The organism is Pristimantibacillus sp. Z349TD_6 (assembly GCF_056173205.1).
Window position 1 is genome coordinate 7,262,501 of record NZ_CM149662.1, and the last position, 57,671, is coordinate 7,320,171.

Annotated in this window: 37 protein-coding genes (1 of these 37 cut by a window edge); 3 read left to right on the forward strand and 34 right to left on the reverse strand. The window is 45.9% G+C overall.

Translation table 11 applies throughout. From position 1 onward, the window contains the following. Positions 1-116 precede the first annotated feature (116 nt). The 9 genes from ligA to AC0VYE_RS31595 form a co-directional block, all read right to left on the reverse strand. Complete coding sequence (gene ligA / locus AC0VYE_RS31555; RefSeq protein WP_441874854.1) at positions 117-2,117, reverse strand: NAD-dependent DNA ligase LigA; 2,001 nt, start codon at positions 2,115-2,117, stop codon at positions 117-119. Between the two features lie 63 nt (positions 2,118-2,180). Further along, a complete protein-coding gene (gene pcrA / locus AC0VYE_RS31560) occupies positions 2,181-4,580 on the reverse strand; it encodes a DNA helicase PcrA (RefSeq protein WP_475444705.1) in 2,400 nt (799 codons plus the stop codon). A gap of 234 nt (positions 4,581-4,814) precedes the next feature. Continuing rightward, complete coding sequence (gene pcrB, locus AC0VYE_RS31565; RefSeq protein WP_475444707.1) at positions 4,815-5,510, reverse strand: heptaprenylglyceryl phosphate synthase; 696 nt, start codon at positions 5,508-5,510, stop codon at positions 4,815-4,817. Between the two features lie 89 nt (positions 5,511-5,599). Further along, positions 5,600-7,072, reverse strand: a complete 1,473-nt coding sequence (locus tag AC0VYE_RS31570; RefSeq protein ID WP_475444709.1) for a hypothetical protein — start codon at positions 7,070-7,072, stop codon at positions 5,600-5,602. Further along, positions 7,069-7,410, reverse strand: a complete 342-nt coding sequence (locus AC0VYE_RS31575; RefSeq protein ID WP_475444711.1) for a hypothetical protein — start codon at positions 7,408-7,410, stop codon at positions 7,069-7,071. Before AC0VYE_RS31575 ends, AC0VYE_RS31570 begins: the two co-directional genes overlap by 4 nt. Continuing rightward, positions 7,400-7,969, reverse strand: a complete 570-nt coding sequence (locus AC0VYE_RS31580) for an RNA polymerase sigma factor (RefSeq protein WP_475444713.1) — start codon at positions 7,967-7,969, stop codon at positions 7,400-7,402. Before AC0VYE_RS31580 ends, AC0VYE_RS31575 begins: the two co-directional genes overlap by 11 nt. 141 nt (positions 7,970-8,110) lie before the next feature. Next, positions 8,111-10,642 (reverse strand): U32 family peptidase, encoded by a 2,532-nt coding sequence (locus AC0VYE_RS31585; RefSeq protein ID WP_475444715.1) that lies wholly within the window; start codon positions 10,640-10,642, stop codon positions 8,111-8,113. Between the two features lie 164 nt (positions 10,643-10,806). Next, the gene (locus AC0VYE_RS31590; protein ID WP_475444717.1) at positions 10,807-12,735 is read right to left on the reverse strand and encodes a stalk domain-containing protein; all 1,929 of its coding nucleotides are present in this window, start codon (positions 12,733-12,735) and stop codon (positions 10,807-10,809) included. 53 nt (positions 12,736-12,788) lie between these two features. Beyond that, a complete protein-coding gene (locus AC0VYE_RS31595; RefSeq protein WP_076266149.1) occupies positions 12,789-13,904 on the reverse strand; it encodes a S1C family serine protease in 1,116 nt (371 codons plus the stop codon). 309 nt (positions 13,905-14,213) lie between these two features. Here AC0VYE_RS31595 and AC0VYE_RS31600 point away from each other — a divergent pair, with 309 nt between their 5' ends. Next, positions 14,214-15,182, forward strand: a complete 969-nt coding sequence (locus tag AC0VYE_RS31600; protein WP_076266150.1) for a sugar phosphate isomerase/epimerase family protein — start codon at positions 14,214-14,216, stop codon at positions 15,180-15,182. Positions 15,183-15,246: 64 nt separating this feature from the next. On the opposite strand, the gene AC0VYE_RS31605 is transcribed toward AC0VYE_RS31600, so the two are convergent. The 13 genes from AC0VYE_RS31605 to AC0VYE_RS31665 form a co-directional block, all read right to left on the reverse strand. Beyond that, positions 15,247-15,462, reverse strand: coding sequence for a hypothetical protein (locus AC0VYE_RS31605; RefSeq protein ID WP_076266151.1), 216 nt, complete (start codon positions 15,460-15,462; stop codon positions 15,247-15,249). Between the two features lie 297 nt (positions 15,463-15,759). Next, positions 15,760-19,545, reverse strand: a complete 3,786-nt coding sequence (locus AC0VYE_RS31610) for an S-layer homology domain-containing protein (RefSeq protein WP_475444721.1) — start codon at positions 19,543-19,545, stop codon at positions 15,760-15,762. Positions 19,546-19,576: 31 nt separating this feature from the next. Further along, a complete protein-coding gene (locus AC0VYE_RS31615; protein ID WP_475444723.1) occupies positions 19,577-20,530 on the reverse strand; it encodes a hypothetical protein in 954 nt (317 codons plus the stop codon). A gap of 290 nt (positions 20,531-20,820) precedes the next feature. Next, positions 20,821-21,936: a glycoside hydrolase family 88 protein gene (locus AC0VYE_RS31620; protein WP_179089751.1), complete on the reverse strand. Its 1,116-nt coding sequence runs from the start codon at positions 21,934-21,936 to the stop codon at positions 20,821-20,823. Positions 21,937-21,945: 9 nt separating this feature from the next. Then, positions 21,946-23,796 carry a DUF2264 domain-containing protein gene (locus tag AC0VYE_RS31625; RefSeq protein ID WP_475444726.1) on the reverse strand — a complete coding sequence of 617 codons (1,851 nt, stop codon included), beginning with the start codon at positions 23,794-23,796 and terminating at the stop codon, positions 21,946-21,948. A 16-nt stretch (positions 23,797-23,812) separates the two neighbouring features. Continuing rightward, complete coding sequence (locus tag AC0VYE_RS31630) at positions 23,813-25,417, reverse strand: response regulator transcription factor (RefSeq protein ID WP_475444728.1); 1,605 nt, start codon at positions 25,415-25,417, stop codon at positions 23,813-23,815. Next, positions 25,392-27,197: a cache domain-containing sensor histidine kinase gene (locus AC0VYE_RS31635; protein WP_475444730.1), complete on the reverse strand. Its 1,806-nt coding sequence runs from the start codon at positions 27,195-27,197 to the stop codon at positions 25,392-25,394. The genes AC0VYE_RS31630 and AC0VYE_RS31635 overlap by 26 nt, the downstream gene beginning before the upstream one ends. Before the next feature lie 110 nt (positions 27,198-27,307). Further along, positions 27,308-28,666, reverse strand: coding sequence for an ABC transporter substrate-binding protein (locus AC0VYE_RS31640; protein ID WP_475444732.1), 1,359 nt, complete (start codon positions 28,664-28,666; stop codon positions 27,308-27,310). 121 nt (positions 28,667-28,787) lie between these two features. Continuing rightward, positions 28,788-29,612, reverse strand: coding sequence for a carbohydrate ABC transporter permease (locus AC0VYE_RS31645; protein WP_339205323.1), 825 nt, complete (start codon positions 29,610-29,612; stop codon positions 28,788-28,790). A gap of 21 nt (positions 29,613-29,633) precedes the next feature. Next, positions 29,634-30,542 carry a carbohydrate ABC transporter permease gene (locus AC0VYE_RS31650; RefSeq protein ID WP_475444735.1) on the reverse strand — a complete coding sequence of 303 codons (909 nt, stop codon included), beginning with the start codon at positions 30,540-30,542 and terminating at the stop codon, positions 29,634-29,636. A 240-nt stretch (positions 30,543-30,782) separates the two neighbouring features. Further along, complete coding sequence (gene uvrA / locus AC0VYE_RS31655) at positions 30,783-33,665, reverse strand: excinuclease ABC subunit UvrA (RefSeq protein WP_339205325.1); 2,883 nt, start codon at positions 33,663-33,665, stop codon at positions 30,783-30,785. A 19-nt stretch (positions 33,666-33,684) separates the two neighbouring features. Further along, a complete protein-coding gene (gene uvrB, locus AC0VYE_RS31660; RefSeq protein WP_076266604.1) occupies positions 33,685-35,685 on the reverse strand; it encodes an excinuclease ABC subunit UvrB in 2,001 nt (666 codons plus the stop codon). 224 nt (positions 35,686-35,909) lie between these two features. Next, the gene (locus AC0VYE_RS31665; protein ID WP_475444738.1) at positions 35,910-37,070 is read right to left on the reverse strand and encodes a response regulator; all 1,161 of its coding nucleotides are present in this window, start codon (positions 37,068-37,070) and stop codon (positions 35,910-35,912) included. 444 nt (positions 37,071-37,514) lie between these two features. Here AC0VYE_RS31665 and AC0VYE_RS31670 point away from each other — a divergent pair, with 444 nt between their 5' ends. Beyond that, on the forward strand, positions 37,515-42,689 hold the full coding sequence (locus tag AC0VYE_RS31670; RefSeq protein WP_475444740.1) for a SpaA isopeptide-forming pilin-related protein: 5,175 nt from the start codon (positions 37,515-37,517) through the stop codon (positions 42,687-42,689). A gap of 86 nt (positions 42,690-42,775) precedes the next feature. Here AC0VYE_RS31670 and AC0VYE_RS31675 read toward each other — a convergent pair whose 3' ends face one another. The 5 genes from AC0VYE_RS31675 to ftsE all read right to left on the reverse strand — a co-directional run bounded on the left by AC0VYE_RS31675 (position 42,776) and on the right by ftsE (position 48,682). Continuing rightward, complete coding sequence (locus AC0VYE_RS31675; protein WP_475444742.1) at positions 42,776-44,071, reverse strand: PDZ domain-containing protein; 1,296 nt, start codon at positions 44,069-44,071, stop codon at positions 42,776-42,778. A 105-nt stretch (positions 44,072-44,176) separates the two neighbouring features. After that, on the reverse strand, positions 44,177-45,634 hold the full coding sequence (locus AC0VYE_RS31680) for a S41 family peptidase (RefSeq protein WP_256710787.1): 1,458 nt from the start codon (positions 45,632-45,634) through the stop codon (positions 44,177-44,179). A 182-nt stretch (positions 45,635-45,816) separates the two neighbouring features. Continuing rightward, positions 45,817-47,076, reverse strand: coding sequence for a murein hydrolase activator EnvC family protein (locus tag AC0VYE_RS31685; RefSeq protein ID WP_475444745.1), 1,260 nt, complete (start codon positions 47,074-47,076; stop codon positions 45,817-45,819). Between the two features lie 12 nt (positions 47,077-47,088). Further along, positions 47,089-48,006, reverse strand: a complete 918-nt coding sequence (ftsX, locus tag AC0VYE_RS31690; RefSeq protein WP_076266166.1) for a permease-like cell division protein FtsX — start codon at positions 48,004-48,006, stop codon at positions 47,089-47,091. Then, on the reverse strand, positions 47,996-48,682 hold the full coding sequence (gene ftsE / locus AC0VYE_RS31695) for a cell division ATP-binding protein FtsE (protein WP_076266167.1): 687 nt from the start codon (positions 48,680-48,682) through the stop codon (positions 47,996-47,998). The genes ftsX and ftsE overlap by 11 nt, the downstream gene beginning before the upstream one ends. Before the next feature lie 299 nt (positions 48,683-48,981). Here ftsE and AC0VYE_RS31700 point away from each other — a divergent pair, with 299 nt between their 5' ends. Beyond that, positions 48,982-50,436 (forward strand): VanW family protein, encoded by a 1,455-nt coding sequence (locus AC0VYE_RS31700; protein ID WP_475444748.1) that lies wholly within the window; start codon positions 48,982-48,984, stop codon positions 50,434-50,436. Positions 50,437-50,567: 131 nt separating this feature from the next. On the opposite strand, the gene argH is transcribed toward AC0VYE_RS31700, so the two are convergent. From argH to argC, 7 genes are all read right to left on the reverse strand, one after another. Then, entirely contained in the window at positions 50,568-51,983 is a 1,416-nt protein-coding gene (gene argH, locus AC0VYE_RS31705) for an argininosuccinate lyase (protein WP_339205331.1), read from the reverse strand. Between the two features lie 26 nt (positions 51,984-52,009). Continuing rightward, positions 52,010-53,239, reverse strand: a complete 1,230-nt coding sequence (locus AC0VYE_RS31710; protein WP_076266169.1) for an argininosuccinate synthase — start codon at positions 53,237-53,239, stop codon at positions 52,010-52,012. 51 nt (positions 53,240-53,290) lie between these two features. Further along, positions 53,291-54,250, reverse strand: a complete 960-nt coding sequence (argF, locus tag AC0VYE_RS31715; RefSeq protein ID WP_339205333.1) for an ornithine carbamoyltransferase — start codon at positions 54,248-54,250, stop codon at positions 53,291-53,293. Positions 54,251-54,289: 39 nt separating this feature from the next. Then, positions 54,290-55,498, reverse strand: coding sequence for an acetylornithine transaminase (locus AC0VYE_RS31720; protein ID WP_475444751.1), 1,209 nt, complete (start codon positions 55,496-55,498; stop codon positions 54,290-54,292). A gap of 5 nt (positions 55,499-55,503) precedes the next feature. After that, positions 55,504-56,289, reverse strand: a complete 786-nt coding sequence (gene argB, locus AC0VYE_RS31725; RefSeq protein WP_256710813.1) for an acetylglutamate kinase — start codon at positions 56,287-56,289, stop codon at positions 55,504-55,506. Between the two features lie 51 nt (positions 56,290-56,340). Beyond that, positions 56,341-57,579 carry a bifunctional ornithine acetyltransferase/N-acetylglutamate synthase gene (gene argJ, locus AC0VYE_RS31730; protein ID WP_475444753.1) on the reverse strand — a complete coding sequence of 413 codons (1,239 nt, stop codon included), beginning with the start codon at positions 57,577-57,579 and terminating at the stop codon, positions 56,341-56,343. Positions 57,580-57,648: 69 nt separating this feature from the next. Then, positions 57,649-57,671: the 3' end of an N-acetyl-gamma-glutamyl-phosphate reductase gene (gene argC, locus AC0VYE_RS31735; RefSeq protein ID WP_475444755.1), read on the reverse strand. 1,027 nt of this gene lie beyond the right edge of the window; only the last 23 of its 1,050 coding nucleotides appear in the window; its start codon lies beyond the right edge, outside the window — the gene reads right to left on this strand; it ends in the stop codon at positions 57,649-57,651.

The following is a 57,671-nucleotide window of genomic DNA, read 5'->3' on the forward strand; positions in this document are numbered from 1 at the left end:
CTAACTTAAATAGAACTTGAAAAACAAAAGGAGCTATTCCTCAAGGTCTATAACCTTAAGGGACAGCTCCTTCTTATTAAAGCATTCAAAACAATGCTTTGAACAACGTCTTATTACTATATTACGGTTTCACCCAAAAGGCGCAATAACTCTGCTTCCTCTTCTATAACAGTAATACCAAGCTCACGAGCCTTCGTCAGCTTGCTTCCTGCGCTTTCGCCTGCTACAACAAAATCTGTTTTCTTAGATACGCTGCCTGAAATTTTGGCTCCGCAAGCTTCGAGCAGCTTCGCAGCTTCATCCCTAGACATCGTCGGCAGCGTTCCTGTAAGTACGACTGTCTTCCCGCTGAATACACTATCATTTCTCGCAACCAGCTGCTGTTCTGCCTCGGCTTTCACACCTAGCTCGCGCATTCTGGCAATACTCGCAATGATAATGGGATCTTGAAAAAATCCAACGATGCTCTCAGCAACAATACCGCCAACATCCGGAAGTGTAATAAGTTCTGCAGCTTCCGCTTGCATAATAGCATCTAGATTTCCATAATGATCAGCCAGCATTTTCGTTGTTGCTTTGCCCGTGTTCGGAATGCCTAGAGCAAATAAGAATGATGCTAGCTCTCTATCCTTGGACTTTTCAAATGCGGCAAGCAGCTTCAGTGCCTTCTTCTCACCGAATCGTTCGAGTCCAATCAGATCATCGTAAGTAAGTGCGTACAGATCAGCAGGATCACGTACTCCGCAATCTTTGTAAAGCTGTTCTGCTGTCATGACGCTGAACGTATCGATATCCATTGCATCCCGAGACGCGAAATGAGTGATCCGGCCGATAATTTGCGGCTGGCAGCCCAGCTTATTATTGCAGAATAGGTGAGCTCCCCGCTGCTCGAGCTCCGTTCCGCATGATGGACATACGGTTGGAAACACAATTTCTTCACCAGGCACATCATCGGCCTTGCCCAATATTTCTGGAATAACATCATTTGAGCGGCGAATCGTAACGAGTGTCCCTAGTGCGAACTTGAGGTTTTTGCGTTCAATATCGCCGATATTATTGAGCGTACAGTTTTGTACAGTGACACCAGCGAGTTCAACAGCCTCGACGCGTGCAACTGGCGTTATTTTGCCGGTACGGCCAACCTCCCAAGACACGGCTTCGAGTACTGTTGCTGCTTCCTCCGCTTCGAACTTAAAGGCAACCGCCCAGCGAGGGAATTTATCCGTATAACCGAGTGCTTCCCGCGTCCGCATATCTACAACCTTGATTACAGCACCATCAATGAGGAAATCCAGCTGCTCCCGTTTTTCTGTTACACGCAGCAGCTCTTCTTGAACCTCTTCGATCGTATTTTGATACGTTACATATGGATTCACCTTAAAGCGGTTGTCGTTCAGAAACTTCTGCATTTCATGATGATCTGCAAAAGAAACTCCGTCAGCGTAGCCGACATTATAGAAAAATGCGTTCAGCTTCCGCTCGGCTGTAACCCGCGGATTAAGATTGCGCAGTGCGCCTGCTGCGGCATTCCGTGCATTTTTGAGCGGTTCAGCTGCCGTTTCATTATATTTGGCGAGCACGGAAAGCTGCATAATGCCTTCTCCCTGCACTTCAACTATACCGTCAGCCCATGGAATGGTGAGCGGAACAGAACGTATCGTTCGAACCTGCTGCAATATCCCTTCGCCAATCGCACCGTTTCCGCGCGTAGCTGCTTGAACCAGCTGTCCATCCTCGTAGGTCAGATTCAGGGTCAAGCCGTCAAACTTCAGCTCAACGACATAAGTAGGCTGCGGCAAAGGCTCTTCTTCCGGATGTTTTGCATTATAATCGGCGACTGCTTTAAGCAATCTTGTATTCCACGAAAGCAGGTCTTCCGTATTTTGAGCTTTGTCCAAACTCCATAAACGAGCACGGTGTTTATACGGCTCAAAACCTTTGAGCAAATCGCCGCCTACTCGCTGTGTCGGCGACTCAGGCAAAAGCACGCCCGTCTCCTTCTCCAAAGCGACAAGCTCATCATAGAGCTTGTCATAATCCGTATCATTTATTGTAGGCTGATCAAGCGTGTAGTAGCGATAATTATGCTCTGCAATGATCGCAACAAGCTGCTGCATTCTCTCTAATTGAGCGTTCACGGAAGGCTCCTCCTTCTAATCGTCAAAAATGGCTGATCAACCTTATACTTTTGTTATCGGGGCAAAGCCGGCAAGCAATCGCTTGATGCCGACCGGAGCCGGGAATGCAATGTTAAGCTCCATATCCTTGCCCGTCCCTTTGACGGAGACGATCACGCCAATTCCCCATTTGCCATGCGACACGCGATCGCCTGACGCAAATGTTCCAGGCGCGGCATCGCCCGCCGCGCTGCTGCCCTGAGCCGCCCGAGCGGCTTCCTGCAGCGGCGTGCTGACACGCACGCCGCCTCCTCTGCCGCCCATCGCGGCCGGGCCCGTTCCCCCTATACCTGGGGAACGGCCGCCTGCACCGGGCGCACCGCCAGCTGGCGCGCGACCGGCAAACCCGCGGCTCGCGCCTTGCACAGCCGCACCAGTACCGCCCGTGACGCTAACGCCGCTGCGACTGCCCACGCTTCCACGTGAATAACCGCCGCTGCCGCTAGAAGCGCCTTCTCTTACGCTCTCTGGTATTTCCTGCAGGAAACGCGAAGGCATGTTGCTGCTCGTACGGCCAAACAAAGTCCGCATCCGCGCACATGTCAGATAAAGCCGTTTCTCCGCGCGGGTAATCCCTACATATGCAAGGCGCCGCTCCTCTTCAAGCTCTTCATTGTCAGCAAGAGCACGGCTATGCGGGAATACGCTCTCCTCCATGCCGATAATGAAAACGACAGGGAACTCAAGTCCCTTAGCACTATGCATGGTCATCAGTGTGATTGCATCTTTATTCTTCTCTGCTTCTTCTTCATCCTTGTTCAAGGAATCGATGTCGGCTATGAGTGCCAAATCAGTTAGGAACGCCACGAGCGTCCGATCCTCATTGCGCTTCTCAAAATCCATCGTCACCGACAGAAACTCATCGATATTCTCAAGACGCGCCTTCGACTCCAGCGTGTTCTCTTGATGCAGCTCCATCCGGTACTGCGACAGCTCCAGCACCTTCTCTGTAAGCTCCGTTACCGATAAATATTCAACCATTCGTGTAAGATTGTCGATAATCTCATAAAACTCGCGCAATAGCGTCCGTGTCCGAGCATTCACCTCAACCTCGCCGAGGTTGTTCAATACACGATAAATGGAAGTGCCTCTTCTCGCCGCTTCATCCGCAAGCTTGCCAACCGTTGTATCCCCGATTCCCCGCTTCGGCACATTAATGATACGCACCAAGCTTATATCGTCATCCGGGTTGGAAACGAGCTTCAAATATCCGAGCAAATCTTTAATCTCTTTGCGATCATAGAACTTAATGCCGCCAACGATTTGATAAGGAATATCCGATTTAATCAAAATTTCCTCTATAACCCGCGACTGAGCATTGGTACGGTATAATATCGCATGATTGGCAAATTTATAGCCGTTATTCACGTTTTTGCGAATTTCTCCAGTTACAAAATATCCTTCATCATGTTCAGTATCTGCCTGATAGAGTGCAATGAGATCGCCCGCGCCTTGATCCGTCCACAGCTTCTTCGGCTTGCGCCCTGTATTTAACTTGATAACTGCATTTGCGGCATCGAGAATATTTGCTGTTGAACGATAGTTTTGCTCCAGCATGATCGTCCGCGCCTCTGGATAATCGCCCTCAAAATTCAAGATGTTCGTAATGTCCGCTCCACGCCAGCGGTAGATAGACTGATCGCTGTCGCCTACTACGCATATATTATGATGTTTATCCGCAAGCATGCGGGTCAGCATATATTGTGCTCTGTTCGTATCCTGATACTCATCGACATGAATGTATCTGAACTTGTTCTGATAAAATTCAAGCACCTCTGGTACATCTTTAAACAGCTGAATCGTCATCATGATAAGATCATCAAAATCAAGTGAGTTATTACTTCTCAGTTTTTTCTGGTATTTTGTAAACACTTGGGCAACGATGCCCTCAAAATAGTCGCCGACCTTTTGCTCGAATTGCTCCGGCGTGATCAGCTCATTTTTCGCTCCGCTTATTGCAGCTTGAACCGCCTTCGGCTCAACCTTCTTCGTATCGATGTTCATGTCCTTCATACAGCCGCGGATAACCGACAACTGGTCTGAAGAGTCCAAAATAGAGAAGCTGGATGTAAAACCGATCCGATCGATATCTCTTCTGAGGATACGCACGCACATCGAGTGGAAGGTAGATACCCAAATGTCTCGCCCAGATGGTCCAACAAGCGCACTGACCCGGTCCTGCATCTCTCGTGATGCTTTATTCGTAAAGGTGATGGCCAAAATGCTCCATGGCGCCACACGCTTCTTTTCTATTAAGTAAGCAATTCGATGTGTCAGAACGCGAGTCTTGCCGCTGCCCGCTCCCGCCATAATCAAAAGCGGCCCGTCAGTCGCTTGAACAGCATCACGCTGCGGCGGGTTCAGCTTCTGTACCGCCTGCTCGATACTCATATAATTCAACATGCTCAGACTCCTTTGTTCGCATATGTTCGCCTCTCACCAGTGTAGACAACGGCTACCGCTGTGTCAATTTGAGAATATAGGAATTAGCTTGAATTATGACAGAAAGTATGTCAAAGCTATAACCAAATAAAAGCATCTGCCGTTCTGTCCCATTGTCAATTAAGTGCAACAGGATCAGATACAGCGAATGCTTTTTTCCATTGAGACCATGGCTATAGGCAAAACAGGAGCAAATCAGACATTCTTAACAGCTGCCACTGTCGATAATGCTGCTTCAAGATCGCTGTAAATAATGTTTCCTACAACGACGGTATGAGCAGCTTCAGCCGCTTGACGAGCTTTGTCTGCATTGTCAATTCCGCCGCCATAAAATACCCGTGCTTGCGTAGCTGTCATTCTTGCCCGCTTCACCAGCTGCATATCGCCGAATCGTCCGCTGTATTCCAAATAAACAACCGGCAGGCGCATCAGCCGATCAGCCATTCGCACATGTGCGGTGAGTTCTGCTTCTGTCAGCTCCGTTTGGGCACCGGTAACTTTTGCAGCAGTAGCCCCCTCATTCAAAATAATATAGCCTTGCGCCGCCGTTTCCTCCCAAGGAACGAAGGCGCCATACTCTATTAGTCCTTCGGTTTGCCGTCCGGTAATCCACTCTGCTCTGCTCGTATTAAGGACAAGCGGTACAAAATAGCCGTCGAAGCCGGGAACCGCTCCCTCTAAAGTAGAAACCTCTAATGCACAGTCCACCGCATACCTGCGAATTCGTGCCATCAGATCCACTGTATTCTCAAAAGTAACGCCGCTGGAGCCTCCAACAATAATCGCATCAGTACCCGAGGTACAAATCGCGTCAAGCTGCTCATCGGAAATTTCTCGATCAGGGTCGAGCTTAAACACATGCCTCCAGCTTGAAAACCAAACCTCATTCATGAATGATCACGCCTCGCTTTGTCATAAATCAATTGTCGCATAATTGCTTTCCTTCTATGCTATGTCAGCGAGAAATCCGTGTCAAACAGTTACTCTCTTTCAAGCTTCTCTTTCATTTGCTTCATCAGGTCCTTGTCGCTAGCATTGGGAACTCTTACCCGCTCTAAATAAGTCAAAGCTTCCGCTGGATCGCCGTCTGCCTTCGTAATGCCGTAATAAATCAGTCTAGCTAGCGGACGCAGTGCGTCATCGTTATCCCCTTCTGACTTGTAAGACGCGATGGCTTCCTCATATTCCCCTTGAATGACCAGCCTGTCTCCAGCAAGCATCCCTTCCTCTGGCATCGTGAAAAACGGGGTTTTCTGGACTAGAGACGTGTAATAGCCGCTAGAGCTCGATATTTTGCGCCCGCCCGCATCATAAGCATCAACTGACCATATGAAATCTCCACCAGGATAAACCGCGCCAAGCACTCCGATATTAGACAAAGCAACATTTCCTCCCGAGTCCGTGCTTTTGCCAAATCCCAGCGTATTTCCTCTCAATTCCTTCAAGCTGTACTCCGCTGTTGTTCCTCTAAAGCGCTCATCCGAGAGCTGTACCGTATTAGCGCCAACAGTATTCCCATCTTTAATGCGGAAAATGGACGTGATCGAAAGTGTATAGTAATCCGCACCCGGATAGGCATTCCATTCGAATAACAATTTATCCCCGGTTAGCTGCTCTTTATTAACTGGTGATATAACACTTACTAGCGGTACAAATTGAAAATCGTATGTTTCTGTTTTGCCTTCTAGAGCGCCCACATACTCTCGGTCAGACTGCGTTAAGTAATAGCCATTTACCTCAGCAGGGGTGACACCGACTCCAACCTCATACACATTAGCATCCACGTCATAAAAACGATAAACACCATGCTCATCTGTAATGGCTACCGGGTAATGAAGATAAGGCGGCGTGCTCCATCCGCGTGCATCCTTGCGGTGCAATATAACAAACACATTCGCAGCCGGTTTTTCGCCAATCTTAACTTTCCCTGTTATAGCAGCCTGCTTATCAGGTATCGCCGTTCTTGTACTCAAAATCGCTTGATAGGTTCGCAGCTCCTCATCCGCATGGAATGTACCGGTATTCACATTTGCTTCAAGCTCTGCAAAAAGCCGTTCTGCTTTATCCCACTCCTTGTTCCACATATAAAGCTTGCCCAAATTAAATTTAACCCCATATATATATGACGACGTTGAATATTGCTCCACCAAATGTTCGAGTCGGTTTATCTCGCGCATACGTTCCTCTCCCGTTCGTTCTCCTCCGCTGGAGGAGCTGCTGCTCGGGAAAATAAATATACGATCGTCGCCGCTCGAATCCGTAACCAGCTCAGACGCCTCAGACGCTAATAAAAGTGCAGATTCCGCGCTCTCGGTTCTAGGAAACCACTTCCACAAAACATCGTATTTCTCCGTATGAAAAAGGAAAAAAGGAATTAGAAAATAGCAAGCTCCCGCTACAATCATAAGAAAAGCGAGCAGCATGGCCATCGTTTTCACTTTCATTCGTATCATTTTTCCTTCGCCCACCCTTCAAGCAGCTCTGATTCATAATAAACGCCGCCTGCAATCATAATTAACCGATCGCTGCTTTCAGACTGGGGCTTGGCATCCATCGTTTGCGGAGAATATACGGATGACGATAAACGCTGCCAGCCGATTACGGGTACAGCGATACACAGGCATAGGACTAAAACGACAGCAATCCCAGGTATACGCAGCTCCCGATTCCAAAATGAAGGAGGGCATACTCGGTCTAAAACAGTCTTTTGAAGCTGTTCAGTGAACTGAATACCCGCCAGCTCTATTTCCAAATCTTTACGAATGCTTTTTGAATCATGCTCATGTTTCATCCTGCCAGTCTCCTTCCTCTAATTGCTGCCTGAGCTGTCGCCGTCCTCGCAGCAGCTTACTCTTAATGGTACTTTCCGGCTCACCGAGCACCTGCGCGATTTCTTTAATGGTCAGCTCTTGATAATAATAAAGAACGATGACCTCACGATATTTGAAAGGCATAACCTCTATGGATTCACGAAGCGATGAGGCCAGCAGCCATTGTTCAACTCCCGTATCGCTCGGCGCTTTAAACATCATATTATGTATGCTCATTTCTTCTCCTGTTTCCGCTCGAAACAGCAGCCTTTTCCATGAAGCGAGCCGCATCTTGCTGCGGCAGCGATTAATCGTCATTTGCAGCAGCCAGCCGCGCAGGCTTCCATCGCCGCGGTATTGTTTTATTTTTTGAAAAGCGGTTATAAATACCTCCTGGCTCACATCCTCTGCCAAGTGATGATCCTTCAGCAGCAAGGCGGCTGTCCGCAAAATATCGTTGCCGTACTGCTCCATCAGCCACTTCAGGGCGGAGCCGTCACCGCCTTTCAGTCGTTCAATCGCTTGTTGCTCCGCACTCATCCATTCACCTGCTCTCTCTATAAGTAAAGATGCGGTTTGAAGCGCAAAAGGTTGCAAATGCACCTTTTTAAAATTTCACAGCAAAAAAAATACCGCCCTCCCATTCGCAGAGAAGACGGTATTGCTTGAAATTTGTTAGATTTATTTTACCAGTTGACCACGCGTCACGCCAAGCTGGTTAATGGCTTTCAGGCTGCGCCATACTTGCGTACCGCTAATACGGCCATCAAGCGCATCACGGTAAAGAGACAACACTTCAAGCACTTTCTCCGGCGTTTCTTCTAGAAACTCGACACGGAAATTGGATACGCCCATTCCTACAAAATTGCGAATGTACTCAGCGCCCGATTGCTCGATTGCATTGTACACGGTATTGCGGCAGCCTTCGTCTACGCGTACAGGATGCGCCATGCCAATACGATCCTGCAGGGAAGCACGCTTCTCCTCACAAGGACGTCCGCAGTTTGTGAAGTCAGTTCCTTCACTCATAAAGGTGCAATATACGCAATGCTCCGTGTGGAACATCGGCAAATGCTGATGGATAACCATTTCCAGCATCGACGTATCTGAGTTTTCCAGCAAATCAACCATCTGCTGAATGTTCAAATCATACGACGGTGTAATCAGATCAAGACCAACCTCGGTAAACAGCTTCACTGCCTTATGATTGGCTACGTTCAGTGAGAAATCGCCAATCAGCTTCGGAAATGGCTTGTCCGGATTAGCTGCACGGGCGCGCAAGTAGTAATAAAGCGCTCCAGTGTTCCGAACAAGTACGGCATCGGGCTGCAGCTTCAATATATTCGCATGGTAGCCATTTTCGCCAGGCATGTGAATGCGCGGCGTAGCCAGAGCAATCGGCTTGCCTGCTTCACGGGCAGCGGCTACCGCTGCAGGGAATTGTTTAATAAATTCAAAATCAGCGTATACATAAGCGACGTCGGTTTTGACTGCTGCCTGCACCTGCTCCAAGGTGCGGCATAGTGCGATCAAGTTTGCATCTTTTCCGCTCTGAGGAGCCAAAATATCTTTTTTCGCTACATCAGCCAAAACAGCGTCCTCGCTTGCGTATATCGCATTCTTCACATAGACAGGCGGCTTCGGACGCTCGCCTGCAAGCAGCTCGACCGCTTCACGGCGCAGTCTGTTTAGTTCACGGATCGGTACGATCAAATCGCCTTGCAGCTCTACCTCGAGCTTCTCAAGCTGATAAACCGTGCCGCCCAGACGGCCCAGTTGGTCCTCAAGCAGCGCTGCATCCATCGGACGCTTCTGTGCCTGCTCCAAATCGATCTCTGAAGCGACTTCAACCGTCGTCCCCTTCTGCACATCTGTCCACCATGTACGCATCGGCTGGCCAAGCGCACCCGTCACTCGAACATGAAGCGGGAATACACGATATGGCTTTTCCGTTTCAAAAGAAGCTCTCAGGCGTCTATCCAGCGCCGGATCATTCGTTTTCCACACACGGTCGCCTACATGAACCTTGCGCAAATCAACATCATTACGTCCAGCTACCAGCTCGATCAATATGCCTTCCTGCGCTTCACCCTCGATTTTCACGCCTTGACGGCGAATATCGTAAACGCGGCCGCCTTCTTCCTTCTTCGTCGGGTCGCCTGCGTCAAACACAATGCCATCTCCGCGCTTAAGCGGCGCTTCAATTTTCAGTGTAACCGCATCGCGCATAATGCGCTCTACTCTGCCGAGGTAGACACCGCGGCTTTTCGGGAACGTACCCTCAACAAGCATCTTGTTGTTCGTTCCCGACAGGAAACCATGCGTGAAGCCGCGCGAGAAGCTTTGCTGCAGCTCACGCACATCCTCCACCGACGGCTTCGACATGTCGCCGTCAAAATATTTATCGATCGCGCGCCGATACTTGCTCACGACATTCGCGACATATTCCGGACTTTTGAGACGTCCTTCAATTTTAAACGAGGTTACGCCCGCTTGGATGAGCTCCGGCACAATATCAATCGCCGCCAAATCCTTCGGCGACAGCAAATACGCAATGTCTCCCATCGGCTGTACCTCGCCATCCACCATCAAATCATACGGCAGCCGGCAAGCCTGCGCGCATTCACCGCGATTGGCCGAGCGTCCTCCCCACATCTCGGACGTGAGACACTGACCCGAATACGATACGCATAGCGCACCGTGCACGAATACTTCCATTGGCAGCTTTGCTTGCTCGCCAATGGTACGAATTTGCTTCAAATTATTTTCACGGCCTAGCACGACCCGCTCAAGACCAAACGGCTTCGTAAACTCGACAGCCTCTGGCGATGTGATCGTCATCTGAGTAGAGCCGTGAATTGGAAAGTCTGGCGACAGCTCGCGAATCAGCTTCACAAGTCCCAAATCCTGTACGATTACCGCATCCACGCCTGCATCGATACACATTTCGATTAACTTCTGCGCGTCTCTCAGCTCATCCTCAAATACGAGAATATTAAATGTGAGGAAACCTTTTACCCCGTACGTATGCAAAAATGCCATAATTTCCGGCAGTTCCTCACTGCGGAAATTGTTTGCGCGTGCGCGGGCATTAAATTTCTCCACACCAAAAAATATTGCATCCGCGCCATTTGCAACAGCCGCTCTCATGCAATCCCAATCGCCAGCCGGAGCCAGCAGCTCTATGTCCGATCTCATTATTGTATCTGTCATATTAACTATCAATCCCTCTCATTCTTGAAACCTGCTTCCACTATCTTAACAAACCACGGACATCTATACCACTACACAATACTGGCATCGCGCAAGCATCCACGGTTGACGCCTCATTTAAATGAAAAAAAGACCGATTCCCCAATAAGGGAACCGGCCTTCTACTAATTAAAACGAATCGATTGCGCTGCGTCGTTGATGATTTTGAGGTTGCTGTCCGTAGCACGCACATCGTAATAGTTGAAGTTAAATACTATATTTCCTTGTGCAGAGTCAAAAATATAAAATTCTTCTGTATATGGAATATCATCTTGTGGCTTGGATGTATGGATGACGACATGCTGTGCCGTTTTTCCATTAATCGTAACCGTTTTGGATTGCTTCGTCGTGCTTCCTTGCGCGCTGCCTTCAGCTGAATTCACATATTGCAAAAGCGAGTTTACAACGGTAGCCGCTGCTGTATCCGACTCGAAGATATTTAAGCTGCCTGCACTAAACGTATACAAAACATCATCTTCGTTAAAGTTTTTCTGAATTCCATACCAGTAGGTTGGGAGTTCAATAGAATAACCATACGTAGAGCTGCGTTTTGTTGTTTTTGTGCTGCGATCAGCCAAATCATAACTTTCCTCAACATTGCCAAAGTTTTTCTCAATTAAAGCAGTATCAATATCGACCGAAGCCAAAACTTGGTTGTACGTAAGCTTGCTCTTCGCGCTATTAGCGGTAGGATACATATATACTAATGAATAACGGTAATTTCCTGAAAATAAAGCAATCTCATTATAGGTAAACCATGCGTCCTCACCTAACGAAAGCTCATAGCTCAGCGCTACCGCCTTGCCATCAATCAAAGTTACTGGTGTAGTAACGAAGTTGCGAACACTTGAGTTAACAAAATCCTCACGAATTCTCGCTTCCCTCTTTTGTGCCCAATTGTCCATCGTAACGCCTGCTGTTAATGAAGTGAGAGAAAAGAAGAAAAGTTCCTTACCGTTTTGGAACGATGGTGTCGTGCTCTCATAATCTTTGTTCCAATCCGTTGGAAGCTTAACCGTTAGCCCGTAATCCTCGTCTTTGAAGGTGATTACGCCATCTTTTACCTTCGTAACATCCTTAAGCGATTTATCTGCTGTATTAAAGGAAGGAGTAAAGCTATTTAAGAATGCATCATAGCTATTCAAAACAGACTTATTCGCACCCTTAGCGCCCACAATAACAATGTAATACTTATCGCCTTTTTGAATACCGCGATACTCGTAGTTCATTTTTGTTTGTTTAGCGTAGCTTATCACCTTCTCGAAGGTTAAACCGCCTACTGTGATCGTGCGTTTGTCTACTGTAATCTCATCTTGATCATAATAGGAAATCATAAGCTCTCTCTGCTCTTCGACAGACAGCTTGTCATCGCCTACACGTTCCGTAATCACATTCACTTGCGCAGCAACCTTGGAATCATCGGCAGTATCTGCCCAAGTAATAAATTCGCCGTTATCGCTTTGATCCACTTGAATCAAACCTGCTGGATAATTTAATGACCAGCCATGGTAGCTGTCACCAATTTTTGTTTTACCAAATTCGGAATCAATAGATGTGCCGCCAGTACCAGACGATTGTGCACGAACACCAATAATAATGGTTTCTTTAGTCGCATTATCAGCTGTAATTTTTGCGCCAAAAGCTTCTACAATAACGCGCAGCGGCACCATTGTTGAGCCTTTAACTGCAACTGGAGCAACTGCTACTGCTTTGGCTGCACCGTTCACTTTTACCGTCTTGCTGCCAAAAGTTAAAACAATCTTGCGGTCATTGTAAGTAAGTGTGATCACATTGCCGTTTTCCAATTTAAGTCCTGCGCCAAAAGCATTTGTAATGACTTTTAGCGGAACCATCGTTGTTCCGTTGCTTACAAAAGGAGCCTCTACCGTAGTAGCTTTCCCATTAATTTTGACCGTTTTGCTGCCCGCCTTCAAGCGTACTTCAACCTTATTGTCTGCCTCTGCTGCGAATGCAGCTACTGGCAGCATCGCTATAACAAGCAAAACCGGCAAAAGCATGGTTAACATTCTTTTAAACATATTTAATCTCATCATCTATATCCCCTTATAATTAAATGATAACTTTGATCTTAATTTAACTTTGCTGTCTAACCTTCTACTAATGTCAGCTTGCGGGTAACAAGGTCACCGTCGATCTGCAGCATTACCTCCACTTGTTGACCCGGCAAATAACTTTTTAGCAGCTCATTAAGCTCTACCTTTGCGGATACTTGCTTGCCTGCAACTTTATAAAGCAAATCGCCAGCTTGGATACCTGCTTTTTTGGCGGCTGCCGAAGTCACCGATTTGACTGTTAACGGGTCGGAGGTCGGGATTCCGATAAGCGCAGACCAGCTTTCCTCAAGTCCAAGGCCAAGCGAGGCGCGTTTCACATGTCCGTATTTGAAAAAATGACTCGTTACGTACTGCACGGTATCCGCAGGAATAGAGAATCCGAGATTATCGACTCCTACCTCTACAAATTTTAAAGAATTAATGCCGATGACCTCGCCTTTCATGTTAACAAGCGGCCCACCGCTGTTGCCTGGATTTATCGATGCATCCGTTTGGAGCAGGTTGTATGCCGAAGAAACACTCCGATTCATACCGCTCAGGATACCGCTTGTTGCCGTATTGCGAAGGGAGAACGATACAGGTGTGCCGATCGCTACAACCGTCTCGCCTACTTGAACCTTGAGCGGTGATGGGGCAAGCTTCGCGATCGGGAGCTTCGATGCCTTAATCTTAACTAATGCAAGATCACTCGCCTCATCGTGATGCGTGCGTTCTGCATCGTATTTCTTGCCGTCTGCTGTAACGACAACCAGATTGGTCATATCCTCAACAACATGCGCATTCGTCACGATCCAGCCATCTGTGCGAATAATAACGCCGGTTCCATGCGCCAATGCATACCTTGGATCTGCCGAGCCGATATCCTTCGGCTTACCGATAATCGCGACGACGGAAGGCGATACCTTCTTTACAACCGATGGAATGTCGACTGGCGTATACGCATACGTGTTTGTTTTGGAATCAAACGTACCCGTTCCGCCTAGCACGCTTGTTAATGAGCTCGCTTTGACATAAACCTCGCCATTAATTTTCGCAGCATTCAGCGTATGTGTAGCTGTGTTGCCTGCACCAGCACCCCATACCGTTCCTGCTGCAACAATCGCTCCTAATACAATGAAGCTGCAGACACGTAACAAGCTGCTTTTCATGAAGCCACTCTCCTAATTTTTGTTCATGCATACCAATCTCTTAATGAAGAAACTATGATGCATGAAATAGTAGTAATCCGTTGTAATATAGCATAATTTCCCATATACAACAATGAAAATCGATAGAATTGTTCTCCCAAAAAAATACTAATTATTACTCTCGCTTCCTCGTACTGCGCTTGTTTTGTTTAGTTATTATGCGATTTTGTCAAATATGATTTCGGTTATGTGTTCTGAGAATAGAAGTGTTATACTAGACGGGACTACTAAATCAATCCATATCGATGGATTCGGGAGGTAAATGAACAAATGAAATTAGGAGTATTTAGCGTACTTTTTGCACAAAAGCCGTTCGAGGAAGCACTTGACTACATCGCATCCAAAGGACTTGATGCCATTGAAATCGGAACTGGCGGATACCCTGGAAACGCACACTGCGACCTTGATGGTTTGCTTGCGGATGAAGGAAAACTGAAAGCGTTTAAACATGCGGTAGAATCACGTGGTTTGATGATCAGCGCACTTAGCTGTCACGGTAACCCATTGCACCCTCAGAAAGCCATTTCGTCTGAGCATGATGAAGTTATTCGTAAAACGATTGAACTTGCTAACCGTCTTGAAGTTTCCGTTGTAAATACTTTCTCTGGCTGCCCTGGCGATCACGAGGATGCAAAATATCCGAACTGGCCGGTTGCTCCTTGGCCAAACGATTTCCAAGAAATTTTGAACTGGCAATGGGAAGCAAAAGTTATTCCATATTGGTCTGAGATCGGCAAGCTTGCTACAGCTAGCGGTGTGAAGATGGGCCTTGAGCTGCATGGCGGTTTCTCCGTTCACAGCCCGGCTACTATGCTTCGCCTTCGCGAAGCGGCTGGCAATGCAATCGGCGCCAACCTAGATCCAAGCCACATGTGGTGGCAAGGAATTGACCCTGTTCAAGCGGTACATATCCTTGGACGCGCTGGAGCTATCCATCACTTCCATGCTAAGGATACGACAATCGATCCGATTAACGTAAATCACCACGGCGTAACGGACATGCAATCGTATGCCCTTATGCTTGACCGTGCTTGGCAGTTCCGTACAGTTGGTTATGGCCATGACCTCAAAACATGGGCAGACATCCTTAGCGCGCTTCGTCTAGTCGGCTACGACTATGTTGTGAGCATCGAGCATGAAGACGGCTTAATGTCCGTTGATGAAGGCTTCACAAAAGCTGTTCAAAATCTTCAACAAATTCTTATCCGCGAGCCGCTTGGCGAGATGTGGTGGGTTTAATTTCTAGCAACAAAGAAAAAGGTCTGCCGGACTTGTCCGGCAGACCTTTTTTCTATGTATGCTGTTACGCCATCCAAACCTTTGTGATCATAATGAAATCAATCAACAAAAACAATGCGAGTGAAACGGTTGTAAAACCGATTGCAAAAATGTTTTTCTTCGGACGAGCGGTCAGTAGTCGAACCAGTCCGATTGCGATCAATACGGTAAAGGCCAACATAAACCAATCGAAAGTTCCAATTTTACTTGCTGTTTGAGCTGCTGCTTCTGCCAAAAACATGAAGGGACCTCCTTTTTTTCGCACGTAACCTATTTTACTATATGTTAGCTTTTTGTGGCTCAAGGCGCAAGTCCGAATCTTCATTCGTAACAAGTTTGTCACGATTTACTAAAAAAAATGAATCTTTAGCTTAGAGCCGGCATTTTACTAATAAGCCCTCATCTATAAATTGTCCATCTCTACCAAGATCTATAACAGCATTTTGACGGTGCTGAATGAGTCTACGTTCTTGATGAAATAATAAAATAACTAAATAAGGAATCGGGAAGTATTTCACTCTTCCCGATCCCTAACGAGCTACTTGCTATTCAGCAATGCTAAAATTAAAGTTACCGCTTCTGCCCTTGTTGCCTGATCCGCAGGAGCGAATATGCCGCCATCCCTACCTTGAAGTAGTCCCGCTTTGAATGCTGCTGCCACATAAGGTTTTGCCCAATTTGGGATTTGATCAGCGTCTTTAAACGATAGCTCGGCATTGTTCTCTAGAGGCAGCTTCTTCGCACGTACGATCATAGCTGCCACCTCTGCGCGCGTAATTGCTTGAGCCGGACGATACGTATTATCCTCGAACCCGCTTGCGATACCTGCGTTCACTACACTCGCAATATAAGGTCTTGCCCATGCAGGAATCATGTCGATATCTGCAAAATCAGCATCGCTTTGTTCTTCTAGATGCAGAGCTCTTGCCAGCATTGCAGCAAACTCTCCGCGCGTTACGCTTGCATTTGGACGGAAGGAATTGTCCGTATAGCCATTAATGAATTTAAGCTCAACCGCTTGCTGAATGGCATCCGATGCCCAGTGTCCTTCAATGTCCGTTAGTACAATGTCCGTTGTCGGTTTCTCAGGATCTTTTCCACCTGGATTCACCGGATCAGGATTGGTTGTACCGCCTTCAGGTGTACCACCAGGCGATGGTGTATCCACATTTGTTTTCACGACAACACTTGGACCATCCTCACTCCACTTGCCGCCTGCGTTGCCCGCTTCAATCTTGAACGTGTAAGACGTATCCGCAGATAGTCCGCTGGCTTGGTAGCTATACACACTGCCTGCAACGCTCGCCAGTTTGACGCCATCCTTGTAAATGGCATATTCTGCAATGCTTGGCGCATCAACAGCCGGTGTCCAGTTTAATGTTACTCCCGTATTCGTCACATTCGAAGCCGTCACTACTGCGTTTTCCCATGCTGGCGCCTCTGGCTCTGGTTGTTTTACGGAAAGAGTCAGCGCTTTTGCCCCCGATGAAACTAATTCGCCAGTCGAAGAATATTTAATATTGTCGAAAGCAAATGTACGTCCATTTGCACTATCCCATAAATAACCGAGTACGATTCTGTCGAAGCTTGCAATCGCTGTCGTTGTTTTCACCAATTGCCCATCGATATACATCTTTAAATCTGTACCTGATGTGTAATCCCACTTCAGTTCATGCCATCCGACGCTTCGTTTCACCGGAGTGGCTTCCCATGCGGTTGAAGATCCGCTTGCCCTTACTGAATAATACTCCAGCGATCCATAAGTGCCGCCGTCATACAATAAGCCCATGCCTGCAAGCAGGCTGCTTCTTGCATTTCCGACATGCGCGACAACCCGCGTCTTCGAGCTTTCGGAGCCGTCATCATAAAGCATCATCGATACGACGCCCTGCTGCTTGCCGCCAAACACCTTTTGAATGGCATTGCTGCCGTTTCCAACAACAAATAGCGCACTTTGATCGCCATGATAAGCGACCTTATCCGAAATGCTGCCCGTCGTAATACTCGTACCGGTCTCTGGCAAGAAGTCATTCCAGCCGTTCTCGAAGCTTTCCGAGTAGACCAAGTCCTTGTATTCCTGCACCTTAGCAGAAACCTCAACCTCAGTGACACCTGTTAGATCGCCGATCACCTCAAGCTTGCCTGTCAACGAGTCTACAACGACATTCTCATTATTCGTTGCATATTCTACTTGATGATAATCCGCATATTCAATCGCATTTTGATCCTCTGTCACGCCGTCAATTCTTAGCTGCAGCGTAGTCTTCTCCTCCGATAACTCCGTTCCGTCTGAAGCAACAAGGTAGGATACAACCTTTGAAGGCGCATGAACAATGACTCGCGCTTCAGCTTTCACACTCGGATTAATAGTGCTTTCAGCTGTAATGATCGTTTCGCCCTCAAGCAGCGGGGATACAAAACCTTGCGCATTAATGGCGGCCACTGCAGGATTGCTGCTCGACCATTTGATTCCTTTAAACCATGCGTTGTCTGGACCAACCGAAGCCGTCATCTTCTCGCCTCTATGCTTTGCATGAAGCTCCAGCACAGGCTTGTCAATGACAATCGTTTGCGGCATTACCTCTGGTGCCTGCTCGCTTGGCGCATCATTCGAATATTCATGCGCTCCGATATCCACTTTAGCTGCAGATGTGATCGCATTATTAAAGAAGTCTTTAGTTGCAGGTGCCCATACCGATGGCGTCAATGCTGTCATATCCATCCCTGCATCGATTGCCGGTGAGCCTGGCAGCAATTTGTATCCGTTCAATTTTTCTACATCAAATGTGCTTTGGCTAGCATTAATGATATCTTTGGGCTCTTCACCCGCTCTTGCGAATTGCGGACTTGCAAACAAGTTTTGATCCAATGATAATCCAGTCAGCTTCAAATCCTTGTACTCGCTGCCCGGATAAAAAATATTATTTTTCACTTCGCCGCCAGCAAAGCGGTCTTGTCCAATCGTTGTATTAGCCTTGGAGTAAAAGATATTATTGTACATTCTTAAGTATTTTCCAGGATCGCTGATCAGCTTCGTCTGCACCTGCGCATCGGTAAAGAAAGTATTGTTATGAATTAATGGAGCATCTCCAAGTGTAGTAGGAAGATAATGGAATATATATCGACCATCTCCATCATTTACACTAATATTATAGCGAACGAGAGAGTTTGTTGAGCCGCTCATAAATAATATGAATCCACCACGGTTGCTGTGGCTGTAGTTATATTGATAGAGAGTTCCTTCGCAAAACATATCTACGTCAAAGGCCTGCCCATCATTGTAGCCATAAATACCGCCATACACTTCATTGTATTGAATGACCATATCCTTAACGCCAATGACCCATAGGCCGGCATAATTGACGTTGCCTACATTTTTCGCCGAATGCCTGACGACCGTATTGTATTCCATTCTGCCGTTGCTGCCCACGTTGCTCATAACGAAGCCGTCACCTTGCACATCGGCAACATAGTTGTTATTGAACACTACATTTCGCAGAACTCTCGGGAAATTGGCTTTCGTATCGCCTTCTCGGTAAAGACCCGCATTTCGAATGCCTTCAATATCGACCCGCTCCACCGTATTTCCTTCAACGAGCACATCCTCAATATTGCCAAGGATCAGAATGCCGCCGCTGCCTACCTTCCAGCCCGTAGGGTTGCCATCGACATCGTGGATATAGTTGTTCTTAACTACGATTCCTCGGTGCGGGTTAGCTTCCCATTCCGTTACATTGGTTGAAGCTGTTCTAATGTTAATGCCTGCCCGCTGCGAGACAACGTCAGGGTTTTTATTCGTTAATTCAAAGTTGTGAAACTGCAGGTAGCTGCCGTCCACAACGTCGATCGTAGCGGATAATGTTTTATCCTTCACGCCAGTATAATTTTGAATAATAGCTGATTTCTCTGTCGTTGTTGTTCCATTGCCGTTAATGATCGGCCTTACAGAAGGATCATCACTGCCATATTTATCGAAGATGATCGGTGCTTCTTTGGTGCCTGATATTCCTCTTAGCTTCAATGAACCATTCCATACATCGCCAGCCTTGAATAAAATGCGATCGCCAGGCTTCCAGCCTACGCTATTAACCTTCTCTAGCGATGCCCAAGCTTTATCCTCCGATTTGCCATCATTATCGTCATTGCCCTCATTGCTGACATAATATGTCGAGCCTGTTACCGACTGCTCTGCTATAGCAAGCGGCTGCGAATCCTCCAGCGGTACGCCCGTTTCCTGTGCTGAAACAGCGGGAATCGCTATTGTCGTTAAGAGTGCGACTAATAGAACCATGGATACAAGCTTTTGCTGCATATAATGCTTCAAAAAAATCATCCTCCTATTATTTTTGATAGACTTACGACATAAACGTTATTTTTGGAAACACCTCCTTATTAAATTCAATCTTCGTCTGTTTCAAACGCTTGCTCACTTCTTCTTCTAGCCGCTCCTGCACATACAGTTGAATGACGGCGTTCTTAACATCCTCATACTTTTCAATGCCTTTATCTCTCTTTGCTAGAAGCCTGTACCTATACATTCCCTCGCCTGATTGATCGATATCGCTATACTCGCCTTCCGAGAGGCCAAGAAATAGGGTGTAAAGATTTTGCGATAGTGTATCCTCTTTGGAGGTTTCCGCCAGATTAAGTGTCAGCTGCTCCTTCATGTCCGCTTGGCTATCCATGGAAATTTTCTCGTAATCAAATTCATACCCTTTGTGAAAATACTGCTGCTTCACCTTGTCATAATAAAGTTTAAGCTCTTGGTCGGGCAGCGTACTTTGCGCTTCTTTCGCCCATTTATCGATGAGCTTCTGAACGTTCATGCTTTGATAATAGGAGTAGTACTCTGCTTTCCCATACTTCTTGGGGCCGTAGATAGGCTGATTGTTAGCTGCTTTTTTTGCTCTATCCTTATTTTCGTGATCATAGCTCTTCAAGAACGCTTCGTAAGAAATGTCACTGAGGATACCATTCTCCTTCAAAATGATTTGCTCCATTTTCACCTTCACAAGCTCATCCATAGCTTTTTGCTTCGCATACTCCAGCGGGTTTTCACCGTTGAAAGATGCTGCCCAAAAATCCTTGTCATAATCGGCATTATAAGTTCGCTTGAAATAACTTGTCGTTAGAGCCTTGTTGCTTTGTAAAAAAGCTTGAAATTCACTTTCCGATACATCGTAATTATCGATCGTAAACGCTGTCTTATCCGCAGGGTTTAGAGCAGGCATGTTACCCAGCGATAATGCTCCAGCAATAAGTACAATAAGCATGCTGCATACGACGAATAACAGCTTTTTCCCTTTCACGTTCTCCTTGCCTCCTCCCTCTATGTAAGCACTTACAATTAAACTTTGTACTATTATAGACAGAAACCAAACTTCGCTATAATGAACAGATTTGACTGATATCGTATAATTTTTACCTATTGCAAAAAATGCAGCTAAACCTCTTTGCCAAACTAGCAATGCAGATGAATCTTGACACCCTACACAGAAAAGAGGCTGCCGCTAAAGGTTATAAACCTAAAGTGACAGCCTCTTCTTATAGGGGTGGACAAGATCATTCAGCTAAGCTTGTTTCTAAGCATCTACATAGGCTACCAATACCCTTTAATGCCTTTGTTCATGCGAATTAACGCTTCTAAATAATAATAATCGCCCCAAATCATATAATCATCCGGCGCACGATCGCCCCGCACATGATAAGAGCCATGCTTCAGCAGCCCCTCCGCATTCGGAAGATCTGTTGTTGCATAATGCTGAGCTAATGAATTCATGCTGCTATGAATGGCCTTTTCGAATATAGCAAGATCGGCATCCCCTTCAGCAAGCAGCTCCATCAGCTCCAACATGCCGCATACTGCAATAGCCGATGCTGAGCTGTCACGAGGCGTATCCCATTCCATCGGTACATCAAAATCCCAATAAGCGACATGATCCTCGGGCAAATGCTCAATAAAGTAATGAGCCAGCCGTTTGGACGTCTCCAAAAAAGCGGCATCCTTTGTATAGCGATATGCGAGTGCAAATCCATAAATGCCCCAGGCTTGCCCTCTTGTCCAAGTCGAGCCATCCTCATAACCTTGATGAGTCCCGCCTCGAAGCGCATGCCCCGTCTTAGGATCGAAGTAAAACGTATGATACGATGATCGGTCGCCACGAACTAGAAATTTTTGACTGGCACAAGCATGTTTGTAGGCAATATCATAATATTTTTGTTCGCCGGTCTGTTCGTAAGCCCAGAACAACAGTGGAAGATTCATTAAACAATCAATGATCATTCGTCCCCCGTTTTCCGGGTCATCCTCTTTGCCCCAGGCTTGAATGATCCCTATCCTCGGCCGCCAGCGTGAATAGAGCCTTTCAGCAGCTTCAAGCGCCACCATACGGGCCTCTTCGCTTCCTGTCACTCGCCACTCTGCAACGGCTGACAACGAATATAGGAAACCAATATCATGATGATCGAGTGCTACATGGCGATCAAGCCGATCTTTAAAGTTCGGCAAAAAGGACTCAGCTGCTTCCTTATAGAAAACATCTTCACTAGATTCATAGGCAAGCCACATCATGCCAATATAAAAGCCTTCGATCCAGTCATCATTTTCTCCCCACTCATAACGCTGCCCCTCCGAAATATGCGGCAGCTTGCCGGGATGTTTACCTATATTTTGTTTCACTTTAACTATCGCATCGTCAATTGCTGTTTGCCACATCACTATTTATCACCTCAGAAAAATGTCATTATGAATTATATTTCCGATTATCATTTTCCCCGAGCTATCCTGCTCAACGCTAGGAGGGCTTGACCACTCCAACTCGTTCTCTTTGCTATTCGTCGCACCAAAGACAGCGGATATGATTACATGCTCACCTTGTTTCAAACGAGCGGTTAGCGTTGGTATCATCGTTCGAGGCTTAAGCACATTCGTATTCGCCTCTGGATAAACCATCATCGCTTGTTCGAAGCCGGAAATGTTAATCATTCCGCTCATCCCGCCTGGCATTTTTGCCAGCACGGCTCCCGTTATCGTTAGGACATCAGCTTGTTCCTTTGCGTCTCCTGCCAACGTCTGAATCGCAAATCCGCCCTCGGCGACATCAAGCTCGCGCTCCGTCTTGATTCGATGTACACGAACATGCCACAAGCCCGCCGGTATAATCCATGTCTGTACCTCCACATTTGCCCATGGCAGCCAGCGGGAGTAGACCGATTGCTCCTGAATTCGAAACTCCTCACAAAATCGCCGGACACGATAATGCTCATCACATTCACTTAGCGCAAGTGTCGAATCATATGCCCCCTGCGTAAGCCCGTAGTAACCTTTTGGCACACTGAAGCCGAATAAAGTCGAGTAGGCGAATTTCGAATATTTTGCCGCGCTATGCGACATATCGAAGTTAGCCATTTGGCCTGAGCCATAGGCAATAACATGCTTATGACCTTCCGGACGGCTAATGGTCATACGTGCATGCGGCTGAGCGACAAGCGGCTTAAGCTCCGGCAATGCCTCTTCCTCTGCCTGCCAGAAGGGATGCTCATCCGGCAAAGCTAAAATAAGAAATGCTTTATACGACCAATAAGGAGATCCTGGCGCATTATAGCCTTCGCCCATCAGTAAATTCGGATAAGCATATCCGATACTTAGCAAACCATCAGGCGTAAAGATCGGCTGTGAGAACCACCAGCGCAAATGGCGCATAATAATGCCTTTCATCACTCCCATGGAGAAAGGCAGCACATCCGCAAATACTAACGCACTCCAGAAAGAAACTTGTGCAAAACGATACGTGAGGCTGCGCCCGAATGGGATGCTGCTTCCATCCTCCGCGAACCAATGTATGAATTCCTGAGCGAATAGGCTTGCGCGCTCACGGTAACGCGCAGCCCGCTCCGCATCCTCTTTCTCCATCAGCTTGGCATAGAGGAGTCCATAATAATGCATGGCAAACGGAATATAATAGTCCCGCTGATCCGTCTTCCCATCCGAATACCAGCCGTCGCTTAAGTAATAGGAATCAATAGTGTCCAGGTAGTTGTCCATTATGTCCTGATCATGCGGCAAACCTACTTTTTGGAAGCCCACATTCACTAGTACCGTAAACATCAGCCAGTTATTCGGATTGGAACGATCAACGAGATTTATTTGATTAAGCCAGCGGTATACATTGTCTTTTTGCTTGTCAGTTAGCGGTTCCCATATTTTATGGGGAGCAAGCGCGAGTCCTAAGCCAAGAATAGATTGCTCTACCATTCTCTGGTCTTTCGTTCCGAAACTGCCCCAATACTCCTCATGATCCGGATCGGTTCCGTGAATAATGCCCTGTACATACATCGGCCACAGATCTGATTCTCCCCCGCCGCAGGCATGCGGAACTAGTCCCCATAATGGACGGGCAAAAGCTTCCATCAAGGCAATAGCTTCACTATGAATCGCTCCTGTCGCACCGAGATCCAAACCTGCGTATCCGGGAGTGAATCGCTCCTTCAACGGTTCAAAAGCCTCGCTAACCGTTTGCTGCAAATCTGCTTTCGATTGTAATCTCACCTGATCTAATTCTCTCGTTGCTGCCATAAAAGCTCTCTCCGTTTCACTCAAAATGACCTTTGCTCCAAACCGAATATTCGCTAGGTCTCATGCCCATCTCACGTTTGAACAACTTAATGAAATAACTTTTGTTGGCATAACCCAAATAATCGGAAATCTCTTCAACACTTTTGCTGGATTGCTGGAGAAGCTCCTTCGCTTTCTGAAGCTTGACCATATTGACATATTCGATGAAATTTTGATTTGTCTCTTTTTTAAACAAGCGGCTAAAATAACTGGAATTCAAGTTCAAATGGTTGGCCATATCCTCCAGCGTCATTTTCTCCGTTACATGCGACACAACAAATTGCTGTGCCTTGATCACTTCCGTACGTTTAGAGCTGATCGCATATATACTTAGCCTTCTGGATAGCTCATTTAAATGCTGGATCATCCATTCTTCCAAATGATCTAATGTCTCAATCGCATTCACCGCATCGTACAGCTTCTCTTCCGATAAGAATGGGTGATACTGCAGTGTAACTTTTGTTTTCATTTGCAGATCCATAAGCAGCTGCAGCACTAATTCCTTTACGTTGCTCGGATGAAACCTTCTTGCTCGAACCTCATGCGTCCACTCCACAATCGTTTTCCGCAGCTCGTCTGGTTCATTTAAAGCGATGCTTTGATTGATGCTCGCAAACAATTGAGAATAATCTGTATACATATCATCTTTGGAGAATGACACCACTCCGAAATTGTGTACTGCCGATTCTTTGAGATAAAAGCAATGCTCCGGCTCTTTCAGCATCGGAAGCAGGACCCCTTGCATTTCTTTTGGCCCTCTCGTTTCTCTTCCTTGTATACAGGAAACGGATATTTTTAAATACTTGTAGATCACGGCAATAGCTTCCTGCATCGCATAATAAATCTCTTGCTGCTCTTTGGCTGGATCATTGCTGCCGTACAAAATAACTAACTGCTTATTGCTATAACGAAAGGTCACCCAACGTGAAGCATCCAATAAGTCGTGCAAGACGTTTTCAACGGAGAATGCAATCGTATAATCGTTCAACTTCCTATTGCTTGCAACGGTCGACATGCGATCAATAATAACGACTAGTGGAATATAGCTTTTGGCATCGAGTGAAATACCGTTCGTCCGAGCTTGCTCCAACCATGCTTCCTTTGTCCAATAGGATTGAAACAAGGTGTCTTTCAAAAACTTTTCTTTAAACGCGGATTGATTCTTTTGCTTGTACAACACCATATCCGTCGCTTTTTTGTTCTCTAATTGCAAATCGGTCACGATATTTTTCAATATGGCTTGTAATTGCTCGACATCCAAGCTTTCTTTCAAAATATAATCTTTCACATTCAATTTCAGCGCTTGCTGTGCATATTTAAATTCATTATGGCAGGACAGAACAACGGCTCTGCCTTTTGGATTAATTTCACAAAACTTCTCAAGCATCTCAAGCCCGCTCATTTTTGGCATGCCAATATCGGTTAGTATAATATCGGGCGGACTCTGGCATGCTGCCTCCCAAGCCTCAAGACCGTTTGAATAACAGCCGATCAAATGGATATCAAGTTCATGCCACAAAACAGTTTGAGAGAGATAACGTACTACCGGATAATCATCATCCACTAGAATTGCCGTCAACATGCTGCGCACCTGCTCTCTTACACTCGAATGGGAATATTAATGTTATCTTCGTTCCGACACCTGACTCGCTTTCAATTGTGGTTTTGACATACTCTCCATAAACGAGCCGCAGCCTCTGAAACACATTTTTTACGCCGATGCCCGAAAAGCTTTTATTTTCGCTTTCCTGCGGGTCGCGTATATCCTCACTTTTCGCTTGAAGCTCTTTCAGCTTATCTTTAGTCATTCCAATTCCGTTATCTCGCACCACAATTCGAAGCAGCTCACGTCCATTGTCATGCTCTTTGTTCGCATCGATAAATATTTCACCGTCAAATTGTTCGAATCCATGAATGATCGCATTCTCTATTAACGGTTGAATCATGAATCGCGGAACCAATGCCTGCTCGCAGCCAGCCTCAAAGTTATAAGCGACTCTTACTTGATTGGCGTGTCGGAAATTCATAAGCTTTACATAATGGAGCACGGTGTCTCCCTCTTCCTCCAGAGGAATAAACTCGTTATCCCGATTAATCGTCATTCGCAATAAAGAGGAAAGCGATTTGATTAATTCTGCATTCTCCTGATCCCCTCGAATTAGTATATTGAGCCTTATCGAATTGAGCAGGTTAAACATAAAATGCGGATTAATTTGAGCCTGAAGCATTTCTAGCTCCGCTTTTCGTTTCTTCGCCTGCTCTAATGTAATTTGCTCGAACATCTCTTGAATGCGATCCAGCATAAAATCTATCGTTTTCGCTAAATGACCGACTTCGTTATGCCCGCGTATATTATTGCGCTCGTCGAGCTGGCCACGTCCAATTTTCGTAACAAACACGCTTAAATCACGAATAGGCTTCGTTAACGCAGATATTCGAATCGTCAACAGCACAAAAAATAACGAGAAGAACAAGGCTTGAACGATGAAGCTAACGAACAACACCTGTTTGTTCTTATCAATGGCCGCAGACATTGGAATAAGGCTAACGACTCGCCAATCGTTGCTCTCTAATTTTTGCTCGACATAAACATATTTTTTTCTTTCGATTTCGATCGTTCGGCCCATTCCCTCCGGCTTCCACCAAAGCAGCTTTTCTCCTATTTTGGATGGATTCGCTTGCGAGATCACGACGCCGCTTGAGTCTAACAAAAACATTTCCTGATTTTCGTTTGTTGTAAGATAGGGGCGTATTAAGCGCTCATTTATATTAACGATCATATAGCCAATTGGAATACTTGCCGTCTTCTTGATCGGTCTTCCCATCGTTACGTAATTCGTCGTCATCTTATCTGTTTGAATTTGTTCGCCAAGCCAATAGGTAGAAAATATCGGCAGCTCATTTAATTGATGAAACCATTTTCTCTCATACCACAGTCTCGGGTTCAAATCACTGTGTGAATAGTTTGTATAAAAGGGTTCCTTCACCCCTAAAATCGTAACTTGAAAATCATTTTTTTGAATAAAAAGATCATCCAAAATTCGTGACAGCTTACTGAAATTAACCGCATATTCCTGCTTTTGCTCCTGCAGCGTTAACTCAGCTTTGTTGACCATTAGCATTTGACGTATTTCAGCGTTCATTAACACAAAATTCGATAAATTCAATGTCTGCTCAAACACGCTGTTAATTTCTGATTTAGCAACCTTGAGCGAATCTTCCGCATTCATGACCACTTTGTCCAAAATAATATCTTTCGTTAAATAGTTGGTGACGAGGTAAATAACAGCAAGCGGAATGACAAAACAAATCAATGCTGACCAAACTAATTTCATCCGTAATGAATCTTGTCGAATTAACACAAGTGCAGGCCTCATATCTGAATAGAATAGGGACAGAAATTGATGCTCTTTCTGTCCCAAAACATTGTAAGCCCTTTAATACGAAAGATCAATTTCAATAAAACTCGTCATTAATTTCCGTTATTCTTAACAACCTCTGCGATATTTTTATCAATGTTCGCAATCGTTGTATCCACGTCTTGTTTGCCTAAGATATACAATTCCGCTTCTGGAATAACTGTATTTTTCGCTTCATCTGCATATTTGGCAGGTACTGGCGCATTTCCTGGAACCGTAGTGTTCATCGTGTATTTCAATGACTCTACATCGATTTTTGAAGGATCTTTTGCAGCCGCCACAATGGTATCGATAAGCTTGCTGGAATCAGACTTCGCCCAGCCGGAGAATACACGGCCGCTGACAGCAAGACCTTCAGAGGTATACCATCTTACAAAGGTATAAGCCGCTTCTTTATTTTTCGATTTCGCCGCAACTCCCATATAAGTCGGTTGTACTGGGGAATAATGTTTGCTTTCGCCATCCAATTTCGGAAGCGGTGCGAATGCAGTTACGAAATTAGCTGGAATGGCATCCGTACCTCCGGACTCAGCTACCATCCAGTCACCCATCGGCAGCATTGCAGCTAGACCGTTGAAATATTGGTTACGGTAAGCAAGCTTTTGTGAAATAATATCCTCGTACATATTAGCGCTCTTGTCTTCGTACATCATTTTTTTCATCATTTCCAAGTTAGCTTTAAGCACAGGGTCCGTCGCATTGGATGTGCCGTCCGCTTTCAGGAATGTATTTTCCGAAGGCTTGCTCATCATTTGCAGCTGGAAGTAATCCGGCCAGTTATGCAAATAAGCTCCATAACGTTTCGTTGTTCCTTCGCCCTTCGTTAGTTTTTGCGCATATTCCATAAACTCTTTCCAAGTCCAGTCCGTTGGAACAGGCAATCCAGCCTCGTCGAGCATTTCTTTATTTAGTAGCACGAACCAACGCTGCATGGAGGAAGGCAAAGCGTAAATTTTATCGTTTACCTTCGTGTCTACAAGGTACTCGTCTTCGTATTTATAGCCATCCTTTTCGATATAGCTATCCAAAGGCTCGAGCAATCCAATATCGGCGCGCTGTGAATAGTTCGTGTAAGGCAATTCGATAATATCAAGCTGATCATTGGATGCAGCCATTAGATCCAGCTTTTGCATGGAAGCAATGGAATCGCCTTTTTCATTCAAGAGGTCAAGTTCTACCTTAATATTCGGATGTTTTTCTTCAAAAGCCGAAATAACTTCCGTCCACTTTGCCTTGCCGTCCGTTTGCCACGTGCTTAGCTTCAGTGTTACTTGCTCTGCTGCTGGCTCTTTTGGAGCATTAGTCGCGTTTGTCGCGCCGCCAGCATTTGAATTTCCACCATTATTGCCCCCGGAACAAGCCGATGCGAATACTGCTAACCCCAATAACATCATCGATAATCTCTTTTTCATCGTAACCCTCCTAATATTTATAACACGACTAGTTATGAAAACGTCTACAAACAAATCCTACCACGTTCATTTCTGATTCGAAGTTCCCATATTTTACTGAAGAGAAACTATTTTGACTTTGTTACCCTTTTACACCGCCAAGAGAAATGCCTTCGATAACCTGTTTTTGACCAATCGCAAAAATAATGAGCAAAGGAACAATCGCTGATACAGCGCCAGCCATCATAAGGGAGTAAATATCACCATATTGGTCTCCAAAAAGCCTAATGCCCAGCTGAATCGTAAATAGATCCTTCGACTTCAAAAAGATAAGCGGATACTGGTAATCATTCCATGTCCATATAAATCGCAGAATCGCGTAGGTCGCTAGACCCGGACGAATGAGCGGCAGCGCAATTTGAAAAAAGGAACGGAAATGGCCTGCACCATCCATGCGCGCTGATTCCATATATTCATTATTTACGCCCATAAAAAATTGTCTGAGCATAAACGCTCCAATAATACTAAAGCTGTTAATAAGAATAAGACCAATATGCGTATCGATAAGGTTCAACCAGTTGAACAATAAAAATTGCGGTACCAACGACGCTTGTGGCGGGACCATATATAAGGCAAGAACAAGAAGGAACATCGTATCTCTGCCTCGGAAACGCAGTTTTGAAAAGCCGAACGCTGCCAGTGCACATACGAATACATTGATCACGGTTGTCGTTAAAGTAATGTATATGGAGTTCGTGTAATACCGGAGAAACCCTCCTGTCCACACTTGTTTGTAGTTTTCGATCAGATGCCACTTCGTTGGAATCCATTCAATTGGAAAGTTGAATACATCTGCTTCCGGCTTGAATGAGGTGGTCAGCATCCACAAGAATGGGAGCAGCGACATCATGCCGAAGGCTGCCATAATAATTGTCCATACGATTTTGGACACATTCACATTTTTCATTGCCAATTCCTCCTTCCTGAATTAATAATTCACCCATTTTTTTTGTGCGAGCATCTGCAAGCCCGTTATAGCTAGGCAAATGACAAAAAGTACGAGAGCCATACTCGATGCGTAGCCTGTTTTTAATTGATTGAATGCCGTGTCATATAATTCATATACGATAACGGTCGTTGAGTTAGCGGGACCACCCTGTGTTAACACTTGAATCAAATCGAAAATTTTGAAAGTACCAATAATACCAGTTACGAGCAGGAAGAACGTAGTTGGCGATATGCAAGGCACTGTAATTTTACGGAATTTAGTCCATGTATTCGCACCGTCAATGTCAGCTGCTTCATAAAGATCTTTCGGTATGCCCTGCAAGCCAGCTATGAAAATAATAATGTTATAGCCGAGCAGAATCCAAATTTGAATCATCATCAACGATGGCATCGCATAGTCGATATCGGCCAGCCACTTCGGTGGATTCTCGAATCCGATCGAAATTAAGAAATTGTTTACCGGTCCATACGAAGGATGGAAGAGCACCTGCCATACCATAGCTACAGCCACAACACTTGAAATGTACGGTAAAAAGTAAACGACTTTAAACATATCCTTCAAGTACACATGCTTATCAATAATGATCGACAGCACCAATGCCAGTACGATCGTAATGGGCACCGTAATAATGAAGATGAGATTGTTTACTAAACTTTTCATAAAAACAGAGTCATTAAACAGCCGTTCAAAATTATCAAAACCTATAAATTTTATTGCATCAATTCCCGCAACAAAATTCCAACTCGTAAAGCTGAGCAGCAGTGATCCTAATACAGGAATCAATGTAAGTACAACGAGTCCGATCATTAAAGGAGCAACGAATAAATAGCCTGCAATTTGCTCCCTTGCTCCCATACTGAGCTGGACTAACGTTTTTTTCTGTCTCATGAAGCTCCTCCTTCAAACTTTGTTTATATGCTTCATTTTAGAAAAAAAACGGGAGGCTCATAAGAATTAGATCTTTGTATTTTGGAACATATTTTACTTTTTATCTGTTCACACGTTTTTTGAGCAGAATTTCTTTCGTTTATTCTTAATCGTTGTTTCATTTAATTTAGGTTGAAAATATGCAAAAAAAAGAAGGAGCAAACTGAGTAAATACTCAGCTTGCTCCCTCTTTTCACTTCATTATTCGGCTGCCGCAGCAACCTTTAGATTCTCTTTATGACGTGCTGTTGTACGTTCGCGATCACGCTCAAGAATCGGTTTTAAATATTTACCCGTATACGATTGCTCAACTTTGATAACCTGTTCCGGCGTGCCTGTTGCCACAATCATACCGCCGCCATTGCCGCCTTCTGGACCTAGATCTATCAAATAATCCGCCGTCTTAATGACGTCCAAGTTATGCTCAATAACGAGTACGGATTCACCTGAATCAACCAAGCGGTGAAGAACGGTCAACAATCTGTCGATGTCATGCACGTGCAAGCCCGTTGTTGGTTCATCCAAAATGTAAAGCGTCTTGCCCGTGGAACGACGATAAAGCTCAGCAGCCAGCTTAACGCGCTGCGCTTCACCACCTGATAATGTGGTAGCTGGTTGACCCAGCTTCATATAACCAAGACCAACATCAAGCAGCGTCTGTACTTTCCGATGAATACGAGGAATGTTCTCGAAGAATGAACAACCGTCCTCAATGGTCATTTCCAGCACTTCCGCAATATTTTTACCTTTGTATTTCACTTCCAGCGTCTCTCGATTATATCGTTTACCTTTGCAAATCTCACAAGGCACATAGACATCAGGAAGGAAATGCATCTCAATCTTAATGATTCCATCTCCGCGACAGGCTTCACAGCGTCCGCCCTTCACATTGAAGCTGAATCTTCCCTTCTTGTAGCCGCGTACTTTCGATTCCGTCGTACTCGCATACAAATCACGGATATCATCAAATACCCCGGTATACGTAGCTGGATTAGATCTTGGCGTTCGGCCGATTGGCGATTGATCAATATCAATGACCTTCTCCAAATGCTCGATGCCTCGCATTTCCTTGTACTGTCCAGGACGCGTCTTCGCTTTGTTCAAATCACGCGCTAACGTTTTGTACAAAATTTCATTAACGAAGGTCGACTTCCCAGAACCCGAAACACCGGTTACCGCTGAGAATACACCAAGTGGAATCTTTACATTTACGTTTCTTAAATTGTTTTCCTTCGCGCCACGAACCTCTAACCATTTGTCGCTCGTCTTGCGGCGTTCGGAAGGCACTTCAATAAACTTGCGTCCACTCAAATATTGACCCGTCAATGAGTTTTCATTCGCCATCACTTCCTCTGGCGTACCTTCTGCAATGACCATGCCTCCGTGTATACCCGCTCCAGGCCCGATGTCGATAATATAATCGGCTGCCAGCATCGTATCCTCGTCATGCTCAACGACGATGAGCGTATTTCCAAGGTTGCGCATATGCTCAAGCGTCTCAATCAAGCGATCATTATCTCTTTGGTGCAGCCCAATGCTTGGCTCGTCCAATATATAAAGGACGCCCATAAGGCTTGAGCCGATTTGCGTTGCCAATCGAATACGCTGTGCTTCTCCGCCCGACAGTGTACCCGCTGCGCGGCTTAAAGACAAATACTCTAATCCTACATTCACAAGGAAACCTAGTCGGCTGTTGATCTCTTTCAAGATTAAGTTTGCGATTGCTATTTCCTTCTGAGACAGCTTTAACGAATCAAAGTACCGCTGTGCATCTCCAATAGATAAGGAGGTGACTTGGGAAATGTGCTGCGCGTTGATCGTAACCGCTAATGTTTCCTTGCGAAGACGTTGCCCCTTACAGCCAGCACATGGCTTAGCACTCATATAGTTCTCAATATGCTCGCGCATCATATCCGATGCGGTATCTCTATAACGCCGCTCAAGGTTATGAACGATGCCTTCGAATGGAACATAAGCCTCTTTGCGGTGCCCAAAATCGTTCTCATATAGGAAACGAACACGCTCTCCGCCTGTTCCATATAATATCTTCTTCATCTGCTCCGGCTCAAGCTCGGATACCGGCACATCCTGCGGTATGCCATAATGCACGCAAACCGCACTTAGAAACTGCGGATAATAATTTGACGTACTGCCCGCCCAAGCAAGGAAAGCAGCATCCGCAATCGACTTGCTCATATCAGGTACGAGCAAATCTGGATCAACGATCATTTTCATACCTAAACCATCACAATCCGGACATGCCCCGTAAGGGCTATTGAACGAGAACATGCGTGGCTCCAGCTCTTCGATACTAAAACCGCATTCTGGACAAGCCAGATTCGAGCTGAATAGAAGCTCCTCCTGATCGATGATATCAACGAGCACGCGGCCCTCAGATATTTTCAGTGCAGTTTCGATTGAATCCGCCAGCCTCGTTTGAATATCTGATTTCACGACGATACGATCGACAACCACTTCAATACTGTGCTTTTTATTTTTTTCCAGCTCAATCTTCTCGCTGAGCTCTCGCAATTCGCCATTCACACGTACACGAACAAAACCTTGCTTCTGAATGTCAGCGAGCAGCTTGGTATGCTCGCCTTTGCGGCCTGAAATAAGCGGAGCCAAAATTTGCAGCTTCGTCTTCTCCGGATATTCCATAATTCGGTCAACCATTTGCTCAACGGTCTGCGACGTTATTTCGATCCCATGCTCTGGACAATGCGGCTTGCCGATACGGGCAAATAAGAGCCGCAAATAATCATAAATTTCAGTAACCGTTCCGACCGTAGAACGCGGATTGCGGCTTGTTGTCTTCTGATCAATAGATATAGCTGGTGAAAGCCCATCAATAGAATCAACATCCGGCTTTTCCATTTGCCCAAGAAATTGGCGTGCATAAGCGGATAATGATTCAACGTAACGACGCTGTCCCTCTGCATAGATGGTATCAAATGCAAGTGAAGATTTACCGGAGCCGCTTAACCCCGTCAGTACCACAAATTTGTCGCGCGGTATCGTGACGTCAATGTTTTTTAGATTATGGGCGCGAGCGCCCTTCACAACTATTTTATCGCTAGCCAATCGTTTCTCCTCCTACTTCTTAGCCCATCTCGGCACGCAGTTCAAGCAGCGCATCCCGCAGTTCTGCTGCACGTTCGAACTGCAAGTTTTTTGCTGCGTCTTTCATTTCCGCTTCCAGCCTTTGAACAAGCGCCAGACGGTCTTTCTTGGTCATTTTGTCCACGCCAGCACCGGTTAAGTAGTCGGCTTTCTGCTCGGCTACCTTCGTCGCTTCAATTACATCGTGAACCTTTTTCTTTATCGTTTGCGGCGTAACGCCGTGTTTCTCGTTGTATGCCAGCTGAATGGTACGACGACGCTCTGTTTCTTTGATCGCGCGATCCATAGAATCGGTAATCTTATCACCATACATGATGACGCGCCCTTCACTGTTTCTCGCCGCACGTCCAATCGTTTGAATAAGCGCGCGATCCGAGCGAAGAAACCCTTCTTTGTCCGCATCGAGAATCGTAACGAGCGATACCTCAGGCAAATCGAGGCCCTCTCGAAGCAGGTTGATTCCAATGAGCACGTGGAAAACGCCGAGCCTAAGGTCACGCAATATGGCCAATCGCTCCAACGTCTTAATATCGGAATGGAGATACCTTACCTTAATGCCTATCTCCTTCATATAATCGGTTAAATCCTCTGACATCTTCTTCGTCAGCGTTGTAACAAGAACCCGTTCATCCTTCGCAATGCGATCCCGAATCTCGTTCAGCAAGTCATCGATTTGTCCCTTCGTTGGGCGGACATCAATAATCGGATCAATCAGACCTGTAGGACGAATAATTTGTTCAATCATTTTGTCGGTATGCTCAATCTCATAAGGACCTGGCGTTGCGGATACATAAACGAGCTGCTTGGCCTTCGCCTCGAACTCCTCGAAGCGCAGCGGCCTGTTATCCATCGCTGACGGAAGGCGGAAGCCATGATTAACAAGCATCTCTTTACGCGCCCGGTCACCATTATACATCGCTCGAATCTGTGGCAGCGATACATGGGACTCATCAATAACAATAACCATATCATCAGGGAAATAATCAAGCAGCGTATAAGGCGTTGCCCCTCGCTCTCTGAAAGTGAGCGGTCCCGAATAGTTCTCAATGCCTGAGCAAAAGCCCATCTCCGCCATCATTTCCAAGTCATAGCGCGTCCGCTGCTCCAGCCGCTGCGCTTCGAGCAGCTTGCCTGCTTCGCGGAGCTCGGCGAGTCGTTCCTCCAGCTCCCTCTCAATATTGACGAGCGCTACCTTCATCGTCTCTTCTTGTGTAACGAAGTGAGAAGCAGGGAAAATGGCAATATGATCGCGTTCGCCAATGATTTCGCCGGTGAGCACATCAATTTCTGAAATGCGCTCAATCTCATCGCCAAAGAGCTCTACACGAATAGCCCGCTCATTATTGGCGACTGGGAAGATCTCAACAATGTCGCCGCGAACACGGAACGTTCCGCGCGTAAAGCTGATATCGTTGCGTTGATATTGAATATCGACCAGCTTATGCAGAATCGCATCCCGCGACTTCTCCATCCCTACACGGAGCGAAAGCACAAGGCCGCCGTATTCCGTCGGAGATCCGAGACCGTAAATACAGGAAACGCTCGCTACGATGATCACATCACGGCGTTCAAACAAAGAGCTCGTCGCTGAATGTCGAAGCTTATCGATCTCATCGTTTATGCTGGAGTCCTTCTCAATAAACGTATCGGTTGAAGGGATGTATGCTTCCGGCTGATAATAATCATAGTAGCTCACAAAATACTCTACTGCATTGTCAGGGAAAAAAGTTTTGAACTCACTGCACAGCTGTGCTGCCAGCGTCTTATTATGGGCAATTACAAGCGTTGGTCGGTTTAGCTTCTCGATCATGTTCGCAATTGTGTACGTCTTGCCTGTACCCGTTGCTCCCAGAAGCGTCTGATGTCTCTTTCCTGCATGAATACCTTCTAGAAGCTGTTCGATTGCCTTTGGTTGATCGCCTTGCGGCGTATAATCCGATTTTAACTCAAACAGCCTTGTTTCTTTTGCGAGCTCACTCACGCCTATCATCCACCCCCATCATTCCGAAATATATGCTCTTATCATTATAGTCAAATATAGTCATTTCATTTCATCTGATATTTCAAAATAAGAATGTTTGTTCCCATCTATTATAACGTTATCCTTAAAGTCGCGCAACGTCGGAAAACAAAAAAAGAATACATACAGCATAGTCAGTTGCTCTCCTGTGCTGATGTATTCTCATTTATGCTGTTGTTCCTCTTTCATAAAAGCATTTCCTTGCCGTTTTTCTTCTCCTGCCATTGCTTGTACCACTCCGTCACCTGCAAAGGAAGGGTAAGTCCCAAATCATTTTCTATCGTTTGAAGAAGACGCTCATAGTGGAAAGTCACCTTATCGTAACAGCCCAGCTCATCATAAAGCCTCATCACGATCAGCCCCTCCTCCACCTCGTAAGGGTCCAACGTTTGTATTCTTTCATACAATTGCAATGCATCGCTTGTTCGATCGCCGCGCTCCAAATAATAAGCAGCTAACATCCTCGCCAAACTCAGCCATAACTGACGCAAACGCTCTCGCTCATACTCCGCCCATAGATATCCATAATCCTGTAAATAGTCGCCCTCATATTCACCCAGCAGCCGCAATGCCTGATCCTGATCCTCAGAAATCGAACCGCTAAGCTTAACCATTCCTTGCTCCCACTGCTCCAAATCTAGAACGACTTGACCCAAATCGAGAATATAACCTTCTTGAATACTGGAATTATGAATCGTTATGTTCATGTTCATTTTCTGAAGACATTGCCTAATTTGATAGATAGCCGTGTACAGTTGTGTCATCGCACGCTTCATATCCATCTCCGGAAAAAATAAATCGAGCAGTATCGACTTGTGTACAATTTGCCCGCGGTGATGCAGCAGATAACAAAAAAGCTCCTGGGCTTTAGCCGTTCGCCATTTCGGCAGCTCTGGAGACTGTCCATGGGAGGATTGAAATCGCAGCGTTTTAAAACAATAAACGGTCTGCTCCTGCTTCTCGATTTCTTTCGACAACGGTTTTGTGCTCCTGCGCTTCAATAAACGTTCAATTGTTATCTCCACGCGCGATTTCTGAAGCGGTTTTAACAAATAATCAACTGCATTCAGCTCAAATGCCTTTATCGCGTATTCATCATGCGCCGTGACAAAAACGATATCTGCTTGCGGACATGTCTCTTGAATAAGCTCTGCTGCTTGAATGCCAGATAATTCAGGCATATGGATATCTAGAAAAACAACATCAGGCTGCAGCTCAATCGCCTGCTCCACTGCTTGTTTTGGATTTTGAAACACATCAATGCTCGTAATTTCCATCGATTGGCGGAGCACCCGCTCCAGTTGAACGAGAGCCAGTCTTTCATCATCGATTACAAGAACCCTCATTTTTCTACACTCCTATCACGTTCACAATCATCCAAATTTGTTTACAATTAGAAATTTTCGTTTATCTATTTTCATATCGGCTTTTTTCCCAAAATCATTCATGCTTTTGTAACTATATATGAGTAAAAAGACCTAACTTGTTCAGAAATTGTATAGTACTGTTCTATAGAATAAGAACTATGTTGGAATAGATCGTAATATGCCGAAATCGTGTACGGTAACCATGCATTTTTAACCAAAAATGCCATCAAGTACTCTACCTCTCTGTCAGGTCGGCGCTTTTCTCGCAAAGCACCCTTATATACATAACTCTCCCAACTAACAGCAGGCCGATCACTAAATGAAGCTCATTTTAACAGAGAAAGGAATGATGTTTTGCTGCTAGCTCCAAATAACTAGAAATAAATGAATACTCGAGCATTTTAAGATGGAGGATACCAAGAAATGAGAAAAAAGACAACTGCACTCATGATCGCTTTTTTGCTAATTTTTCAATACGTAAACTTTGCCGGTATTTTGAAGCCGGTAGAGGCAGCTGCTATTAATGATAATATTATTACTAAAATGACTTTGACTGACACAGCTACACCTAATTCAGTTATCGCTTCAGTTTATAATTCTGTTTATTATGTCAATCCTGAAATCCGTGTCAACCTTGACAAAGATATTCTCTCGTTAAACTACGAGTGGGAGCTTCCCGAGGATCATAAGTACTCCATGGGTGATCAATTCACATTTGATCTGCCTCCAGAATTAGTCATGCACAGCGGAAATATTACAGAGAAACCCTTAAGTGCTCCACCTGGTGAACCTAGCGTTGGAACCTATCAGTTAAATGGGCATAAGGTTACTGTCACATTTAATGAGCAGATCAACAAAGGGACACATGTTTCCGGAACACTCAGTTTCTGGAGTTTTTTCACAAAAGTAAGCGTCGGCAACCAAACAGAAGTACCTATTAAATTTAATATCGGCGATACCATCACCATTCCGATTGCACCTAAAGGTGTGACATCTCCAATTAGCAAAAAGGGAACACCGGATAAGAGCTTTAATGCTGAGAATATTACTTGGACAGTTGATGTGAACAAGGATCTCAAAAAAGTTAACGGAGCCGTTGTCACCGATACGATTCCTGCTGGTCTGACTTTTACGCCGGGCTCGCTCAAGGTTTACAAAATGACTTCAGACACCGATGGTGTCCTGTCTAATCCAATACTACAAAATGCGCCTACTGACTATCAAGTGACTGCACCCGCTTCACCTGATAATAAATTGCAGCTAGACTTAGGAAATATAAATTCGGTTTATCGCATTGTATTTGATACAGCTGTTACCGACATTACAAAAGCTAACTTCAAAAATACCGCTACATTAAAAGGCAGCAATATTACCGATGTTTCTGCTTCAGACACGATAACGAACAGCCGCGGCAAACTGCTTGAGAAATCAGGTACATATAATGAAGCTGCTCAAGTCATCGATTGGACCATTAAATACAATTTTGGCGAAGATACGATAGCAAGCGCTGTTTTGACTGATTTGTTCGATAAAGGCCATGAGCTTGTACCAGGTTCCATTAAAGTATTCCCTGTGGCCGATCCGGTTGCTGGCACGCCAGGAACTGAAATACCGTCGACTGACTATACTCTGGACTATGATGTAAGCAGTCATCCCAAAAATCAAAACACCAAGAACGGTTTTAAGCTGTCCTTCAATAACCCAATCACTGGCGCTTATAAAATAACGTACCAAACCAAGCCAGTTGGCAATTTGTATGACGATAAAGCAATTAAAAATACGGTTTATTCGGATAGTAAAGAATCCAATACGGTCACCGTAGATGTTAAGCAGCACTTTTTGCATAAAACAAATAGTAATGCTAACTACAAAGATAGAACGATAGACTGGAATGTTGAAATCAATAGAGACAAATACAATTTGTTTGGTCTGAAATTTGAAGATACGTTCGTCAGCGGAGGCTTAAAGCTTGTACCTGGCACCTTGGTCGTCAAGCAAAATGGTATTGTCGTGAATAGTCCGCTTTATACCATCACGTATGATCCAGCCGGTGCAACTAATACAACAAAAGGCTTCAAAATCGATTTTCCAGATGGCAATTCTACTTACACTATCTCATATACAACGGAATACGACTATACGGACGGATCCTATTTTTCTAATACAAACTTCTCTTTCAAAAATACGGGCAAACTGATCTGGAAAGAGACTGCTGTAGGATCAGAGAAAAATCAATCCGAAACGTCAACTTTTACGCCTAATAAGAACACACAGGACAACGGCTTCAAGAATGGCAGCTATAATGCCACAGACAAAAAAATTACATGGAACATCGGCATTAACTACAATAGCAAAACAATTGCCAATGCCGTCGTAACAGATACGCTGGAATCGGTACAACAGCTCGTGGCTGGATCGATTGAAGTACGCAAGCTGACTGTGAACAGCAATGGCTCTACGACCCCTGGTGCACTGGTTGCTCCAGCAGGCAATTACAGTGTTGTACTTCCAACGACTGCTAACAATAACCAATGGCAGATTGCATTTACTAATCCAATTACTGAGCCTTACCTCATCACATTCAAAACGGATGTGGATGGAAAAGTGCTTGGCACAACGGAAAAAACAATTAACAATCATGCTTATTTAAGCGGCACTGGTTATACAACCAAGGATCTTACTGCTTCCGTGACGATACCAAAAGCCGGTGAATATGTTTTCAAAGAAGGTCAGCAAAACGATGACTCCGTCAATTGGACGATTTATATTAACCGCGGTCAGTCCACTGTTGACGAAGCAAAAATTTATGATGTGCCTAGCAAAAAACAAACGCTTGTCAAAGAATCATTTAAGCTCTATCTTACAAGCGTAAATAGCAACGGCAATGTAACCAAAACCGGTTCGGCTATTAGCCCTACAGATCCGGTTCATGGCTATAAACTAACTTTCAAGGAAAATACGGATCCAGCTATTTCAAGCGATGAGACATTTGAGCTCAGCTTCAACAATGAGATATCCAAACCTTATATTCTTGAATACCAATCCATTATTGATGCTAAAGACAAAGAAACCATTTCAAATACGGTTACTTTCACTGGTGCTGGAGGTATTTCCAAGCCCGTTGACAATGCGACAGAGGTGAAAATAGCATTATCCGGCGGAGAAGGCACTGGCAGTATCTATAAAGGCGATTTAAAGGTAGTCAAAGTTGACAAAGATGATCCAACGCTCAAGCTGTCCGGCGCTGTTTTTGAACTAACTCGCAATTCGACCGGCGGTGTAATCGCACCATCTAAAAACGCTAATGGCGAGCTTGAATATAACGGCTTGCGTTACGGTAAATACACATTGAAAGAGAAAAGTGCACCAGCTGGCTACGCAATTGATGGTACAGGCATCTACGAGGTAACGATCAATTCAACGACCGTTCCTGTCGTGAAGGAAATCAAAAATGCGAAGCTTTTAGGCAGCTTGGAAGTAACGAAAGTTGACTCCGCTAATGCAGCAACTGTTCTTGCTGGAGCGACGTTCGAGCTTTTCAATAGCGCTAATGTAAGCCAAGGTACGCAAACAACAGCCGCAAACGGCAAAGCAACTTTCACTGGCCTTCCATATGGCAGCTATGTACTGAAAGAAGTTTCAGCACCTACCGGCTATAGCATCATCGGAAACGGTGAAGTGAATGTTACGATTAATGCTTCTGTTGTTACGAAACAAGTGGGAAATACAAAGCTATTTGGTACTTTGGAAGTCACTAAAGTAGACAGCGCAAATCCTGCAATCGTTCTTGCGGGAGCAATATTCGAGCTGTTCAACAGTGCCAATGTAAGCTTGGGTCAAAAGACGACAGACACTAGCGGCAAAGTATCTTTTACTGGCCTTTCTTACGGCACTTATGTACTAAAAGAAGTTTCAGCACCTGCAGACTACAAAATAATGGGCAGCGGCGAAGTGAATGTGACCATTAATGCAGCTGTAGTATCTGAAAAAGTGAAAAATGAAAAGCTAGAAGGCAGCCTTGAAGTAACCAAGGTAGACAATGATCATACGTCAACTGTTCTTGCCGGAGCTACGTTCGAGCTTTTCAATAGCGCTAATGTAAGCATGGGCAAACAAACGACGGCTGCAAACGGAAAAGCAGTATTCACGGCTCTTCCTTACGGCAGCTACGTGCTGAAGGAAATCTCGGCACCTTATGGATACAGCATCATCGGCAACGGTGAAGTAAATGTTACGATTAATGCGTCTACTGTATCAAAAGAAGTTAAAAATATTCAGCTGCTCGGAACCTTGGAAGTCACTAAAGTAGACAACGATAATACTGCCATTGTTCTTGCTGGAGCAACATTTGAGCTATTCAACAGCGCCAATGTCAGCCTAGGCAAAAAGACAACGGATTCAACCGGCAAACTATCTTTCACTGGCCTTCCTTATGGCAGCTACGTGCTGAAAGAAATCTCAGCACCTGTCAACTATGGCATCATCGGCAGCGGTGAATTAAGCGTTGTGATTAATGCCTCTATTGTAAGCAAAGAAGTGAAAAATGCTAAGCTGCTCGGAACCTTGGAAGTCACTAAAGTAGATTACGATAATACTACGGTCGTTCTTGCTGGTGCTACGTTTGAACTATTCAACAGCGCTAATGTAAGCTTAGGCAAACAAACAACGTCTTCTAGCGGTAAAATATCGTTCACAGATCTTCCTTACGGCAGCTATGTGCTGAAGGAAATCTCAGCTCCATCCGGCTACAGCATGATTGGCAATGGCGAAGTAAACGTTACGATCAATGCGCCTGCTGTATCAAAAGAGATCAAAAATACAAGAGATCCTCTTGGCAGGTTGGAAGTAACCAAAGTAGACAGTACGAATACAACAATCGTTCTTGCTGGCGCTACCTTTGAATTGTACAGCAGCTCTAATGTGAGCTACGGCAAACAAACGACGGCTGCAAATGGCAAAGTAACCTTCACCGGACTTCCTCTTGGAAACTATGTATTGAAGGAAATCTCAGCACCTGCTGGTTACAGCATAATCGGCAGCGGCGAAGTAAGTGTCACCATTAATTCTATATCGGGAAATTCGGTCACGGTTAAAAACAACAAAGTAATCGTGCCAACACCGACGCCAACGATAGCACCGACACCGACACCAAAACCAACAACTACGCCGAAGCCGACAACAACACCAGTTGCGACGCCTGCGCCAACTACTTCCACAGAAAAGGAAGTTACGGAAGTAGACAAACCAGTTGAAGGTGAAGTGGAAGTCCCTGATGGCAGCGTGCCTGTTGGAGGTGTAAAGCCTGATCATGGTAAAGTTGTCATTACACCAGATGGCAAATGGGTTTACACTCCTGACTCTGGATTTAAAGGAAAAGATACATTCTCTATCATCGTTAAAGATAAAGATGGCAATGAAGAAGAAATCTTCTTCGAAATCGATGTAGAGGAACCGCCTCGCGGCGGAATCACAACACCAGACGTTCCCGTATTGCCTAAGACAGGCGAGAACAGCTACCTGCTTATGCAGCTGCTAGGTCTAGCTATGATCGTTGTTGGTGTTTCGACAATTGTGGTCAAAAGAAGAACAAGACGCTAAGTGACTAAAACGATGCAAAAAAGGTGAATCAGGAACATCCTGATTCACCTTTTTGTTATTTCGAGCCTTTTTATTTCGAGCTATAACTAGCTGTCCATTCTCTCCGCCTGCGCATCGCGCCGATTAGAAGCATGATAGCTGCGCAGCAGCTGCAGCAAGGACGCTGGCCCAGCCGATGCATAATAGTTGGCTTGTTCATCGGGAGCTAGAATGACCCCGAGCTGATGGTGCTCACCAGCAAATCGCGCCCGTTGCGCAAATTTTAATTCGCCTTCAAGATTTAATACTTCCAGCTTGCAAAATGCGGAGTTTTGAACAAGCGCTTCATAAAGGTCTTCTTTTGTCCGCACACGCACACCATTAACCTTGTGCAAAATCTCGCCTGTCAAAAGCCCCATTAATGCCGCTGGAGTGCCAGGCACGATTCCTAATATTCGCAGCCCGCGTGAGTCATGCACATATAATGGCGATAAAGCCGCTTCTCTCGCCCGGCTTCTCCATATAATGGCCTCATGCAAAAGCAGTGAAACCAGTGCAGCAAGCGGCAGCAGCTTAGGCTGCCACCAAGCCAGAATTGCTGCGCCAGCTAAGCATATGCTATACAGCAGCAGCCCTTTCGAGGCATGCTTCGCTTTCTCACGCGGCAATAAAGAACGTGTCATTTCCGTAAATCCGATAATCATAGGCAACGCTACAAACGACCAGCCTTGCGACCAATCTGCTCCAAATAATGGTGTCCACGGCAATGCCGTCATAGATGATCCGCTCGCCCCTGTCGGTACCAGCATAAGCAGCGGAACTGGCCAAAAGCCCTGCAGCATATAGCCGCCAACGAGCTTTCCACGTTTACCCTCAAGAAATAATGGCGTCGATAATCGATCACCTTGCCAGCGAACAAGAACGGCTTCTGCAAGATGAAGCAGCGCAACGAGCACAAGTAAACCAGCAGCATCAATTCCTGCAAGGGAGACAGCCAATGACCCGAGCCAATCCGTCCGCTCCGTAAGCGTTGTCCACCCGAGCAGCCACTGAAGAAGAGTAATGACTCCTGCACTGTACGCAAAACATAAGTATCTAATTCGAATCAGCATTAAGATAGCCGCAACTGCCCAAAGCCATAGAACAGCTTCTCCAGTCAACGATACGCCAACGAATGCTCCTGCAATGGAAACCGCCACACCAATCAAAAGACCCGTTAACATCGCCTTAAAAACCAAGCTTGGCCAATGATGCAGCTTTACTGCAAACATCTGCCTCTCCACTCGTATTTGCCTTGTATACTGTAAAATGATGAATAACACCGCAATATAATAAAATGGCTGTGCAACTAATTGGACAGCCGCTTGCCCGAGCATTTCCAATAACTCGATCGCCGTTTCCAAAGCTAACACTCCTTCGCTCGTTCCCCATATCCATATAAACATAAAAAAATAAAAGGCCGACCCTGTTAAACAGAGTCAACCTCTTATTCATTCGACATGCGCGTATTATTTCCTGCCTACAGCCTTAATTGCTTCAAGCAGCTGCTTATCATTCTTTTTATCTTGAATCCATTTAATGACTTCCTTCTCCAGCGTTTCACCCGTTTGCTTATCGACCTGTCCCGTGGCCGGCAAGCTATGCTCGGATTGAAATTTCTTAACGGCTTCTGCCGTCTCCGCTCCGAAGTAACCATCCTCACGCTTAGGTTGGTATCCAAGACCATGCAGCATAATTTGAACGCTCCGTACTTGTTCGCCCAGCATATCCTGCTTTAACGTCTCGGAAAGGGTAAGTCTTGCAACGGTATACAAATCCGGCGGCTGCACCGTAAGATCGGGTTTTATGCCATTTTCATGAATCCAATTGCCCTTAGGCGTTAACCATTTGGCTATGGTCATCTTGAGCAGGCTTCCGTCGCCAAGCGCTTTGTTGTAGCTTACTTGCACAGTGCCTTTGCCAAAGGAGGTTTCGCCAACGAGCTTCGCTCCCGCGCTTTCCTGCAAAGCTCCTGCCAATATTTCCGATGCGCTTGCGCTCCCTTTATTCATAAGAACCGCTATAGGGTACGTTTTTTCTTGTCCCTTCGACAGCGTTTTTTCCCGGTTTCCTTCACGATCCTCTACCTGTACGACTGTCGTACCTTTGGCTAGGAAGGTTTGGGCTATCTCTACAACAACAGGAAGAACGCCCCCAGGATTGTTGCGTACATCAAGAACAAGCCCCTTCATCCCTTGCTCCTCCAGCTTCGCGAGCTCCTGCTTAAACCGCTCTGCCGTATGCAGTGAAAATTGTCTGATTTCAATGACGCCTGTACCATCCGGCTGCAGGCTGCCATATACCGTTTCCACATCGATATCGTCGCGAATGAGCACGAGCTGGATCGGATCAGAAAAACCGACACGCTGTACTTGAATTTTCGCTTTGGTTCCTTTTGGACCACGAATCTTCGCTACCGCATCCTGCAAATTCAGTCCATCGAGCTTCGCGCCGTTAACCGAAAGCAAAATATCCTTCGCTAATAGGCCGGAACGTTCTGCCGGCGAGCCTTTAATCGGAGAAACGACGACAACACGTCCATTTTCAAGCGTAACCTCTGCTCCGATACCTGTAAACGAGCCTTCGATCGATTCCGAAAAGTGCTTAGCTACGTCCTTCTCCATGTAAACGGAATAGGGATCATCCAGCGACGACATCATTCCGCTTACAGCACCATCAAGCAGCTCCATGCGATCGACCTTCTGATAATATTTTGTTTCAATTAATTCCAGCACCGCATTAAGCTTCGTCAGCTCTTCTTTTTTAAGCCTGAAGCGATCACCGTCATCAGCTGCCGCTGCTGAAAGAGCAGGCGCTGCTGGCTTGTCCGGTTTAATCATTTGGTCCGCGATCGTTAGCGTAACGAGTACGGATGCAATCATCGTTAGCATAACGAACGCGAATACTGTCCGTCCTTTGAAATGCACCTGTCTACACCACCTTCTCATCTTACACGGTCTTAGATTTAAGACCACACTAGTATATGACAAGCCGCTTACAATTATTTGCATTATTCGGTAAAAATGATCACTTTATCATTTATTTTATGTTTGATTTTAAACAAGGCAGCCACAGGGGCTGCCTCTTGATGTATTTTATGAAAGATTGCCTATTTTAAATATCCGCCTGGATTAACAGGAGTTTGGTTTTTACGCACTTCAAAATGTAAATGTGGCCCCGTTGAATTGCCTGTACTACCAACCTCAGCAATTTTCTGGCCTTTCTTGACGGTTTCGCCTTTTTCAACTTTGATTCCACCATTACGAATATGTCCGTAAAGCGTCCACAAGCCATTACCATGGTCAATAATGACACAATTTCCGTAAGTGCTCCACTTTTGGGCAACGAGTACAACACCGTCTTCCGCTGCGAAAATATCTGTTCCCTGCGGTGCTGCAAAATCCGTTCCTGTATGGGTGTGTGTTTTACCTGTAATCGGATGAACCCGTGTGCCAAAGCTTGAGCTTACGCGATAGTTATCTCTAATCGGCATACCCAGCTTACCGCCCGTATACGGATTCGATATTCTGTTTTTCTCTGCATTCAACTTCGATACTTTCGCAGCAAGCGCCATAAGCAGCTCCTCTTGCTCCTTGCTGATGCCCTCGAGCTCCTCTAGCGTGGAGTCGATTTGTACCAGCTTATTATCCAGTTGTTTGATATTAGTATTGTAGCTGGCTATCATAACTTCTTTCTCTTGCTCTTTCTTCACTAAATGAGCTTCGTACTGCTCCAGCTTCTCATAAATCTTTTTCACTTCAGCAAATTGCTTCTCTACTTCTATTTTCTTCTGAGCAACAAGCTCCTTCTCTTCTCTTTGCTCCGCCAAAATATCCCGATCCTGCGACAGAATCGATTGAAGAGCATCGAATCGATCAATAAAATCTGTAAAGCTAGTCGCACTCAGTAGTACGTCCATATATGATACAAAACCGTTCGTATACATAAGACGCATGCGAGATTGCAGCAGCTCATCGCGTGTCACTACACGCTCTTCAGCTTGCTCCAGCTCAAGGCCGGTTTGCAGCAGTTCTTCTTCCTTCGCATCGCTTTGTGCTTGCATCTTTGTTTTGTTGATGACGACATTATCGATCTCTGCCATCAAATTAGCGATAGAAGCTTCCGCTTCTGTTTTTTTCCCAAGGATAGTTACCTTCTCATTCTCTGCTGTCTTAGCCTGATTATGAGCATTAGCGGCTTGGCGCTCAGCTTTAGCTGCGCGTTGCTCCGCTTCCTTCATTTCCGCCTTAGCGGCCGCTATTTGTTTCTTTATTTCGCTAAGAGAAGCAGCTTCTCCTCCTGTTGGTTGCATAACAAATACCGCAAGCATCATCGTAACTGTGAATAACAGCCATTTCCTCTTCTTCACTTTCGCATCCTCCTACACTTTCAAATACTTGCGTATCGAGATCGTGCTGCCCCAAATGCCGATTAATGTTCCGAGTACGATGAGCAGCGTGGCAGTCAGCATTCCTGACTCCTCTACCGTGACGAGCTTAATCATCATTAGCGATAATTCCATTTGCGTAAATTTCACAAGCTGTGAGTAACCTGCAAGCACAGCTACCGTTGTAATAACCGAGCTAATAATTCCAATCAGCGCACCTTCAATGAAAAACGGCCAGCGAATAAAAGAATTCGTCGCGCCAACCAGCTTCATAATGCCAATTTCTCTGCGTCTTGCGATAATGGTCATTTTGATCGTGTTCGAGATCAAGAACATTGCTGTTACGGATAGACCTACAACAACGACGATACCTATGTAACGCAAAGCATTTGTAATTTTGAAAAGAGTCTCCACCGTGCCTTGTCCATATTTGATTTTGGCAATCGGTATAAGCTCATCTGCTTTATTGATCGCATCGATCTGTTTTGCTGCATCCTCGATCGATTGCGGCTCATAAACCTCTACCGTAAACGAATCCGGCAGCGGATTTTTTTCCTTCTCATAACCATCCAGCAAATCCTTGTTCTCATCACCAAGGTTCTTACGAAGCAGCTCTAGTCCCTCTGCTTTAGATACAAATGTTACTTGCTTTACCTCTGTTAAATTGCCGATTTTGTTCTGAAGCTCTGTTATCTTCGCTTTGTCTACATTTAGCTGTAGGAACACACGAATTTGCACTTGACTCTCGATCTGTGCCGCCATGGAATTGACGTTGAGTGCGAGCAATAAAAACACGCCAAGAATGAACAAGGATATAAATATCGAGCTTACTGAAGCAAACGACATCCAGCCATTTCTAATGATGTTTTTGGCGCCTTCTCGCAGATGACGGAGTATAGTTCTAAGCTTCATAGCCGTACTCCCCTCTAGCCTCGTCACGTACGATATTGCCGTTCTCGATTGCAATGACGCGCTTGCGTATGGAGTTAACGATATCTTTATTGTGGGTAGCCATTACGATGGTTGCACCGCGGAAGTTGATTTCCTCAAGCAAGTTCATGATGCCCAGCGACGTTTCAGGATCCAAGTTGCCTGTGGGCTCGTCCGCTACGATAACAGATGGGTTATTTACAATCGCTCGTGCAATCGATACACGCTGCTGCTCACCACCCGACAACTGTGCCGGCAGGCTTGCATGCTTATGCTTCAGTCCTACGAGCTCAAGCACTTCCATCGTTCGCCTCTTAATGACGCGGGTTGGGGCTTCTATAACCTCCATGGCAAATGCAACGTTTTCAAATACGGTTAATTTGGGTAATAGTCTAAAGTCCTGAAAAATAACGCCAATATTTCGTCGAACAAATGGGATTTTTCGCGGCTTCAACTTTCCTATATTAAATCCATTAACAGAAATCTGTCCTTTTGTCGGTACTTCCTCACGATAGATCAACTTCATAAATGTTGACTTACCTGCACCAGATGGTCCTACTAGATAAACAAACTCGTTGCGATCTATACGAACAGAGACGCCTTTTAACGCATGCGTTCCGTCGGTGTACGTTTTCCATATGTCTTGCATCTCAATCACATTATCACATCCTGTTTATAGTCAGTACTACTATTTCGACAGTTTGTGCTGAATTCCTTCATAAGGAGCTCGCTTTCCTCATTTTTCACAAATCTCATAATCGAAGCAATTGTCGAATCAACCTCCTAATACGTATTAGACAAAATTGCAGAGTAAGCAGCATATACATATAAGACTGCTTTTTTAACATATAAGCATTTATAAGTTTGTTAGCTTATAAAGGGCTTATATTTCTCCGTCAAAACCGCTTCAGCGTCCTGAGGTCGCCGAAGACGTTTTTGCTTGACACGCAGAAAGGAGTGATTCGTATCATAAAACGTATCCATATTGGCATTATCATCGCAGCATCGCTGCTTCTTATTGCAGCAGTAGGTTGGGGCTTTATTTGGAATTATGCACAGCAAAAAACAGTTCCTGATGGGGTTGATGCCGGCGGCATTGCTGTTGGCGGCATGCAAGTAACAGATGCCCTTAAGCTGCTTGAGGAATATGAGAGCTCGCTGCAGCAGCGCACCATTACCATTCATGCAGCTGCTAATGCTGGCGACAGCATGCAGTGGACCGTAAACGAGCTTGGGTATAAAGCGGAATTCAAAACCATTCGCGAGGCATTATTGAAACTGGACGAAGGTGAAATATGGGATCGTGCCGTTTACCGCTATCAGTTCCCCAAGCAATATGAGCTCTCGCAAGCTTGGAATTCAGACGCCTTTGATGCCGCACTTCGCAAGCAGTGGAGCTGGATTGAAAAGAGTGCTACCAAAAATGCTGTCCGAAGGATCACAGATACCGACCAGGTCATCTACGAACCGCATGTTGATGCTTTTCGCTTGGATACTGGAAAGCTTACCGATCAGGTAAATGATTGGGTTATCATAAAAAGGGAAAAAATCGGAGCACCTGTTGAGAAGGCTTTTGAAGCTGAGCTGCCAATTACCGTCATTCATCCGGAAATGACGCTTGAGAAATTGAAGGATGAAGGCATTGAGCGAAAAATCATATCATTTTCCACTGATTTCAGGACGAGCGCAGAAGGACGTGCCCATAACGTGACTGTAACGGCAAAAACGCTCAATGATTGGGTGCTTGCGCCAGATGAAATATTTGATTATGACAAGCTCATTACGAGAGCAGAGGAATTATATGAGTATCGCGAGGCGCCCGTTATTTTGAACGGCAAGCTTGTGCCAGGTATCGGCGGCGGTATTTGCCAAGTCTCAAGCACACTTTATAATGCTATTCTTCGAGCAGGGCTAGAAATTGTTGAGCGGCGCAATCACTCTTTGCCGGTTGCTTATTTGCCTATTGGCCAAGATGCTACTTATGCAGGTGGTGCGATCAACTTTCGTTTCAAAAACACAACGGGCAAATATCTCATCATTCGCACCTCAGTAGATGATCGCAAACTGACGATCAAGCTGTTCGGTACGATGAAAGAAAACGAAAAATACGATATCGAATCGGTAACGCTCAAAACGATTGCCCCTGCCATTCAGGAGAAAACAAATTCTCGCCTATCCCCAGGCCAGAAGGTCACTGTAGAATCAGGAAAACAAGGTTATGTGGTAGAAACATACCGTACGTTTACGCGTGACGGCAAGGTTATCTCCCGTGACCGCTTGTCGCGCGATACGTACAAGGCTCAGCCAACCATCATCGAGGTTGGTCCAATGAAAGGCGGCAAGGGGCCGTCGGCAACGCCAACTCCGCCACAGCAAACGACAGAGCCGCTGCTTGAGGACGGCGTTTTTTAGGAGAACGGTGCAAGCAAAGTGCGGGCTGCTAACGAATACAGCAAAAAAAAGCAGTTCAGATCGCTGCCTCCAAGGCAACGCTGAACTGCTTTTTATTTTATAAACCTAAATTCGCTAAAGAGCGATGTCCATTATCTGCTGCGTTCAAGATACTCGGTCACCCAAGCTGCAGTTTGCTCTAGAGCCACCTCTGCGCGACCAATCGCATCTTGCACTTGTGTTTTTGCTGTGCCGCCATAAACGTTACGTGCATTAACAACCTGTTCTGGTTGAAGCACGGCATAAATGCGATCATCGAACAACGATGAGAACTTTTTGAACTCTTCCAGCGTCAGGTCCAGCAAGTATTTGTTTTGCTCGATGCAATACAATACCGTTTTGCCGATAACCTCATGCGCTTGGCGGAAAGGCAAGCCTTTGCCAACAAGGAAGTCCGCAATATCTGTTGCGTTCGAGAAGTCCTGATTAACGGCTTGACGCATCCGTTCCTTGTTCACTTTCATCGTTGCGATCATTGGAGCGAACAGCTGAAGCGCGCCTTGCAGCGTCTTCACCGTATCGAACATGCCTTCTTTGTCTTCCTGCATGTCTTTGTTGTAAGCAAGTGGCAGTGACTTAAGAACCGTCAACAAGCCAACAAGGTCTCCATAAACACGGCCCGTTTTACCGCGAACAAGCTCGGGTACGTCTGGGTTTTTCTTTTGCGGCATAATGCTGCTGCCTGTGCAGAATGCATCGTCCAGCTCAACAAAGTGGAATTCCGTGCTCGACCATAGGATGAGCTCCTCGCTAAGGCGCGAAAGATGCATCATAATGATCGATGCGTCCGCAAGAAACTCAACAATGAAGTCACGGTCGCTTACCGCATCCAAGCTGTTTTCATATACGCGGTCAAACTTAAGCTGGCTCGCCACATAATGGCGATCGATTGGGAAGGTTGTCCCTGCCAAAGCGCCTGCTCCAAGTGGAAGTACATTGATGCGCTTGTAGCTATCCTGCAAACGCTCAATATCGCGTCCAAACATCGATACGTAAGCCATCAAATGATGTGCAAACAGGATCGGCTGCGCACGCTGCAAATGCGTGTAACCAGGTACGATGGTATCAATGTTAGCTTTTGCTTGCTCGATAAGTGCAGATTGAAGCTTATAAAGCATATCCACGAACTCAACAACGCGCTTGCGAAGCCATAAATGCATATCCGTCGCCACTTGATCGTTCCGGCTGCGTCCTGTATGCAGCTTGCCGCCTACAGAGCCAACATCGTCGATTAGCGTCTTTTCGATATTCATATGGATATCTTCGTCTCCAATTGAGAACTCGATATCATCACGTTTGATGCGTTGAAGGACGCGGTGCAGCCCGTCCTTAATCTTCTCAACGTCATCCAGCGGAAGAATACCTTGCTTGCCCAGCATCGTTACATGCGCCAGACTGCCTTGAATATCCTCTTCAGCGAGTTCCTTGTCGAACATGATTGATGCTGTGTATTCCTCTACCAATTGGTCCGTTTTTTTTGTAAAACGACCGCCCCATAATTTACTCACTGGTTCGTAACACTCCCTTGTAAACCTTATTTATTGCTAACTGCCGACGATACTTTAAGACGCAATGCGTTCAGACGGATGAAGCCAGTCGCATCCCCTTGATCGTATGCTTGCGTTGGATCAGCTTCCATCGTTGCAATATCAGGGTTGTACAAGCTCACTGGGCTTTGTACGCCTGCTCCGATAACATTTCCTTTGTACAGCTTCAAGCGAACAACGCCGCTCACATTTTTTTGCGATTCCGTCACAAGTGCTTGCAAAGCAAGACGCTCAGGCGCGAACCAGAAGCCGTTGTATACGAGCTGGCTATATTTTGCAATCAACGAATCACGAAGATGCATAACCTCGCGGTCCATTGTTAATGATTCCATTTTGCGGTGAGCTGTGAACAAAATTGTGCCGCCCGGTGTTTCGTACACGCCGCGGCTCTTCATGCCGACGAAACGGTTCTCAACCATATCAACGCGTCCGATGCCGTGCTTGCCGCCAAGCTCATTCAGCGTATCCATTACTTCTAGCGGGCTAAGCTCTTTGCCGTTAATAGCTGTGCAATTGCCTTCTGCAAAAGTAAGCTCAACATATTCTGCTTTATCCGGCGCGTTCTCAGGAGATACGCTTAGCACATACATGCTTTCGTTTTCTTCAGAGCTAGGATCGAACCAAGGATCTTCCAGCATGCCGCTCTCAAAGCTGATATGCAGCAGGTTGCGGTCTGTCGAATAAGGCTTCGCAGCAGACGCTGTAACTGGAATATTGTGTTTCTCTGCATAAGCGATCATTTCCGCACGACCCGGGAATTCTTCACGGAATGCTTCAAGGCGCCATGGCGCGATAACGCCGATCTCAGGAGCAAGTGCAGCAGCAGTCAGCTCAAAACGAACCTGATCGTTGCCTTTACCTGTAGCGCCGTGTGCGATATAAGCTGCGCCTTCTGCGCGAGCAATATCAACCATACGCTTAGCGATAAGCGGACGGGCAATGGAAGTACCAAGCAAATATTGACCTTCATAAAGCGTTCCCGCTTGGAACATCGGATAAATGAAGTCTTTGGCAAATTCATCGCGAAGATCGTCGATGTACACTTTAGAAGCGCCCGTTGCCAGTGCTTTGGCTTCCAAGCCGTCCAGCTCATCCTTTTGACCGATATCTGCTGTAAATGCGATGATTTCTGCGTCATAAGTTTCTTTCAACCATTTGAGGATAACCGAAGTATCCAAGCCTCCGGAGTAGGCGAGTACGATTTTTTCTTTTGCCATAGTATTGTTTTACTTCCCTTCGAATAAATTCATATATTTATAGCGTTTAAGCTAGGACATAATTGCTGCCATAATCGCTTTTTGTGCATGAAGACGGTTCTCTGCCTGGTCGAAAATAATCGAACGATCGCCGTCGATTACGCCTTCGCTCACTTCTTCGCCGCGGTGTGCAGGCAAGCAGTGCATGAAGAGGTAGTCCTTCTTCGCATATTTTGTAATCGCCTCATTAACCTGATATGCCGCAAAAGCAATCTCGCGTTCCTTCTGCTCTGCTTCTTGCCCCATGCTCGCCCATACATCCGTATACACGATATCAGCGTCAGCAATAGCTTCCTTCGGATCGCGGCAAATGTGAATTTGCGAGCCTGTCTCAGCAGCATGATCCTTCGTTTGCTGAATAATATCTGCATCCGGCTCGTAACCCTCAGGAGTCGCAACAGACATATGGAGGCCAAGCTTCGCAGCGCCCATCAACAGGGAATGAGTCATATTGTTGCCATCGCCGATATAGGCAATTTTCAAGCCTTCCAAACGACCCTTTTGCTCAAGAATGGTTTGGTAATCCGCAAGCGCTTGGCATGGATGTGAAAGATCCGTCAAACCGTTAATAACCGGAATCGTCGCTCCACGAGCAAGCTCAACCACTTTGCGATGCGCAAATGTACGAATCATAATACCATCTAGATAACGGGACAACGTTTGAGCTGTATCCCAGATCGTTTCGCCGCGACCGATTTGCAGGTCATTTCCACTTAGGAATAGACCTTGACCGCCAAGCTGATACATCCCAACTTCGAACGAAACGCGCGTACGTGTAGACGATTTTTCAAAGATCATGCCAAGCGTCTTGCCTTTTAAAATATGGTGAGTTTCGCCTGCTTTTTGTTTTTGCTTCAAATCAATCGCCAGGTCGATCAAGTAACGAATTTCCTCTGGCTTAAAATCAACCAGCATGAGAAAGTCGCGCCCCTTCAAGCTTTGCGCCAAATCCTCGTTTACTATTCCTTGCATGGTAGAGCCCTCCTTCAGCTTAAAACAATGTTCTAGCATTTATGATTTAACGACTGGTCGCTTCGCTTCCAATAGTTCGACTAATAACGCAACAGCAATATCAATTTCTTCATCCGTAACGAGTAAATTAGGCAATAGGCGGATGACATTGGGTCCTGCCGAAATCGCGATCAGACCACGTGTCTGAGCCTCGTTCAAAATATCGGCAATCGGCTCTGCGCATGCAATGCCTACTAGCAGGCCAAGTCCGCGAACCTCATGAACAAATTCATTTCCTGCAAGCTTCTCACGAAGCTGCGAAATGAGATATTCACCCTTTTGCGCTGCGCGCTCCGATAAATTGTCTCCAACAATTGTCTCAAGAGTTGCCTTTACAACTGCTGTTGCAATCGGCGTTCCGCCGAAAGTTGAGCCATGACTGCCTGCCGTAAAGCCTTCACGAAGCTTTTCCTTTGCTGCCATCGCGCCAACGGGAAACCCGCTTCCAAGACCTTTCGCCATCGTGAAAATATCAGGCTCAATGCCGTAATGCTCATATGCGAACAGCTTGCCTGTACGTCCCATTCCTGTTTGAATCTCATCCACAATAAGAAGGATGCCTTGCTTCTCGCATAACGCGACAAGCTCCTTCATATAACCTGGATCAACCGGATAAATACCGCCCTCCGCTTGCACCATTTCCAGCATGACTGCTGCAGTCTGATCAGATACAGCCGCTTCAAGTGCAGCGAAATCGTTCAGTGGGATGGTTTTGAAGCCAGCCGGCAGCGGTGCAAAACCTTCCTTCACCTTATCCTGACCAGTTGCCGTAAGCGTAGCAAGCGTGCGTCCATGAAACGATTGCTCAAAAGTAATGATCTCGAATCGACCATTGTTCAGCACCTTCTGATTGTAACGGCGTACAAGCTTAATAGCCGCTTCATTCGCCTCAGCACCCGAGTTGCAGAAAAATACAGCATCCGCGCAGCTATTGTCGGTAATGAGCTTGCCTGCATCCGCTTGGTTCGGAATATGGAACAGATTCGAAACATGCCACAACTCATCGAGCTGCTTAATGAGCGCCGCTTTGATTTGTTTAGGAGCATGCCCTAGATTTGTAACGGCAATACCGCTCATAAAATCAAGATATTTATTTCCTTTATCATCCCATAACCAGCTGCCTTCACCTTTTACCAATGCCATTGGATATCTTGCATAGGTAGGAAAAAGAGATTGGTCAGCTGCAGCTGTTGCATTCGTTTCACTCATCGACCTTACACCCGCCCTTCATGGATTTGAACAATTCGTGTACCGACGCCGCCTTCGCGTACCGCCCTTGTCAGCACACCCGGCTCCTCGCCGCTTACGATTACGACTTCACGCACACGTCCTTGGATGCACTGAATGGCTGCGCGAACTTTTGGAATCATGCCGCCGTAAATCTCACCGCTCGTTATCATCTCTTCGATCTCAGCAACGGAAACAACAGGAAGCACCTGCTTCTGTCCATCTACTGTTTTGAGAATGCCGGGCACATCCGTTACAACGATCATTCGCTCTACTCCGAGATGGGACGCAACAGCGCCTGCAGCCGTATCCGCATTAATGTTGTAGCGCTGCCCTTGATCATCAATACCGATAGGTGCAATAACCGGAATGTAACCCATGCCCATAACACCTTCAATAATCTCAGCATTTACATCGGTTACGTCGCCAACAAAACCAATCTCGGCAGCATTCGCAACTGGCTGCGCTTGAATGAGCTTGCCGTCCACCCCGGATAGTCCGAGTGCCTTCGCGCCGTTGATTTGAATTTTACGCACAATTTCTTTATTGATACGCCCTGCAAGTACCATCTCAACGACGTCAAGCACAGCATCGTTCGTTACACGCAGACCATTAACAAATCCCGTCTCGATCCCCAGCTTGCCAAGCGTTTCCGATATCGCTGGACCACCGCCGTGTACGATGACCGGAAGAACGCCAGAGAGCTGAAGCTCCCGCAACTCGTCAAAAAAGCTGTTAGGAAGCGCCGCTAGCGTACTGCCTCCGCATTTCATTACAAATCGTTGCTCCGTCACTGTTCCATACCCTCCAAGCATCTACTTTGCTTATGTCCGATATGCCGCATTAATGCGAACATAGTCATAGGTCAAATCGCAGCCCCATGCCGTTGCCGTTCCTTCGCCATTATGTAAGTCAACGCGAATAACAACGGTATCACCTTTCAAATATTCCAGGGCAACCTCTTCATCAAATACAACAGGACGGGATTGCTCCAGCGTCAAAATATCGCCAAGACGAATGTCCACTGTCTCCGGATTAACCGGCTGGCCTGCACGGCCTACTGCCGCAATAATACGTCCCCAGTTCGCGTCCGCTCCAAACACGGCCGATTTCACAAGTGACGACCCGATAACCGTCTTTGCAATCGCTTGTGCTGAATCGTCGCTTACTGCACCGTTCACTTGCACCTCAACGAGCTTAGTTGCCCCTTCGCCATCACGGGCGATCGCTTTGGCAAGCACCTCACATACATGACGGATAGCCGCTACAAAAGCTGCCCAGCCTTCGTGAGCTTCTGTCAGTTCTGCGTTGCCTGCAAGTCCACTCGCCATAGCAACCAGCATATCGTTTGTGCTTGTATCTCCATCAACGGTAATCATATTGAAAGTCAGATCCGTCGCAAGGCGCAGCACCTTCTGAAGCGCTTCGCTTCCAATGGCTGCATCTGTCGTTACGAATCCAAGCATCGTCGCCATATTCGGATGAATCATGCCCGAGCCTTTGGCTGCACCTGAGACATATACACGTTTGCCGTCTAGTTCAAGCTCGACGCATACCATCTTTTGAACCAAATCTGTCGTTAAAATCGCTTGGCAAAAATCATCCGCGCCTGTACGATTTCCATCCAGCTTAACAGGCAGGCCATCGATGCCTGCGCGTACTTTGTCCATTTTCAAAAGCTCGCCAATAACGCCCGTAGATGCTATGGCTACCTGTTCAGAAGATACGCCGATTGATTCCGCAAATCTAGAGCGCATTTCATATGCGTCCGCTTCGCCTTGCTTGCCTGTGCACGCATTCGCATTGCCGCTATTTACAAGCACAGCACGCAGGACGCCGCCAGCGCCGATACTCTCACGAGTTACTTGAAGCGGTGCAGCTTGAAATACATTCGTTGTATATACGCCCGCTGCTGCTGCTGGAACCTCGCATACGATCGCGCCAAGATCGTGACGCGTCGTTTTTTTGAGACCACAGTGCAATCCACCTGCTTTGAAGCCTTGAGGCGTTGTTATCGAGCCGTCAGCGACGACCGAGAACAAGGCTGTTTTATCCTGTCCCATCGTAAAATCGTATCTCCTTCACCTGTATGAGTATGGTTATAAGATCAGTAGGAATGTCTTCGTTATTAATTAAGGATAAACGGGAACGAATT

What these genes read in the sequence shown, in the direction of transcription:
- ligA (WP_441874854.1), bottom strand. Translation starts at nt 2,117, where the DNA reads ATGCAGCAGCTTGTTGCGATCATTGCAGAGCATAATTATCGCTACTAC.
- pcrA (WP_475444705.1), bottom strand. Translation starts at nt 4,580, where the DNA reads ATGTTGAATTATATGAGTATCGAGCAGGCGGTACAGAAGCTGAACCCG.
- pcrB (WP_475444707.1), bottom strand. Translation starts at nt 5,510, where the DNA reads ATGAATGAGGTTTGGTTTTCAAGCTGGAGGCATGTGTTTAAGCTCGAC.
- AC0VYE_RS31570 (WP_475444709.1), bottom strand. Translation starts at nt 7,072, where the DNA reads ATGATACGAATGAAAGTGAAAACGATGGCCATGCTGCTCGCTTTTCTT.
- AC0VYE_RS31575 (WP_475444711.1), bottom strand. Translation starts at nt 7,410, where the DNA reads ATGAAACATGAGCATGATTCAAAAAGCATTCGTAAAGATTTGGAAATA.
- AC0VYE_RS31580 (WP_475444713.1), bottom strand. Translation starts at nt 7,969, where the DNA reads ATGAGTGCGGAGCAACAAGCGATTGAACGACTGAAAGGCGGTGACGGC.
- AC0VYE_RS31585 (WP_475444715.1), bottom strand. Translation starts at nt 10,642, where the DNA reads ATGACAGATACAATAATGAGATCGGACATAGAGCTGCTGGCTCCGGCT.
- AC0VYE_RS31590 (WP_475444717.1), bottom strand. Translation starts at nt 12,735, where the DNA reads ATGATGAGATTAAATATGTTTAAAAGAATGTTAACCATGCTTTTGCCG.
- AC0VYE_RS31595 (WP_076266149.1), bottom strand. Translation starts at nt 13,904, where the DNA reads ATGAAAAGCAGCTTGTTACGTGTCTGCAGCTTCATTGTATTAGGAGCG.
- AC0VYE_RS31600 (WP_076266150.1), top strand. Translation starts at nt 14,214, where the DNA reads ATGAAATTAGGAGTATTTAGCGTACTTTTTGCACAAAAGCCGTTCGAG.
- AC0VYE_RS31605 (WP_076266151.1), bottom strand. Translation starts at nt 15,462, where the DNA reads ATGTTTTTGGCAGAAGCAGCAGCTCAAACAGCAAGTAAAATTGGAACT.
- AC0VYE_RS31620 (WP_179089751.1), bottom strand. Translation starts at nt 21,936, where the DNA reads ATGTGGCAAACAGCAATTGACGATGCGATAGTTAAAGTGAAACAAAAT.
- AC0VYE_RS31625 (WP_475444726.1), bottom strand. Translation starts at nt 23,796, where the DNA reads ATGGCAGCAACGAGAGAATTAGATCAGGTGAGATTACAATCGAAAGCA.
- AC0VYE_RS31630 (WP_475444728.1), bottom strand. Translation starts at nt 25,417, where the DNA reads ATGTTGACGGCAATTCTAGTGGATGATGATTATCCGGTAGTACGTTAT.
- AC0VYE_RS31640 (WP_475444732.1), bottom strand. Translation starts at nt 28,666, where the DNA reads ATGAAAAAGAGATTATCGATGATGTTATTGGGGTTAGCAGTATTCGCA.
- AC0VYE_RS31645 (WP_339205323.1), bottom strand. Translation starts at nt 29,612, where the DNA reads ATGAAAAATGTGAATGTGTCCAAAATCGTATGGACAATTATTATGGCA.
- AC0VYE_RS31650 (WP_475444735.1), bottom strand. Translation starts at nt 30,542, where the DNA reads ATGAGACAGAAAAAAACGTTAGTCCAGCTCAGTATGGGAGCAAGGGAG.
- AC0VYE_RS31665 (WP_475444738.1), bottom strand. Translation starts at nt 37,070, where the DNA reads ATGAGGGTTCTTGTAATCGATGATGAAAGACTGGCTCTCGTTCAACTG.
- AC0VYE_RS31670 (WP_475444740.1), top strand. Translation starts at nt 37,515, where the DNA reads ATGAGAAAAAAGACAACTGCACTCATGATCGCTTTTTTGCTAATTTTT.
- ftsX (WP_076266166.1), bottom strand. Translation starts at nt 48,006, where the DNA reads ATGAAGCTTAGAACTATACTCCGTCATCTGCGAGAAGGCGCCAAAAAC.
- AC0VYE_RS31710 (WP_076266169.1), bottom strand. Translation starts at nt 53,239, where the DNA reads ATGGCAAAAGAAAAAATCGTACTCGCCTACTCCGGAGGCTTGGATACT.
- argF (WP_339205333.1), bottom strand. Translation starts at nt 54,250, where the DNA reads ATGCAAGGAATAGTAAACGAGGATTTGGCGCAAAGCTTGAAGGGGCGC.
- AC0VYE_RS31720 (WP_475444751.1), bottom strand. Translation starts at nt 55,498, where the DNA reads ATGAGTGAAACGAATGCAACAGCTGCAGCTGACCAATCTCTTTTTCCT.
- argB (WP_256710813.1), bottom strand. Translation starts at nt 56,289, where the DNA reads ATGAAATGCGGAGGCAGTACGCTAGCGGCGCTTCCTAACAGCTTTTTT.
- argJ (WP_475444753.1), bottom strand. Translation starts at nt 57,579, where the DNA reads ATGGGACAGGATAAAACAGCCTTGTTCTCGGTCGTCGCTGACGGCTCG.